The organism is Nocardiopsis kunsanensis DSM 44524 (assembly GCF_000340965.1).
Lineage (GTDB): Bacteria > Actinomycetota > Actinomycetes > Streptosporangiales > Streptosporangiaceae > Nocardiopsis > Nocardiopsis kunsanensis.
Map to the genome: position 1 here is coordinate 1 of NZ_ANAY01000002.1, position 57,671 is coordinate 57,671.

Annotated in this window: 38 protein-coding genes (1 of these 38 running past the window's edge); 10 read left to right on the plus strand and 28 right to left on the minus strand. The window is 70.3% G+C overall.

The window, feature by feature from the left end; genetic code table 11:
- Positions 1-10 precede the first annotated feature (10 nt).
- The 9 genes from D456_RS23470 to eccD form a co-directional block, all read right to left on the minus strand.
- Entirely contained in the window at positions 11-10,453 is a 10,443-nt protein-coding gene (locus tag D456_RS23470; protein ID WP_017574382.1) for a WXG100-like domain-containing protein, read from the minus strand.
- An 11-nt stretch (positions 10,454-10,464) separates the two neighbouring features.
- Positions 10,465-10,818, minus strand: a complete 354-nt coding sequence (locus D456_RS0101530; RefSeq protein WP_017574383.1) for a hypothetical protein — start codon at positions 10,816-10,818, stop codon at positions 10,465-10,467.
- An 85-nt stretch (positions 10,819-10,903) separates the two neighbouring features.
- On the minus strand, positions 10,904-11,230 hold the full coding sequence (locus tag D456_RS0101535; RefSeq protein ID WP_239643754.1) for a YbaB/EbfC family nucleoid-associated protein: 327 nt from the start codon (positions 11,228-11,230) through the stop codon (positions 10,904-10,906).
- Positions 11,130-13,889 (minus strand): hypothetical protein, encoded by a 2,760-nt coding sequence (locus tag D456_RS27360; protein ID WP_026115479.1) that lies wholly within the window; start codon positions 13,887-13,889, stop codon positions 11,130-11,132. Before D456_RS27360 ends, D456_RS0101535 begins: the two co-directional genes overlap by 101 nt.
- A 72-nt stretch (positions 13,890-13,961) precedes the next feature.
- Positions 13,962-14,387, minus strand: coding sequence for a hypothetical protein (locus D456_RS0101545; RefSeq protein ID WP_017574385.1), 426 nt, complete (start codon positions 14,385-14,387; stop codon positions 13,962-13,964).
- Positions 14,388-14,485: 98 nt separating this feature from the next.
- Positions 14,486-14,788, minus strand: a complete 303-nt coding sequence (locus D456_RS0101550) for a WXG100 family type VII secretion target (RefSeq protein ID WP_017574386.1) — start codon at positions 14,786-14,788, stop codon at positions 14,486-14,488.
- 53 nt (positions 14,789-14,841) lie between these two features.
- Positions 14,842-15,174, minus strand: coding sequence for a WXG100 family type VII secretion target (locus tag D456_RS0101555; RefSeq protein ID WP_017574387.1), 333 nt, complete (start codon positions 15,172-15,174; stop codon positions 14,842-14,844).
- A 27-nt stretch (positions 15,175-15,201) separates the two neighbouring features.
- Positions 15,202-16,650 (minus strand): type VII secretion protein EccB, encoded by a 1,449-nt coding sequence (gene eccB, locus D456_RS0101560; RefSeq protein ID WP_017574388.1) that lies wholly within the window; start codon positions 16,648-16,650, stop codon positions 15,202-15,204.
- Between the two features lie 25 nt (positions 16,651-16,675).
- A complete protein-coding gene (gene eccD, locus D456_RS0101565) occupies positions 16,676-18,073 on the minus strand; it encodes a type VII secretion integral membrane protein EccD (protein ID WP_017574389.1) in 1,398 nt (465 codons plus the stop codon).
- A gap of 358 nt (positions 18,074-18,431) precedes the next feature.
- Between eccD and D456_RS0101570 the strand changes: the two genes are divergently transcribed.
- Both D456_RS0101570 and D456_RS0101575 read left to right on the plus strand, forming a co-directional pair.
- Positions 18,432-22,379 (plus strand): type VII secretion protein EccC, encoded by a 3,948-nt coding sequence (locus D456_RS0101570; protein ID WP_017574390.1) that lies wholly within the window; start codon positions 18,432-18,434, stop codon positions 22,377-22,379.
- Between the two features lie 139 nt (positions 22,380-22,518).
- Complete coding sequence (locus D456_RS0101575; protein ID WP_017574391.1) at positions 22,519-23,691, plus strand: S8 family serine peptidase; 1,173 nt, start codon at positions 22,519-22,521, stop codon at positions 23,689-23,691.
- 130 nt (positions 23,692-23,821) lie between these two features.
- On the opposite strand, the gene D456_RS0101580 is transcribed toward D456_RS0101575, so the two are convergent.
- From D456_RS0101580 to D456_RS0101645, 14 genes are all read right to left on the minus strand, one after another.
- Positions 23,822-24,946 carry an enolase C-terminal domain-like protein gene (locus D456_RS0101580; RefSeq protein ID WP_017574392.1) on the minus strand — a complete coding sequence of 375 codons (1,125 nt, stop codon included), beginning with the start codon at positions 24,944-24,946 and terminating at the stop codon, positions 23,822-23,824.
- 28 nt (positions 24,947-24,974) lie between these two features.
- On the minus strand, positions 24,975-26,774 hold the full coding sequence (locus D456_RS0101585) for a thiamine pyrophosphate-requiring protein (RefSeq protein WP_017574393.1): 1,800 nt from the start codon (positions 26,772-26,774) through the stop codon (positions 24,975-24,977).
- Positions 26,775-26,869: 95 nt separating this feature from the next.
- A complete protein-coding gene (locus tag D456_RS0101590; protein ID WP_017574394.1) occupies positions 26,870-29,908 on the minus strand; it encodes an FAD-binding and (Fe-S)-binding domain-containing protein in 3,039 nt (1,012 codons plus the stop codon).
- Between the two features lie 94 nt (positions 29,909-30,002).
- Positions 30,003-30,896: a glycosyltransferase family 2 protein gene (locus tag D456_RS0101595; RefSeq protein ID WP_040698495.1), complete on the minus strand. Its 894-nt coding sequence runs from the start codon at positions 30,894-30,896 to the stop codon at positions 30,003-30,005.
- Positions 30,893-31,768 carry a glycosyltransferase family 2 protein gene (locus D456_RS0101600; RefSeq protein WP_017574396.1) on the minus strand — a complete coding sequence of 292 codons (876 nt, stop codon included), beginning with the start codon at positions 31,766-31,768 and terminating at the stop codon, positions 30,893-30,895. Before D456_RS0101600 ends, D456_RS0101595 begins: the two co-directional genes overlap by 4 nt.
- Positions 31,719-32,768 carry an NAD-dependent epimerase/dehydratase family protein gene (locus D456_RS0101605; protein WP_017574397.1) on the minus strand — a complete coding sequence of 350 codons (1,050 nt, stop codon included), beginning with the start codon at positions 32,766-32,768 and terminating at the stop codon, positions 31,719-31,721. The genes D456_RS0101600 and D456_RS0101605 overlap by 50 nt, the downstream gene beginning before the upstream one ends.
- Positions 32,769-32,889: 121 nt before the next feature.
- Positions 32,890-33,576: an SDR family oxidoreductase gene (locus D456_RS0101610; RefSeq protein WP_017574398.1), complete on the minus strand. Its 687-nt coding sequence runs from the start codon at positions 33,574-33,576 to the stop codon at positions 32,890-32,892.
- A 24-nt stretch (positions 33,577-33,600) separates the two neighbouring features.
- On the minus strand, positions 33,601-34,986 hold the full coding sequence (locus tag D456_RS0101615; protein WP_017574399.1) for a PfkB family carbohydrate kinase: 1,386 nt from the start codon (positions 34,984-34,986) through the stop codon (positions 33,601-33,603).
- The gene (locus tag D456_RS0101620; protein WP_017574400.1) at positions 34,983-35,573 is read right to left on the minus strand and encodes a D-sedoheptulose-7-phosphate isomerase; all 591 of its coding nucleotides are present in this window, start codon (positions 35,571-35,573) and stop codon (positions 34,983-34,985) included. The genes D456_RS0101615 and D456_RS0101620 overlap by 4 nt, the downstream gene beginning before the upstream one ends.
- A complete protein-coding gene (locus D456_RS0101625) occupies positions 35,573-36,835 on the minus strand; it encodes a glycosyltransferase (RefSeq protein WP_017574401.1) in 1,263 nt (420 codons plus the stop codon). The genes D456_RS0101620 and D456_RS0101625 overlap by 1 nt, the downstream gene beginning before the upstream one ends.
- Entirely contained in the window at positions 36,832-37,872 is a 1,041-nt protein-coding gene (locus D456_RS0101630) for a glycosyltransferase (RefSeq protein WP_017574402.1), read from the minus strand. The genes D456_RS0101625 and D456_RS0101630 overlap by 4 nt, the downstream gene beginning before the upstream one ends.
- Positions 37,869-38,879, minus strand: a complete 1,011-nt coding sequence (locus tag D456_RS0101635; RefSeq protein ID WP_017574403.1) for a glycosyltransferase family 9 protein — start codon at positions 38,877-38,879, stop codon at positions 37,869-37,871. Before D456_RS0101635 ends, D456_RS0101630 begins: the two co-directional genes overlap by 4 nt.
- Positions 38,876-40,378, minus strand: a complete 1,503-nt coding sequence (locus tag D456_RS0101640) for an HAD-IIIA family hydrolase (RefSeq protein ID WP_017574404.1) — start codon at positions 40,376-40,378, stop codon at positions 38,876-38,878. Before D456_RS0101640 ends, D456_RS0101635 begins: the two co-directional genes overlap by 4 nt.
- Complete coding sequence (locus D456_RS0101645; protein ID WP_026115480.1) at positions 40,375-42,024, minus strand: carbamoyltransferase family protein; 1,650 nt, start codon at positions 42,022-42,024, stop codon at positions 40,375-40,377. Before D456_RS0101645 ends, D456_RS0101640 begins: the two co-directional genes overlap by 4 nt.
- Positions 42,025-42,231: 207 nt before the next feature.
- Between D456_RS0101645 and D456_RS0101650 the strand changes: the two genes are divergently transcribed.
- Positions 42,232-43,197, plus strand: coding sequence for a glycosyltransferase family 9 protein (locus tag D456_RS0101650; RefSeq protein WP_017574406.1), 966 nt, complete (start codon positions 42,232-42,234; stop codon positions 43,195-43,197).
- A 165-nt stretch (positions 43,198-43,362) separates the two neighbouring features.
- Positions 43,363-44,259, plus strand: a complete 897-nt coding sequence (locus D456_RS0101655) for a SigB/SigF/SigG family RNA polymerase sigma factor (RefSeq protein WP_017574407.1) — start codon at positions 43,363-43,365, stop codon at positions 44,257-44,259.
- A 52-nt stretch (positions 44,260-44,311) separates the two neighbouring features.
- Here D456_RS0101655 and D456_RS0101660 read toward each other — a convergent pair whose 3' ends face one another.
- The 4 genes from D456_RS0101660 to D456_RS0101675 all read right to left on the minus strand — a co-directional run bounded on the left by D456_RS0101660 (position 44,312) and on the right by D456_RS0101675 (position 50,639).
- Entirely contained in the window at positions 44,312-46,576 is a 2,265-nt protein-coding gene (locus tag D456_RS0101660; RefSeq protein ID WP_017574408.1) for a terpene synthase family protein, read from the minus strand.
- Positions 46,577-46,620: 44 nt separating this feature from the next.
- Complete coding sequence (locus D456_RS0101665) at positions 46,621-47,658, minus strand: family 2 encapsulin nanocompartment cargo protein polyprenyl transferase (RefSeq protein ID WP_017574409.1); 1,038 nt, start codon at positions 47,656-47,658, stop codon at positions 46,621-46,623.
- A gap of 10 nt (positions 47,659-47,668) precedes the next feature.
- Positions 47,669-49,084 (minus strand): family 2B encapsulin nanocompartment shell protein, encoded by a 1,416-nt coding sequence (locus D456_RS0101670; protein WP_017574410.1) that lies wholly within the window; start codon positions 49,082-49,084, stop codon positions 47,669-47,671.
- Between the two features lie 124 nt (positions 49,085-49,208).
- The gene (locus D456_RS0101675; RefSeq protein WP_394297256.1) at positions 49,209-50,639 is read right to left on the minus strand and encodes a family 2B encapsulin nanocompartment shell protein; all 1,431 of its coding nucleotides are present in this window, start codon (positions 50,637-50,639) and stop codon (positions 49,209-49,211) included.
- 493 nt (positions 50,640-51,132) lie between these two features.
- Here D456_RS0101675 and D456_RS0101680 point away from each other — a divergent pair, with 493 nt between their 5' ends.
- Together D456_RS0101680 and D456_RS23475 are read left to right on the plus strand one after the other, a co-directional pair.
- Positions 51,133-51,366 (plus strand): hypothetical protein, encoded by a 234-nt coding sequence (locus D456_RS0101680; RefSeq protein ID WP_017574412.1) that lies wholly within the window; start codon positions 51,133-51,135, stop codon positions 51,364-51,366.
- Between the two features lie 116 nt (positions 51,367-51,482).
- The gene (locus D456_RS23475; RefSeq protein WP_040698497.1) at positions 51,483-51,722 is read left to right on the plus strand and encodes a hypothetical protein; all 240 of its coding nucleotides are present in this window, start codon (positions 51,483-51,485) and stop codon (positions 51,720-51,722) included.
- A 66-nt stretch (positions 51,723-51,788) separates the two neighbouring features.
- Here the strand turns inward: D456_RS23475 and D456_RS0101690 are convergent, their stop codons facing one another.
- Positions 51,789-53,024: a phospholipase D-like domain-containing protein gene (locus tag D456_RS0101690; protein ID WP_017574413.1), complete on the minus strand. Its 1,236-nt coding sequence runs from the start codon at positions 53,022-53,024 to the stop codon at positions 51,789-51,791.
- Between the two features lie 397 nt (positions 53,025-53,421).
- Here D456_RS0101690 and D456_RS0101700 point away from each other — a divergent pair, with 397 nt between their 5' ends.
- The 4 genes from D456_RS0101700 to D456_RS0101715 all read left to right on the plus strand — a co-directional run.
- Positions 53,422-54,234 (plus strand): HAD family hydrolase, encoded by an 813-nt coding sequence (locus D456_RS0101700; RefSeq protein ID WP_017574414.1) that lies wholly within the window; start codon positions 53,422-53,424, stop codon positions 54,232-54,234.
- 111 nt (positions 54,235-54,345) lie between these two features.
- A complete protein-coding gene (fdhD, locus tag D456_RS0101705; RefSeq protein WP_026115482.1) occupies positions 54,346-55,197 on the plus strand; it encodes a formate dehydrogenase accessory sulfurtransferase FdhD in 852 nt (283 codons plus the stop codon).
- Between the two features lie 534 nt (positions 55,198-55,731).
- Complete coding sequence (locus D456_RS0101710) at positions 55,732-56,127, plus strand: DUF485 domain-containing protein (protein ID WP_017574416.1); 396 nt, start codon at positions 55,732-55,734, stop codon at positions 56,125-56,127.
- A protein-coding gene (locus tag D456_RS0101715) for a solute symporter family protein (RefSeq protein ID WP_017574417.1) crosses the window boundary here: on the plus strand, positions 56,124-57,671 show its 5' portion. Its footprint extends 132 nt past the window's final position; only the first 1,548 of its 1,680 coding nucleotides appear in the window; it begins with the start codon at positions 56,124-56,126; its stop codon lies beyond the right edge, outside the window. Before D456_RS0101710 ends, D456_RS0101715 begins: the two co-directional genes overlap by 4 nt.

Consider the following 57,671-nt stretch of genomic DNA (forward strand, 5'->3'; position numbering starts at 1 on the left):
GGGGTCTGGTTCAGGCGGTCCCGAGTGCCTTGGAATAGATCTCGTCCATCTGTTCCTGCCTGTTTGCGCTGGAGCCCGCTCGTGCGGGGGTTCCTGACCGATCGGCCGCATGCGCCCGATCGGTCGTTCCGGTGGTGGTCCGGACGGCGGGGGCGGACGCGTTCTTCAAGGCGTCGAAGTAACGGTCCAGGGCCTGCCTGTGCTCGCTCAGCGCGCCGTGCAGCGCATCACGTCGCCGGTACAGCCTTTCCAAGGCATCGATCCTGTCCTCGGTGAGCCCTCCCCGGGTGCCCTGGCCGCGCCGCAGGGCCTCCAACGCCCTTCCGGCTGCTTCGGCCCGGTTCCTGTGCTCATGGGCCGCTCGGTCCCCGGCCGCCCGGTCGTCACCCCACCCGGCGGTCTGACGGCCCATGCCGTCTCTGGGGCCGGGACCGAAGTAGTCGCGCAGCGCCCCGACGGCGTCCGAGGTCTCAGGCGACCACACGTCGGGGTCTCTTCCCGGGAAGGTGAGAAGGTCCAGGGCAGCGCGGGTGTTGATCCGGGAGTTCTCGTCCCGGTTCAGGCCGAGCTCCCCGTCCAGGGCCGAACCGAGCTTCTTCTCGGTGTCGGCGGCGGCGGTCTGGGAGTCGGCCACGGTGTCCCACAGTTCGAACGTGCGGTCGCTGACCCGAGCGCCGAGTCCCGTGATCTGCTCGCGGCTGAGCCACAGATCGACGGTGGACCCGACCTCCTCGGCCGCGGCCGTTCTCTTCCCGGAGCCGGCCCGCGCGACGAGCAGGGCCCGGACAGGCACTCGGACCAGGTACCCCCGTCCCTTCTCGGGCATGGGTCCCGCCTCGGTGCGCATGCTCGATGAGGACTGCTTGCCCCCGCCGGCCGCGGTGCTGTTGGCGCCGGCGGTGCTCGGGCCGCCCCCGACGATCACCGAGTCCTCCTGGAAATCGGAAGCAGGAGGGGTGTCGACGCCCTTCATCCCGGACACGTCCGTGCCCGTGTTGAGCGCGGTCGATCCTGCCTGCGCGTCGGAACGTTCCTCGCGGTGCAGGTGTTGGTGGTCGCGTTCGGTCTCCATCTCCCCGGCCCCGATGATGGTGGCCCTCGACGGGACGGGACGGGTGTACATCCGGGTCTCGAGGCCGGGAACGGCGAAGGGGCCCTGGCCGTCCTCGCCGATCAGGACCGCACCGGACTCGCCCCTGGACGCCTTGCCGAACTGCTCGCGCAGGACCTGCCCGTCGGCGGCCGCGCCGAGCACGGGGGCCCGAGCACCGGGTTTCTTCTTCCGGAGGTGGTCGACGGCCGCCTCGGCGTCGGACCGGTCCGCAGGGCTGGGCTCCCAGCCGAGGGCCCGTGCCTGCGCCGTGAGCATCGCGTGCGAGATCGGGCCGTGCCCCACGTCCTCGACCATCGCCTCGGGCAGCGCCGACCGCTCGCCCCGTCCACGCCAAGCGCGGGCGAAGGCGTCGGGATCGGCGGCGAGGTCCCCTCGGCGCTCCCCTGCCGGGACCGGAGTGCTCGGGGGTTCCGGGGTGCCGCCCTGCTCGGGGCGGAAACGGAACGATCCCGTCTGGGCGATCTCCTGGCGGGTGCCCGCGTGGACGTCACCGGTCAACACCGTCTTGTCCCTGTTGTCCAGCGACAGGGTGAAGCGGACCTTCATCGGCCGGGTGACGTTGATCCCCGGAGCAGTGATGGTGCGTGTGGTGTTCTCGGTAGCGGTGTCCGAGGTCGTCTCGGTCTTGGTGGTCGCGCTCTCCCACCCGGTACCGGCCGAGAGGGGGACGGCCCAGTAGCGGTCGGACGGGAACACGGGGGCCCCGTCGGAATCGGTTCCGGTGGCCTCCACGGGGTTGAAACCACCTCCGACCCCGGCGGTCAATCCGTGCTTTCTCTCCTTGCCCTCGGAGCTGTTCTGCTCCGGGGACTCGGAGTCGGTACGTGCCGAGGAGAACCCCGACTCGACCGACCCGAAGCCGGGTGTGCCGTCACTGTCGCCGGACAGTTGCAGGCGCATCCAACCGGCGGTGCTGAATCCGCGCTCGCTCCCGCTCGCGAGCGTGTTGACGGACAGCACCAGGCCGCCGTTCTGCAGGCGCCTGTTCGTTCCGCGGGTGTTGGTCGGTGAGAGGGCCACCCGGACGTCGTGCTTGCTCTGCTCGGTGAGTTCGAACCCTTCGCGGCGTACGGCGGACACGACGTCCTGGACGGTCTTCTTCGTGTCGATACCGTCCAGCGCGTATCCGGTTCCCTCGTTGCCGGGCACGAACTCGATCCTCGGGGGCGACGAGCGCGCGTCCGTCAATGCGGTGTCGAGGCCGTGCGGGCCCGCCAGGGAACCGTTCTGCGCGAGATCGAGCGCCCGGTAGCGCGTCTCGGAGGTGACCTGTTCGCTGTAGCCTCCGGTCGGTGAGCCGAGAACCCTGCGGGCGGAATCGGTGGATCCGTAGGGGAGAGAGGCCCCGAGGTTGAAACGGTTGCGGATCGAGGACTCGAGTGTCAGTTTCTCGGTGGCGGTCACCTTCACGGTCGTTCCGGGCAGAGTGACCGCGTCCTCCTCGGTGAAGGTCAGGGAGCCGCCCGCGCTCCGGGCCCCCTTGGTCGCGTAAGGCACCACGCCGATCTGGCCTCCCAGACGGTTGTGCCGGGAGTCGGACGGGTTCGGCGTGCCCTCACCCTTGAAACCGATGTTGGTGTTGACGGCGGATCCGCCACCGGCCCCGGAGGCCCGGGTGGACTCCGTCTTGTACGTGAGCTGGATTCCGCTGTCGGGCAGCGCGTCGGAGACGTGCATCGACGTGCGATCCGCTCTGAGATCGAGCGAGATGTTGGCGCGTTGGAAGGTGCCGTCCTCGAACTGGGACTGGAGCGGAAGGCCCCCGTTGTGCAGGTCCGACGAATGTGCCGCCAGGGCCTTGGGCGAGCCGAAGTGGCGCCGGTACTGGGCGACGGCCTCTCCCGAACGCGAGGAAGACTCGTATCCGGGGGCTTCGCGGACGGCGTCCTCGATGGCTTCCCCGAGCCGGCGGGCGTCGGTGTTCCCGGGGGCGTGGGGCAGGGCGTCGAGGTCCAGGTCGGTACGCCCCCGCATGCGCGCGTCGCGCTGTTCGGCGAACTCCCAGGCCCGCAGGCGTCCGTTGTCCTCCGCGGCACGGGGGTGCGCCGCCAGTTCCTCCTGTTGTCTGGCGCGGAACTCTCGCCGGACGGTATCGAGCCGGTCGCGAGCGCTTCCGGAGGCGCGGTGGTCCCTTTGTGCCCGCCGAAGCTGTACAACGGCCACCACAGCAACGGTTCGGGCCCCGGCCAGTTCGTCGCTCGCCTCCCTGGACCGTTCGGCCGATGCGACGGCCTCCTTCCTGGCCTTTCCAGCCCGCTCCGCGGCTTCTTCCCTGCTCCGGTTCGCCGCCTTCTCCTGTGCGTCCGCTTCCTCGGCGCGGGCACGGGTCTCCTTCACTGCCTCGTCGGCCCTTGCCCACGCCTGCTCTGTCGCGGTGGTGTCCGGTGGGGTGTCCCTCGGCGTCTGCGCCACCATCGCGGAGATCCGGTCTGCGTAGTTCGAGGCCGATCGCATCGCCGCGTCGGCCACTTCCCAGTTGCGCTCGGCTGCCGTCCGGGCCGAGTCCACCGCCTCTCGGCCGGGGTCCTGACCGAGGCCTTCCGTGCCTGCCTCGACGAACTCCGGCGGAGCGGGACGGGTCGGCTGCTGGGGCCGACCGTCGCCGCCGTCCTGTCCCTGGGGCGGGCCGCTCGCTCCACGTAGCGCGTCGGCGTGGTTCAGTTTCGCCTCGGCCGCTTGCCCGAGACGGATCGCGGCCTCCTGCCGTGCGAGGGCCGCGTCCGCCCGGGCCCGGGTCTCCACACGCACTTCCTCCCGGTGTCTCGTGTCTGCCGCGCTGGCAGCCCTCTCGGCCTCTTCGGCTCCCCTGGCCGCCTCGGTGGATGCCTGCTCGGCCTTCCGGGCCGTTTCGAGCGTGGTGGTCGCTTCCTCCTCGGCGGCCCGAAGTTTCTTCACCCGATCGGGGAGTTCCCCGACGAGCCACTCGTCGTTCACGAGCTGTGTGCGGGCCTCCTCAACGTAGCGCCGTACCTGTTCCAGTGTTTTGACGGCGTTCCCGAGGGGCGTCCCGGCCGTGCGGTCGGGCCCGGGTTCGCCGGGGAGCGGGCTCGTCCTCGGCCCCTCCACCCTCAACCGGATGCGGCTCTGGTTCCCCTCCGCGCTGGTCGGGGTGATGTCGACGGGAGCGCCGGTCCCGATCGAGGCCTGCAGCCGCAAGCCGTAGATCCAGGAGTCCACGTCCCCCTTCGCGGTGGAAGCTGCTTGGACACCGGACTTTCGGGTGTAGGAGGCGGGCCTGACCGACTCCCTCTCGTAGGTGCCGCTGATCCCGGCCTCGAAGATGCCCGCGGGCAGACCACTGTCGGTCTCCCCGAAACGGAGCTGGGGCCCGCCCGAGAAGTCGGCACCGCCGGATCTGGTGACCTGTTTCCCCGACCCCTGCGACGTCCACGCGTTGAGGCCGGAGCTGAGGGACCCGTCGCTGCGGGAACCGTCCGGACGTCCCCCTTCCAGCGATCCGGTCACACGGACGGTGAGGAAGCCGGCACCGTCACGGTCGTCCCTGCCCGCGGGGGTCAGGGCGTTGCCCATGCCCCCGGTGCGCAGGACGACGGGCAGACCGTCGGACAGCAGAGTGTCCGATTCGGCGACCGCCCGCTCGACCTGTTCGTAGATCGCCATCGTGTTGGCCGCCCGCAGGTCCGGGCCGCGCCACACCTGCCCGAAGAACCCGCGGTGGGGGTCGCTCGCGGAGCCGGGGTCGTTGACGAGTTCGGGGTGGGCGGCGAAGACCTCGCGGTGGATCCGGTCCGCCACGGCGGTGAACGGGGCCCGGTGCTGGGCATCCCGGAGTCGCCCGTCGCTCCATTCGGCCTGGACCGGAACGGAATCACCCAGGTGCCGGCGACCGGTACTGGGCCCCTGCTGGGTAAGGGCGTCCTGGTCCCCGCGAGTACCGCTGCGGGCCTCGCCTGCTCCGGCCCTCCCGCCACGATCGCCGTCCCCGCCGTTGTCCTCCCCCGTCCCGGTCTCGGCCCGGGCCAACTGCGAGGCCTCGGAGGTCAGCACCTGGTCGAGGGTGGTCAGCGACAACGTGTACGGCCCGGTCCGGCCCCCGTTCCCCTGGTTCCCCTGCGCGCCGTCCCTCGGCCGTTCCGGGACCGGCCGGTCCTCGGTGGTCGTGACCCGGTAACTGCGCTCCACCGTGTAATAGGCGGAGTCGCCCTTGGCGCCGGGGCCGCGCACACGTTCGCTCCCGTGCTCGGTGCTGCGCGTGGACTTGCCCGCGTACTTGCCGCCGCCGCCGAAGTTCGGGCCGGCCCTGACCACCATCAGGCCCTCTGATCCGATGCGGGCGCCCAGGCCGATCCGGCCGTCCAGCTTGTTGGACCTGCTCGCGCTGGTCTGAGCAGTGGAAGAGGTCTTGTCCGTGTCGGAGAACGACGAGCCGGACATCTCCGGACCGATCCGGTTATAGGAGACGGGACCACCGCTGATCTCGGCGTACTGCCAACGGCCCTTGGCGTCCTTGTACGGCAAGCGCAGCACCTCGCCGAGGTCCATCCGGCCCAGATTCTCGTGCAGTTTCGACATATCGAGTGGAACATTCGGCAACCGCTTCCGGAACCGGTCCGGTCCGGGGCCCGGGAGGACTTTCAACGCACGTGAGAAGCGCGCGGCACGTACCGGGACGCCGTCGTGGTCGGTGCGGAAGCTGCCGGGGGCGCTTGCCTGGTCGGACGTGCGCAACCTGCCGGGCAGGACCACATCGAACACACCGTTCAGTGCATCGCTGTGCTCCACGGTCCGGCGGCCCTCGGCCCCCTCCCCCTGAGCCGGCCGGTCCGCCCGGTCGCCCGCCTCCCGGGGTTGCTGCGAACGCGGTCCGTTCCCGGCGGGGCCCGCGGTCCGGGGCGGGTCCAGGTCGAGGGTGGCCCTGATCCCCAGGTGCCCGGTGAAGCGTGCGGGGCTGTCTCCGTCGACGTCGATCGTACGTTTGTGGCGGCGTTCCCTGCTCGTCTGGTAGTCGGTGCCCCGCTGCCGGTAGGAGTACATGAACTTGCCCCGGGGGGACAACAGCGAGACGTGCCCGCCGATCTCCCCGATGACGGTCAGTGGTGCCGCGATGTTGACCGCTTTGCGGGACTGTTGGGAACCGGATCCCACGGCCTTGGCACGCGACTCGGCCGCGTGGGCCGGGCGGCTCCGCGCACCGGGGCTGCCGGTGGTGTCGTACCAGACCTGTTCGGCGCTCACTCGGAGACGGCCGCGCTCGGGCCGGGTGGTCGCCCCCTGTTCCGCTCCAGTGCTGTCGGAACGATCGCGGACGGGGATCTCGAGCTGCGAATCCGTGGACCTGTCGACAAGGCGGGCCACCTGTTCTCCGAATCCGTCGCCCACCGGTTCCACACCCTCGCGGTGCATGAGGTCGATCAACCGCTGACGCAGCCCGTCGACGTCGGCACCGTTCCGGCGCACTCCGGGGTATCCGCCCTCTTCGGGGGTGAAACCGGGGCGGGAGAACTCCGTCAGCAGGCGTTCCGTCTCGTCGTCGACCCTGTTTCCGTCCGGCAACCGGCCCGGCCTCGTCGTGCCGTCCTCAGCACCCACGGGGTTCCTCGCCGTGCCGCCCTCCTCGGTGCCCACGGGGTTCGACGCGTCCCGGTCCGGCCGGACCCGGCTGCGGGGGCGGTTCGAGGGCCCTTCCCCCGTTCCGGAGCGTTCACCGCGGTTCCGGCCGTGTCGCGGCCGCTCCTGCAGTTGATGGCTCTCCTCGCCCCGCCCCTTGTTCCCGCCGGACTCGAAGAACCGGGAGAAGGGCGCGGCGGCCCGGTGGTCGCCGTACCCCTGGGTGGTCACGGGTACGGCCGGCGCCGGCATCTGCGACAGCGGCCCCTCCATCCCGGCCCCACGGGCCGCGTCGAGTGCGCGCTCCCAGCGGCCGTCGCCGGTCCAGTCGGTGACCGTGCGATCGAACTCGTCCCTCAGGCGGGCCGGGAGGTCGGCGCGGACACGGTCGTCGTCCCTGCCGCGCACGTGCCTGTCGTAGACGGCTCCGAAGAGGGCCATCGTATCGGCGCCGTCCCGTGTCCCCTCGGGGTCCAGCAGAGACGCCAGGTGGCGGCGGGAGCTTTCGGGCAGGTCGGCCGACCGGGCCGGCGGATCGTAACGGGATGCCCCCCGCACCTGGGCCTCGATCTGTTCCAGGTAGTGGTTGAGGACCTGGGGCGGGCGTCCCCCGCGCCCGCCCGGCGCGTCCATGTAACCGCCGACCTCGTGCACGGCGGTGGAGTCCGGTGACATCCGCAGGACGGCGGGGGGACGACCGCCCTCCTCCCGGGGCGGGTCGCGGTACTCGTCGTCGAGTCCGATGCGGTGCAGGAACTCGTGCAACCAGACGTCGGCGCCGTCGTCGAGGCGCCAATGAGCGGTGTCACTGCGTCCGGGCAGGTCGGGGTTGTCGCGTGACCAGGTGGCAGCGGAGTGCGGACGACCGTCGGGGCCGACCGGTTCCACTCGGACGTGGAACTGGTCCCCGCTGCCGGGGAGCCGGTACCGCTGGTTGAGGACCTCCTCGGCCCGGTCCAGGAAGGTACGGCGCGCCGCTTCGGCTTCCTCCGGGCGGACCCCTTCCCCGGCGTCGAAACGGATCCGGACCGTCAGTTCGGTGACGTGGTCGGGGCCGCCGGGTTCGGGGTCGGACAAGGGGACACGGCGTACGTCGAAGCCTCGTTCGGCGACCGAGGTGATCGGGCGCTCCCTGGTGGAACCGTCCAGGATCTCGACCCCGTCGGTGTCGACACCCGACCTGTCGGGGTGTGTGCCCACACGCGCGGTCTCGGCGCCGTCACGGGTGTCCTGCCAGTTCTCCGGCGGACGGAGCCCCGGGGAAACGGGGGCAGGCGCATCGGGGTCGGGCCGGGGCCGGTGGACGGCTGGGCGACGACCGTCCCCGGCGGACTCCTGCCCCTGTGTGGCTGATGGGTGAGGGGTGGTGCCCGGAACGGGGGCGGCCCCACCCATCGGGTTCGGCACCGTGCCGTCGGTCTCGTCCCCGCTCCGGTCGGGCATGCCGGGACGGCCGCCACCGCTGCCGCCGAGGGTGTCCTCTCCCTGGGGGGATCGGGTGGTCGAGGAATCCGCTCCTCCGGGACGGTCCGGGCCGCCCCCGGCGTCACCGGGCACCGGCGGAGGGGGCCCGGCCGGCTCAGAGGACCGGCCCGCAGGCGTTTCGGGTCCGGTGTCCCGGGCTGCCCCTCCGGTGCTCGACGCAGGGACCGCGCCCTCGTCCGTGCCCTCCGCACCGCCGTCGGGTCCGGGGGACGGTACGGACGGCCGAGCGCCGTCGACGTCCGCGTGGCCGTCGCCTCCCGCGGCAGTGGGACCGTCCTCGCCCGCCGCATGTACCTCGCCCTGCACGGGGTGGGAGGGACCGTCCTCGTGTTTCTGGTCCGCGGCCGGGGAGGAGGGGCGGTCCTCCGGGGATCGGACGCCGGTGTCCTCCGGCTCGGCCTCGTTCGGCTCGGCCTCGTTCCCCGGGGCCGGCACCGGGGCCTCGTGTACCTGTTCCTCCTGCTCCGATTCTTCCTGCCCCGGGTCCGCGGGGAGATGGACGCCGTCGGCCGGCGCTCCGCTGCCCGGGTTGCGGTCACCGTCCTCGACGGGGTCCGGCCCTGTCGCAGCGTCCTCATCGGAGGCGCTGTCCTGCGCCGGTGGGGCCGCGGGCCGGTAGGGGCCGTGGTCGTTCGGGGCCGGTGCTGTGTCCGAGTCCGGGTCACCGCCGCGGCCGGCTCCGGTGGACGAGCCGGTCGGCGCGGTGTTCGGTCCCTCCGTCCCGGAGGACTCGGTGGTAACGCGTTCGGGTGAGGCGGGCGACGGGTCCGGGGTCGCCCCGTCCTCGTCCTCTCCCCTGCCCGAGGGGGAACGGTCGGCGGCCGACACCTCCCCCTGCGGTCCACCGGAGGCCTCGGGAGAACCCCCGCCGCCCCCGGGTGTCGTCCCCCCGTCCGAGGCCGAGCCCATCGGGGGTTCGGGCGACTGGGGGACCCCGTCGGGAAGACCAGCCCGTTCGAGGTGTTCCACGAGCAGCAGCCCACCCTGGGTCAGGGACTGTTGCAGAGCGCCCGAGACCAGGCCGGACACCCCTGAGAGCCAGGTGATCGAGAAGGATTTCTCATCGCTGAAGAGCAGGTTGTAGAAACCCTCGCTGAGCATCCCCTGGCCGGCGTTGGCGATGCCTTGCCCGCCGAGCTGGGCCAGGAAGTTCTTCCAGTGCGTGCCGACATCGGAGAGTCCGTCGCGCACCCCGTTGGGAACGCCGGTGGTGAGGAAGTCGCGCATCCGCGGGTCGAGGTCACGGCCGTGTGTCGCCACCACGTTGTCCAGAGCGTCGTCGAGACCACTGCGGCCCCAGTTGCGGGCGAACGCGTCGGCGTAGCGCTCCCCGAACTCCCGTGCCTGGTCGCGGCCCATCGTCGCCCCGAAGGAGTCGGCGAACCCCTCCCCCATGTCGGTACGGAAACGCTCGCCGTCGACCGGACGCGACCACCCCGGGGTGTTGTCCATACCGTACGGACGCAACAGCTCGTCGTTGTTGCGGCCCATCACCGAACCGATCTTCTCCGGCAGACCGTCGCCCGCCCCCGGACCGTGTCCTGGCGGGAACTCGCCGTCGAGCCGGTGGGCGATGGCCGGTCCGGTGTTGTTGCCCAGGAGCGAATTGAACCGGTCCGACAGCGCCTTGCCGCCGAACGCGGCGGCGGTCCCGAACAGGGCGTCGAGTGTTGCTCCCTGCGCCGCTTGCTCGGTGAGGTCCTGGTCCCACTCGTCGCGGACCCCGTTGTCGATCTGGATCCGCTGGATCAGCGCGTCCATCGTGAGCGCGAAGAACTGGCTGATCATCATCTGCTGGAGCAGCTGCGAGAGCAGCCGGAACATGACCCGGCCGATGACCGTCCGCGCGATCGCCTGGAAGATCGGGATCTGGGACATCGAGGCCCCGAACGTGTACGGAGCCATGGCGATCGCCCACGCGATCTCTGCGGCCAGTTGCACGAGCTGGCCGATGATCGTCCACTTGGCGTACTGCACCTGAGTGCCCGCGTTGTGGACGTACTCCTGGAGCTCCCGGGCCACCGCCGTGCCCTCGCCGAGGTAGTTGCGTTCCCCGGCCGTGAACTGGTCCACCGACTCGTCGAAGAAGTCCGCCGCCGTGGCGTCGAAGTTCTCCCGGACCCTGTTCTTGATCCGGATGACCATCTGGGGCAGATCGACCTCCAGACGGTCCGCCGTGGTGCCGTAGACCTGGGCAAGCTCCCACAGCCGCGTCTCGTCGGCCGTGGGCCACTCGGACCCGGTCAGGACCATGAACAGGTTCCGCAGCTCGGAGGGCAGCTCCATTCCCATCGGTGTCAGTGCCTCCCGCCGACGTCTCCGCTGTCCTGGACACCGGTGAGCCGCAGGGCGTTGTCGAGGCCGTACTGCTCGTCGAGCGCGTACTGCTGGGCGGTGTCCAGGAGGCCTTCCTCGGTCTTCTCCAGCGCGGTGGTCATTGCCGTGAGGAAGTCGCTGAACTGGTCACGGGCCGGAACGTAGTTCTCCTCGAACGACTTGGCCACGGCGTCACCCTCGCCCCAGCACCGGCCCAGTGCCTCCGTGGAGTCCTCGTGCCACCGCTGGATGGCACGCATCTCTTCGGCGAGTTCTCCGATGCCGGCGCTGTCCTTGGCCACCGCGTCCGGATCGACCGAGAGGCGGTCGGTCATGGCATGCTCCTCCGTGTCCTGTGTCGTCACGTCGTCCGCAGGGACTCGGGGACGGGCGATCGGTGCCCGTCCCGTGAGCGGACCGTCACCGCGGCGGTCCCATCGGCCCCAGACCCAGCTCCTGCAACAGGGCCGAGGGGTCACCGGCGACCGCCTGCGCGCGGGCCGCGGAGTCACCTGGTGCCAGGTCCCCCAGGGCGTCGGAGACCTGCCGGGCCACGTCGCGCCGGGCCCGTTCCACCACGTCCTTGACGGCCGCGGCGAGTTCGGCCGGGGCCATCGACCGGTACTTGTCGGTGTGGAACTTCAGGTCAGCGATCTCCCCTCTCGCGTTCACCGTCGCGCTGACCATCCGATCCTTGGACAAGGCTTCGGCGGTAGCCGACTCCAGGTTTGCGCTTGCCTCCGCCAGGCGCTGTTGTGTCGAACGGAGCTCTCGGAGAGACTCCTCCATCTGGGCTTGCAGAGACATGTCCAACGCCACTCACTCCCTTGTCGCGTCCCGGGACCGGTCGTCCCAACGAGGAGGGGCCGCCCCGAGCTGCGGTGCCCCAGACCTTTTGGTCCTCGGCGAGCCACGTGGTGCGGCTGCGCTCCTGCGCACCCCCGCCTCCGCCTCCACCGGCACCGGCGCCGGCGCCGGGCGGCATCATGGGGGGCATCATGGGTGTGCCGGCCCCGCCCCCCGCCTGTGCCGGGTCCGCCTGCTGTCCTGTCGGGGCTCCCCCAGGACCGTCCGGCGCCGTTCCCCCGCCGAAGCCGGCCGACGGGACCGTGCCGTTCGGCCCCGGTGCCCTACTTCCGTCGGCCCCTCCGGTCCCACCGGCCGAGCCGGAATCGGGCCGGGCCGTGAGCTCACCGGTGCCGGAAGCACCTGTTCCGTCACCTGCGGACGGGGCCGGCGGCGGTGTGAGAACCGAACCGCCACCTCCGATCGAGGGCCGCTCCCCACCGGTCCCGAGTCCGCTCACACCTTCGGTCCCGTCGGGGCCCGGTGTACCTGTTCCCGCAGATGACGACAGGTCCAACCCACCCTGACCACCGAGGTCACCGGACCCGGGAACCGGCAGCTCCGACCCCTCCCGACCCGGATCCCCCGTGAACCCGTCACCAGCAGAGGACGACAAGTCCAACCCACCCTGACCACCGAGGTCACCGGACCCGGGAACCGGCAGCTCCGACCCCTCCCGACCCGGATCCCCCGTGAACCCGTCACCAGCAGAGGACGACAAGTCCAACCCACCCTGACCACCGAGGTCACCGGACCCGGGAACCGGCAGCTCCGACCCCTCCCGACCCGGATCCCCCGTGAACCCGTCACCAGCAGAGGACGACAAGTCCAACCCACCCTGACCACCGAGGTCACCGGACCCGGTCGCGACGGGGCTGGGCGGCGGAGGGATCGAGCCGTCCCGCCCACTCGTGTTGTCCGAAGGCGTCTCGATGCCGCCCGGTACTTCTCCCGGGGAGGAACGGTCTGCGTCCTCGCCTCGAGGGCCCATGAGGGGGGCACCGTTCTGGTCCCTGCGTCCGGAGTGCACGGAACCGCTTCCGCTCGCTCCCGGGCCGCCCATCCCCGGAACCATCGGAGGCGGTACGGGACCGCCCGTTCCACCGTCCGGCGATCCTCCGCCCGAGGAGGAGGATCCGTCCGACGAGGAGGAGAGGTCACCGCCGCCAGGACCGCCGAGGCTCCCGCCGCCAGGGGGAGGAGGCACCTCTCCACCGGCCGCTCCCCCTCCTTCGGAGGAGGACAGGTCACCTCCGGAACCGGAGGGGTCCGGGAGAGCATTGGAGTACTGCTCTCCCGAGGAGCTGGGAGGACCGTCCGGGCCGCCCGCCCCCGGATCCCCGCCCGAGCTGCCGGACAGATCGCCACCGCCGCTCTCGGCGCCCAGGCCGTTCAGGTAGTCGTCGACGATGTCCTCGACGCTCCGGCCACCGGAATCGTCGCCGCCATCCGGACCGCCGCCACCAGAACCGTCGTCGTCGCCACCGTTCAGATAGTCGTCGAAGATGTCCTCCATGCTCCGGTCACCGCCGCCGTCACCGCTGCCGTCACCGCCGCCGCCGGGAGGTGGCTCGCTGGAGGTGGGGACCGGTCTGAACGGCAGGATGTCGGAGGATGAACTGGTGTACGTGGTGTGGACGTCGGAGATCCCGTCGGATGCGGCCGTGCGTACGTCCGCCAGGCCCTCCCACCAACGGTCCTTGATCTCCTGTTCGAAGGTCAGCCAGGTGTCCTTCTCGTCGGTCCGCATGCCGCGGATCTTGATCACGCCGTCCTCACGGGTGACGTGCTCCCGTTGTTCCTCCCACCAGGTCCGGATCAGGCGCCGCGGGGCGTGATCGGGGTCCTTGGTCCATGTGTCGACGGCTGTGGAAGCCGGTTCGATGAAGTTGTTGGAGATAGCGTTCCGCGCTTTTTCGACGGCGAGCTCGGCGGGTTCGATGTAGTCGGCCAGGTTCTTGAACTCGAGGGAGACCGTGTGCACGTACCGGGCGAGAGCCTCGGCCCCCGCGCCCTCGAACTGCTCGTTTCCCGGTTTGAGTGTCTCGAAGAGCTCCGAGAGCTCCTGGTATCTGGCTTCGGCGAACGCGCGGAAGTCCTCCAGGTCGGCCACGATGCGGGCGAGGACGCTCCCGTTGTAGTTCTCGCTGCCCTTGGAGGGGTCGGAGGCGGCCTCCAGAACGGTTTCCATCCGTTCCTTGAAGCGGCCCCAGACCGTGTCGCCGGTGTCCTCGATCGCCTCGTTGATGTGGACACCCGAGAAGACCGAGAAACCCCCCTCGTACGAACCGAGCATGTCCGCGTCGGAGGCCCGGCTCTCGAACCCGAACCACTCGTCGGCGTCATGGGGGTTGCCGGCGTTGTAGAAGTAGTTGGTGAACCAGTTCGTCTCCCGCACCGCTTCGGCCGTACCCATCGGCGGAACCGAGCCGCCGTCACTGTCCTGAGCGTCGGCGAGGACGTTGACGGCGTGCGCGATCTCCTCGCTCTCGGCCGCCCCACCGGCAGCAGGCACGTCGGGATCGGAACCTTCTTTCTGCGGAAGGTCCTCATCGGACATGGAAACTCCTCAGAGCGGACGTCGGGGGACGGAAGGCTGTTCAGCCGGGTCGGGCACGTACGGGAAGGCCGGTCAGGAACCTCCGGTCTCCTCCGGGTCGGTGCTCGAGGAGGATCCCCCGGAGTCGGAAGGGGCGTTTCCGGAGATGATCCGGTTGACCTGGGCGGCGTCCAGTTCCGCGTCCGATTCCAGCTCCTCGAAGAGCAGCTCGCTGTAACGGATGCCGTGGGACATGTCCAGCAGGCGCGTCTCGAGTTCGGTGATGGAGGTGGTGACCTGGGAGAGCACTCCCCTGATCTCTGCGGAGAGATCACGTGCGGCAGGCAGGAGCTCCCCGTTCCCGAAGGGCACGTTGATCCCCGAGTCCCCACCGTCCTCCGGATAGTTCTGGGCGGCTCGGGTCTTCATCTCCGACACCTTCTCGCGCAAGGGCTCCACCTTGGTGTCGCGGAGCTCCCGCAAGTACTCCAAGGTGACCTTGGTCTTGTCCTCCGACACGACCCGCTCCTCTCATGTCCTTCGGCCTCTGCGGTCCGTACAGGGCCCGGTGCCGCGGCACGGGGCCGGCCCCGTGCCGCAGCTGATGTGGGGTCCGGTCAGCGGCGGGCTTCCCAGTTGCCGGCTTCCTGGAGATCGCCTCGGCGATAACGGTCGGTGATGTCGCCCAGGGAGAGCTGGGCGTTGCCCAACAGCGCACGCATGTCCGCCACGTTGCGCCGCCAGGCCGCCACACGTTCGTCGTACTGGTCCGCAGCCTCACCGACCCACTCGGACTTGACGGAGCGGACCTTGGCGTCGAGCTCCTCGATCGCCTCGGCGATCACCTCCGTCTGCCTGCGCAGGTCCAGCCCCGCGTCGTCGGCTCCGCTGTAGGTGATCTCGAATCCGTCGAAACTCATGGCACGGTTCCTCTCTTCGGCCCCCGTGTCTGTGGGGGCGGTCATGGCCGGGGTCAGCGGGCGGCGACGTCGCCCTGGTTCGGGTTGAGATCCTTGATCCAGTCCGCCATGACCAGGTTCTCGTCCTCCATGTCGTGGAAGTTGCGCTCGGTGCCACCGAGGATCCCGATCATGTCGTTCATGTCATTGGTGATCAGGCGCAGCTCTTCGAGCCACTTGACCAACGCCGTGTCGTACTGGGTGGCGGCACCGCCCCGCCAGCTGCCGCCGAGCTGGTCACGCACGGCGTCGACCGTGGTGTAGACGCCGTTGCACGTGCCGTGCGCGGTCTCCATGGCGTCGCGGCCGGTGCGCATGGCCTGGTCGGTACTGCGCATCATCGACATGGGGATCTCTCCTGTTTCTGTTGCGTGTCAGTCCTGGGGGCAACTGGGTTCCTCCGGCTCCGGAGTGGCGCCGACGGGTTCGGCGGCGGCCTCCGGGCTCAGGTCCGGTCCTGTGGGCAGCATGTCCAGCAGGGCGGTGGAAGCGGTGGACGCCTGTCCGGGTGCGTAGCCCAGCAGGTCGGCCGCCTCCGAGTCGGGGACCGGGTACTTGGCCCCGGTGTCGGTGACCAGGAAGTAGGAACCGCTCAACGGTGAGCCTCCTGCGGGGGATGCCCGGACCAGGCCGCCTTCCCCGGACGGGATGTCGATCATGTCGGGGGCGGTACAGGCGTCCGTGCTGCCGTTCGGGGGGCGTGCGGCCCGTCCGGTGATGTCGGCGGGAGGCGCCAACAGCAGAGCGGGGGGTTCCCCTCCCCGGTCGACCGTGCACAGCGCGGCCCCCTGCGGGTCGCTCAGGGGCGGCGGGGTCGCGGGCAGCCCACCCGTCATCGGGTCTTCGTCCACCAGGTGCTCACGCAGCTCGGAGACGGTGATCCGGACCGGTTCGACATCCTCTCCCCCGTAGGCCTGCTCCGCTGTACGCGGATCGCCCAGTAGCAGGTGGGCACGGGTCGCGTCCACGGGGGCGAGACCGTCCCGGGTGAGCACGTAGTGCTGGTCGGTACCGTCCTGGGCACTCGGGACGAGGAAGATCTGGCCCACTCCGGTCCTCGCACCGTCGATCTCCGGACCGGGCTCACCACGGCCGTCGATGTCGGGTGAGGCGAGTGCGGGCCCTGCGGGCAAGCTGTCCAGGAACGCCCCCGAGACGGGGTGGGGCGCGGCCGTCCCGTACCCCAAGGACTCGAGGGCACCGTGCTCCTCGTCCAGAACCAGTCGGCGACCGTCCCAGAGCAGGTGGTGTCCTCCGCCGGGCCCTCGGACCAGGACGGCGTTCCCGTCCTCGACCGGACTGCCTTCGGGGGAACGTCCGAGGGTCAGCGAGGTCAGGGGTTCGTCGCCCCGCCCGGCGTCCACGGTGGTGGCGCACACCTGCCAGTTGAGCGTTCCCTCCGCCTCGGCGGAGGGAAGCGCGTCGGGGGCCCCGGCGATGCCCACCGGACTTCCCACCCTGGTGCCCTCCAGAGAGTCGGCGGACACGTCCACCGGTTCGGAGGAGTCGGCCAACAGCAAGGCAGAGGCGTGGTTGTCGACCGGCCACAAGGCACCGTCGGAGAAGACGTACTGCCCGGCGCCGCCCTTCACCGAGACGATGGTGCCCTCCGTACGCCAATTGGTGGCGCCCCCGGGGAAGATGAGACCGAAGACCAGGAAACCGGCACAGAGCAGCGCCCCCAGAACCAGACCGATGAAGGCCCCGTTGCGTGTGCGCCGTAGCGGCGCCTCGGCCGCGTCGGGGTCTGCGGCGGCCATGGCCGTGGAGAGCCGGCGCACCATGAACGAGTGCGCTTGAACCTGGTCGCGACGGGTCTGCATCAGTGCCTCCCCCTTCCGTGCCGCCTCATCCGCCGATCCCCCGGAGCAACGTCAGCAGCCCCAGGTTGGCGGGGACCAGGCACACCAGGACGATCGCGGCAAGGCTCTGGATCAGTTCCCCCGCGCGCCCCCAGTGCGGGATCGGTCGGTGACCGGGCACCGACCACGCGACCATGAGCAACAAGAGCGCGGTGACCAGGAGCAGGCCGAAGAGGACCATCGCGGCCGTCTCGCCGCCCAGGGTCCCGCCGCCCACCGCGAGGGCCACGGGACCGTAGACCCCGGGCACCAAGAAGCTCATCCTGTGCCAGGAGCTGGTGAGCCCGCGGGACTGCAGCAGCAGGATCACCGACACGCACACCCCGGCCGAGGAGGCCAACCAACCGGGATGCACGGCCAGGACGGTGAGGGCGGCCGTACACACGGTCCCGACCACGGCCAGACAGGACCCGAGGAACTGGTGGGCGCGCTCGCTGCGCGTGCGTACGTCGCGTGCGGGATGAGGGGCGATGTACTCACCCAACTGGGCCACACCGCCGGGAAGGGGTGGCAACCGCATTCCGGACAGTCGAAAGCCCAAGGCCGGAGCGTAGGAAGCGAGCAACAGCACCAGAGCGGCGGCCAGGACGGCCACTCCCTGAGGTGGAGCCGCGTCCCAGAACATGAGGAGGGCGCCGGCCGCGGCGGTGAACAGGGCGGTTCCGACGACGGCGACGAAGAAGGGCAGGAACGCCGCCACGGCGGCGGTCGCCAACACCGCCGCCCCGGTGCCCGTCGACGCCGCCGAGAGCATCCTCGCTCCGACCAGTGCGGTACCGGGATCGCCGCTCGGCAGGGACGCACCGGCCAGTGCCATGAACAGGACAGCCGCCCCACCGGTGACGGCACCCACCGAGGGAGCGTCGAACGCACGGGACGCCGCGCCGGCGGTGAGTAGCAAGAGCACCCCGGTAGCTGCCGCGATGGTCCCTGGCAGCCAGGTGAAGCCGAGCGTGGCAGCAAGAACGAGAGCGCCGGCCAGTCCTCCGGCGGCGGTGAGGGTGAGCGCGCGGCGGGAGAGGTCCGGGTTCCAGAGGCCCGGGCGGTCGCCCATCGAGTCGGCCACCCCGTCGATGATGTCGTCGAAGTGGATCTCCGGCATCTGACCGGCGCGCTCGCGCAGGTAGAGCGTCTCGCCGTCGGTCAGGCCGAGGGTCTCGACCGTCTCGGCCTCGTCCAGCGCTGATGATCCCAACCGTTGGAGCACCCATCCGCCGTGTTCCAGGCCGACTTCGTCCAGGTCCTCGTCCTCCTGCTCCGCGTAGAGGAGGAAGGTGGGCAGGAGCTCGGACAACGGCAGGTCACGCGGTACCGCGATCTCGAACGCTGTGCTGGGAGCTCGGACGACCAGACGGCACAAGTCCGCCTCGACGGCGTCCGACATCGGCACTCCTCGCTGAACAGAAAGCTGAACGAATGACGGCGCATGACGAACAGCCTCGACGAGGGGGAGTGCCATGACGTGCTATTCCGCGAGGGCTCACGTAGCGCAGGAACGGCACACTGGGCGTTCGAAATGCTGGGATAGAATAACATCACTCCGGAAATTTCACCCATGGAGGTAGTGAACTCTACCCTCGGACCGCCCGCGCTCACATGAGGGCCCCCATCGACCCCCGAGAACCGAATCCTGTTCTGGAGAGCTGCTCGACCGAACGGACCCGAATTGCGCAGGGGAATCCAGTCGGCACCTTGCCGGACTCCCGAGCGGACCGGAGTGAATTGGAAGGAAACATTCGCTGATGAGCACGATCCTCATCCGCAGGCCGGCCCGTCGCCCCGGCCCGGAGCCGCCCGAGGGCGAGCTCGCCCTTCAGGAACCGCCGACGCTGCCCGAACACGAGACCAACATCTCCAGCGTGTTCATGTACCTGCCGATGGCGTTGAGCTCCCTGGCGATGGTGATGATGGTGCTCCGGCCGGGCTCGGGCACGTTGGGGACGGCCATGCCCTTCATCGCCGGCGGCATGATGCTCGTCGGGGCGGTGGCGATGATCGGGGGCCAGCTCTTGCGCACACGGCTCGAGCGCAGCCGCCGCCTCACCGGGGACCGCCGGGACTACCTGCGCTACCTCGGCCAAGTACGCACCCAGGTCCGCGAAGTCGTCACCGCCCAGCGCAGCGCCCAAGCCTGGAACGGACCCGACCCTGGCTCGCTGTGGTCGCTGGTGCGCACGAGCCGGCTCTGGGAGCGCCGCGGAGGGCACGACGACTTCGCCGAAGTACGCATCGCCCTGGGCGAGCAACCGCTCGGGACCCGCATGGCCCCTCTGTCGACCCAGCCCGTGGAGGACCTCGAACCGCTGTCCGCACACGCACTCCGCCGGTTCATCAATGCCTACGCGACCGTCGACGACCTTCCGGTGTCCCTCTATCTGCGTGGATTCGCCCATGTAGGACTACACGGAAACGCAGAATCCTCTCGCGGCATGGCACGCGCACTCGTGTCCCAGGCAGCGGTTTTCCACGCCCCGGACGAATTGCGGATCGCCGCATGTGTCGATGACTCGCTTATGGCCGAATGGGAATGGCTCAAATGGCTTCCGCATTGCATGCACCCGACCGAGCGTGACGGCGCCGGACCATTGCGCCTCATTGCTTCCGACGCCGTGGAACTGGAACGCCTCGTCGGCCCGGAACTGTCCGATCGGCCACCGTTCGACCCACAGGAGACACCGGGCCGGGACGAACCTTTCACGATCATCGTCGTCGACGGCGGAACCGTGCCACAAGGATCGAGAATGCTCAGTGGTGGATTCCGCAACGCCGTCGTGATCGACGTGTCCCCCGAACGCCCTTGGGACGGCGCCCCCCACAGCCTCGCCCTGCGTGTGTCTGCGGACTCGGTGGAGATGACCGAACTCGACCGGTCCGGCCGCGAGGTCCATTCCTCCCTGGGCCGCCCGGACACGCTCGACCCCGTCCGTGCCCGCTCCCTCGCACGCATGCTGGCCCCCTACCGCGTCAGTATCGCCACCGACGTGGTGGAGCCGCTGACCACCGACTTCGATCTCACCACGCTGCTCGGGATCCAGAACCTGCGCACCTGGGACCCCGTCCGCGAGTGGGAGCGCGAGCGACCCGAGAGCCGCCTGCGGGTGCCCATCGGGATCTCGGCTTCGGGAACGCCCTTGGAACTGGACCTGAAGGAGTCCGCACTGGGCGGGATGGGCCCGCACGGGATGCTCATCGGCGCCACCGGTTCGGGCAAGAGCGAGCTGCTGCGAACACTCGTGCTGTCCCTCGCGCTCACCCACTCCTCGGAGACACTCAACTTCGTACTGGTGGACTTCAAGGGCGGAGCCACGTTCATCGGCCTGGAAGGTTTGAACCACACCTCGGCTCTGATCACGAATCTCGCCGACGAAACGATTCTGGTGGAGCGCATGCAGGACGCGCTGCACGGCGAACTGGTGCGCAGACAGGAATTGCTGCGTGCCGCGGGCAACTTCAGTTCCATCCACGAATACGAGAAGGCTCGCAAGAACAATCCGGACATGGAGCCACTCCCCACCCTGTTGGTGGTCGTGGACGAGTTCAGTGAGCTCCTCGCTACACATCGCGACTTCATGACGTTGTTCGTGATGATCGGACGCCTGGGACGCAGTCTGGGGGTGCATCTGCTCCTCGCCTCACAACGCCTGGACGAGGGCCGTATGCACCAATTGGAGAGCCACTTGTCCTACCGGATCGCGCTGCGTACTTTCTCGGCCATGGAGAGCCGCGGCGTGCTCGGGGTGGCCGACGCCCATCAGCTCCCGCCCGCCCCCGGCTCGGGTTACCTCAAGTCCGACACCGAGGAACTGGTGCGGTTCAAGGCCGCCTACGTCTCGGGCCCCTACCGGGCCAAGCGCCGCACCGCGCACGCTTCGACCGCCGCGCGCGAGATCGCCCCCTTCCTGGCCGGACACGTGGCCGGACCGGCCACCGCCTCCCCCGAACCCGAACCGGAACCGGAGGAGGAACCCACCGAGACCTTGTTGGAGGCGGCGCTGGAGGCGATGCGTGCCTCCGGTCCCCCTGCCCGGCAGGTGTGGTTGCCTCCCCTGGGCGAGGCCCCCACCGTCGCCGAGTTGCTGCGGGAGACCGGCACTCAGACCCTGCCCGCTTGGGGCAGCGATCCGGTGCTGTCCGTTCCGGTCGGGTTGGTGGACCGTCCGTTCGAGCAGCTGCGCACACCTCTGACGGCCGACCTGCGCGGTGCCGGCGGGCACACGGCGGTCATCGGAGGCCCCCAGAGCGGCAAGAGCACCCTCCTGGTCTCGCTGATCACGGCGCTCGCGCTCACCAACACCCCCGAGCAGGTGCAGTTCTACCTCCTGGACTTCGGAGGCGGCACGCTGCGCGGTGTGTCGGACCTGCCGCACGTCGGTGGCATCTGCGGACGTGTCGACACCGAACGCATCACCCGGACCGTGGCTGAGATCACCGCGCTTCTCGACCGGCGAGAGCGGTTCTTCGCGGACCACGGCATCGACTCGATCGGCGCCTACCGGCGTCGGCGAGCCGCCGGCGAGTTCCCCGACGAACGCTACGGAGACGTGTTCCTGGTCGTCGACGGCTGGGCCACCGTGCGCTCGGACATGCTCGATCTCGTCAACGACATCGTGCAGATCGCCCAGCGCGGCCTCAACTACGGCATCCACCTGATGGTGGCCTCTCCGCGCTGGGCGGACGTGCAATCGAGCCTTCGCGACCTTCTGGTCACCCGGTTCGAACTACGCCTGGGAGACGCCGTGGACTCGACGATCAACATGCGTCAGGCCGAGAAGGTCCCGAGGGTCCCGGGACGCGGTCTGACCTCCGAGTACAAACACTTCCTTTCCGCCCTGCCACACGTCGAGGAGGGCCCCGGCGCTTCGGTGGCCGGGGCCGTCGAGGCCGTCGAACAGACGTGGGACGGCCCCCCGGCCCCACCGGTACGGTTGCTCCCGCTCTCACTGCCGGCCTCGGACCTCCCGCCCGCGGAGGACGGACCCAAGATCGCCCTGGGTCTGGAGGAGCGGCGGCTGGAACCGTTCTGGCACGACTTCTCGGTCCTGCCCCACCTGCTCGTGGTGGGCGACACCGAGAGCGGAAAGACCAACCTGCTGCGGCTGGTCACCCGCACCATCCGGGATCGCTACAGCGCCTCGGAGGCGCGTGTGGTCGTGGTGGACCCTCGGCGCGGACTGTTCGACGCGATCCCCGAGGAGCAACGCCTCGGATACGCGGTGACCGGGGAGAGCGCCCGCGAGATGATGCAGGCGGCGGCCCAGGCCCTCAAACCCCGGCTCCCGGGACCAGAGGTCACCCCGGAGGAGTTGCGTGACCGCTCGTGGTGGAGCGGTCCCGAACTGTTCGTGATCATCGACGACTACGACCTGTTGAGCACCGGGAACAGCGGCGGACCCCTGGCACCGTTGGCGGAGATGCTCACCCAGGGCACCGACATCGGGTTCCACCTCGTGCTCGCGCGGGGGGCCGGTGGCTTCAGCCGAGCCATGGGCGAACCGGTCCTGCGCAAACTCATCGATGCCAACACCCCGAGCATGGTGCTGTCCTGCCCGCCATCGGAAGGTGTGCTGTTCGGCTCCCTGCGTCCGCAACGGCTACCTCCGGGCCGAGCCCTGCGCTTCGACCGTCGCGATCCGGTGAAGGTGCAGTTGGCCCTCGATCCGGAGACCGAGGAAGCCGAAGACCGTACGTGACCGCAGCGCCCGGGTGCGGCCCCGGGCGCCGGTCGCGACCAGCGAATTCGATACGAACAGAACGCCCGTCCACGATCCGGCCGCAGCGGTGGCGAGCCGAGTGGTCCGGGGGACGGGCGGTCCGGAGACAGGAGTCGTGGTGTCCTTCGACACGAAACGGGGTCGGTTGCGGGCCGGGGCGTCGGTGTGTGCCCTCACCCTGTTCCTGGTCCAGGGGGTTCCCGCATCGGCGGACGAAGGCGTGCCCCCGGCGCTCGCCCAGATCGTGCCCGAGCTCTCCTCCGACACGTGCGTGTCCGCCTCGGAGGAGGTGATCGACCAGGAGGTCTGGACCGAGAACGCCCTCGGCCTCCCGGATGCGCGCACCATCTCCTCGGGGGAGGCAACGAACGTCGCCGTTCTCGGCAGCGGCGTCGACGACACTCCTGCCGCCCTGGCGGGCGCGGTGGTCGGAGGCGGTGAGGACTGTACCGGTTTCGGTACCTTCCTGGCCGGGGTCGTCGCCGCACGCCCGCAGTCGGACAGCGGCCTGGTCGGGGTGGCTCCCGAGTCACGGGTGACAGCGGTCCCGGTGACGGACGATCGTGGCCGGAGCGACGCGGACACCTTGGCCGAAGGCATGACCGAGGCCGTCTCTGAGGGCGCCGACGTCATTCTGGTGGGTGTCGCGCTCCCGACCGGCAGTCCCGGTCTCGACGCGGCCGTCGACGCCGCCGTGGCCGAGAACGTGCTGGTCGTCGCCCCCTCGACGGTCCGTGTCCAGAGCGATGTGCACGCCGCCGTTCCCGCCACCCGCTCCGAGGTTCTGGGGGTGGTGGCCAACGGCACCGACGGTTCGGTGCACGGTGAGGCGCCCGCGGAGGGCGGGGAGAACCCCGCTGCACCCGATCTCGCGGCCCCGGGGGAAGCCGTGCTGAGTGTGGCCCCCGGAGGGGACGGACACGCCGTCGCCGAGGGAGACCCGGTCGCCGCCGCGTTCGTGGCCGGTACCGCGGCCTTGGTCCGTTCCGAGTACCCCGATCTCAGCGCGGCACAGACGGCGATGCGCCTCACGTCCTCGGCCTATCCGCACACCGGTGAGGGGTTCGGCGCCGCCTCCGTCGACCCGGTGGGTGCGCTGTCCCGCACTTCGGGACCTCGCTCCGGAGAAGGGGCTCCGGAGGAGAGCTTGGCACTGGACCGGCCGGTGGAGCCGACGAAGGGCCGTGTACTCGCTCTGGTCGGAGGTATGGCCCTGCTCGTGACGATGGTCGGGGTGGCAGCCGCCGCGGCCCGCCGCCGCAGGTCCCGTACCGGCACCGGACAGGTCTGAGGGAGCTCACTCCCGGACCGGGACCGGGGTCGCCCGCTTGTTCCTCGGGCGGACAGATCGTATCCCGATTGAATACAACCACCAGAGGTGCGGGCTCCCGGCAGGCCCCGGCAGAGCGGTGCGCGCCCCGTCACCGCACGCGGAAGGGTTCGGCCTCCTCACGCAGGCTCAGGCCGTGCCCAGTGCGACCGGGCACACACGGCCGCAGAACACCCCCCGACGGCTGCAGTCCTCCGTCGAACAGCGAGGTCTCGATCCGGACGTGGTCGTGGAACCACTCCACGTGCCGCAGGTTGGGTACCGCAGCCCCGGTGTGCGCGTGCAGGTGCGGGGCACAGTGGCCCGAGAGCTGCAGCCCCGAGGCCTCCGCGAGAGCGGCGGCCCGCATCCACACGGTGACACCGCCGCACCGGGTCACGTCGGCCTGAAGGCAGTCGACCGAGGCGGCGGCGAGCATGTGCCGGAAGTAGGTCAGGTCGTAGCCGTACTCCCCGGCGGCCACGTCGGGCATGCCGGCGGCCCGCACCTGGGCCAGCCCCTCCAGGTCGTCGGAGGTGACCGGTTCCTCGAACCAGGTCACACCCTCGCCGTCGAGGCCACGCGCCACTCGGATCGCGTGCTTCCGGGAGTAGGCGCCATTGGCATCGGTGTAGAGCTCGGTGTCCGCGCCCACACTCCTCCTGGCCTCGGCCACCCGCTCCAGGTCCCGGGCCTGCCGGTTCCCCCACGCCTCACCGATCTTGATCTTGACCCGGGGGATCCCCTGTTCCTCGACCCAGGAGCGCAACTGCGCGTCCTGCCGGGCCGCGCCGTAGGTGGTGAAACCGCCGCTGCCGTAGACGGGAACCTCGGCCCTGGCTGCTCCGAGCAGCCGCGCCAGCGGCAGGTCGAGCAGTCGTGCTTTGAGGTCCCACAGGGCGATGTCCACGGCTGAGACCGCGCCGGCGGCCAACCCCGGGCGGCCGACGTTGCGCACGGACTCGTTCATCGCCTCGTTCGCAGCGGCCGTGTCCCAGGCGCACCGGCCGACCACGGCACCGGCCAGGTGGTCCTCGACGACCTGAGCGGTGGCCGGAGCCCCATAGGTGTAGCCGAGTCCGAGCACGTCACCGCAGCGAACGCGGGCCAGGACCAGGGTCGTGGAGGACCAGGCCAGGGTCGCGTCCGCCTCGATCTGATCGGCCGGAACGGTGTAGACGGCCGTGGTGACCCCGTCCACGACCGGCTCCGTCCCCTTGTGTGCCGTCCTGTTCATCGAACCCCCGAACCAGGGTTGCGGTGTGTCATCGGTCCTTGTTGTGCCCGGGCAGGAAGTCCTGCACCTTGGCCTTGACCCCTTGCCGGACCAGACCGGCGCTCTCCGTGTCGCCATGGAGGATCGCCGAGGCCGCGGACTCGATCTGGTCGAGGCTCGCGTGCGGCGGGATGGGCGGGACGTCGGGGTCGGTACGGAAGTCGATCACGAAGGGCCGATCGGCGCCCAGTGCCCGGTGCCAGGAGCTCTCGACGTCCTCGGGGCGTTCCACCCGTACCCCGTCGAGCCCCACCAGGTGCGCGAAGTCGGCGTAGGGAACGTCCGGCAACGACTGCGAAGGCAGGAACTGTGGCGCCCCGTTCATGGCGCGCATCTCCCACGTGACCTGATTGAGGTCGTGGTTGTTGAGGACGGCCACCACCATCCTCGGATCCTGCCACTCCTGCCAGTACTTGGCCGCGGTCACGAGTTCGCCCATGCCGTTCATCTGCATGGCGCCATCACCAACGAGTGCGATGACCGGCCGGTCCGGATGAGCGAATTTGGCACCGATGGCGTAGGGCACGCCCGGACCCATCGTGGCGAGAGTGCCCGAGAGCGAACAGCGCATGTTCCCGCGCATGCGCAGATGCCGCGCATACCAGTTCGCGGCCGAACCCGAGTCCGAGGTCACGATCACATCGTCGGGCAGGAGCGGGTCCAGGGCGTGTACAACGTACTCGGGGTTGATCGGCTCGGCCGAGACGTCGGCCCGGCGCCGCATGACCTCCCACCACTGCGTGACGTCCCTCTCGACCTTCTCGCGCCAGGACCTGCGCTTCTTGTCGCGATCGAGCTGCGGGAGCAGGGTGGTGAGGGTCTCCTTGGCGTCCCCGACGAGGTTGACTTCGAAGGGGTAGCGCATACCGATCATATTCGGGTCGATGTCGATCTGCACGGCCCGTGCCTGGTCCAGCTCGGGCATGAACTGGGTGTAGGGGAAGCTGGAGCCCACCACCAGGAGGGTGTCGCAGTCCCGCATGAGTTCGTAGGAGGCGCGTGTGCCCAGCAGGCCGATCGAGCCGGTCACGTACGGCAGGTCGTCGGGCAGCGTGTCCTTGCCCAGCAGCGCCTTGGCCACCCCGGCGTCCATCAGCTCCGCGACCTGCTTGACCTCGTCCTTGGCCCCGGCCGCTCCCTGGCCGACCAGGACCGCGATCCTCTCCCCGTCGTTGAGCACCTGCGCGGCCTGGGCCATGTCCGACGACCGCGGCACTGGTGTGGGCGAGGACACCCCGAGGCTGGAAGGAACCATCTTGAAGTCGTGGGTCGGCGGAGAGTACTCCAGTTCCTGCACGTCGGCGGGGATGATCACGGCGGTCACCGTCCGCCTGGTCCAAGAAATACGCATCGCTCTGTCGAGGACGTTGGGCAGCTGCTCGGGTACGGTCACCATCTCGCAGAACTCGGAGGCCACATCCTTGTACAGGTTCACCAGGTCGATCTCCTGCTGGTAGGAGCCGCCCATGGCGCTCCGGTTGGTCTGCCCCACGATCGCTACCACCGGGACGTGGTCGAGTTTGGCGTCGTAGAGGCCGTTGAGCAGGTGGACCGCGCCGGGGCCGGAAGTGGCGGCGCACACCCCGACCTTCCCGGAGAACTTGGCGTAGCCGACCGCCTCGAATGCCGCCATCTCCTCGTGCCGGGCCTGGGTGAACGTCGGCTCGTTGTCGGCCCGCCCCCAGGCGGCGAGCAGCTCGTTGATGCCGTCTCCGGCGTAGGAGAAGACACGTTCGACGTCCCACTCGCGCAACCGCTGCAGCACGTAGTCCGAAACCTTGTCCGTCATGGGTCTGCCTCGTTTCCTCCGTGGTGGACCGATCCCGTGTGGCGGGTCGGCCGGGTCACTTGAGAGGGGCGGCGTCCGCGGTCTCCGACCGCGGTTCAGGCGTTCTTGCGCGAGCTGGCCCAGACCCCGACCGCGGTCGCCGCGGCCGCTGTGAGCGCGAGGATCCCGACCAGGAGTGTGCCGTCGGCCGAGGGGCCCGACCCTCGACCGCTCCGCGCGGTGGGCTCCACGGGTTCTGGCAGACCGTCCGCCAGGGCTTCGGCCAGATGGAGGGCGCGGCGCCCGGTTCCCGCTTGTTCGATCTGGGTGCGGCAGCTGAAACCGTCGGCGAGGACGAGGGCTTCGGGGGCGGTGTCCCGGACTGCGGGGAGGAACCCCTGTTCGGCGATGGCCATGGACAGGTCGTGGTGACCGCGTTCGAAACCGAAGTTTCCCGCGAGCCCGCAACAGCCCTCGTCGAGGACCTGCGCGTCGATCCCCGCTCGGCGCATCAGCTCACGGTCGGCGTCGTACTTGGTGACGGCGTGCTGGTGGCAATGGGTCTGGACCGTGGCCGAGCGGCCCAGCTCGGGAGGACGCCATTCCCCGGGCGCTTCCAGCAACAGTTCGGAGAAGGTACGGAACCGTTCGGCCAAGCGTGCGGCGTCCTGATCGCCCGGGAGCAGTTCGGTGAGATCGGAACGGAACACGGCGGTGCACGAGGGTTCGAGCCCCACGATCGGGGTGTCGGCCCCGAGCCACGGACGCAGTACGTCGACGGTGCGTTTCAGGACGTGCGCGGCAATCCGCAGCTGCCCGGTCGAGATCCAGGTCAGCCCGCAGCACACGCTCTCGGTCGGTACCGCGACCCGGAACCCCGCGTCTTCCAGTACACCGACCGCGGCCTCGGCGACGTGCGGGTGGAAGTGGTTGCTGAAGGTGTCGGGCCACAGAACGACCGCCTGCGGATCCCCCGGCTCGGGTTCCGGGCTGCCCCGGGAACGCCACCATTCGACGAAGGACTCGGTCGCGAACTCCGGTGTCTCCCGTTCGGGAGCGATCCCTGCCATCCGCTTGCCCAGGCGGGAGAGCCCGGGGGCTTGCAGCCCCGCGTTGGCCAGGCGGGGGGCCAGGCGCGCCATCCGGGCCCAGACCGGCAGCCATCCCATGGAGTAGTGGGCGGCGGGACGCAGCCGCCCCCGGTAGTGGTGCGAGAGGAATTCGGCCTTGTAGGTGGCCATGTCGACGCCGACCGGACAGTCGGACTTACAGCCCTTGCACGCCAGGCACAGGTCGAGGGCGTCGTGTACTTCGGTGGAGCGCCACCCGTCGTCGATGACCGAGTCCTCGTGCCCGTTCAGCATCTCGAAGAGGAGCCGGGCCCGACCTCGGGTGGAGTGTTCCTCCTCCCCGGTGGCCCGGTAGGAAGGGCACATGACACCCCCCGTCTGGGCGCGGCAGTTCCCGACCCCGACGCAGCGCATGACCGCCCGCCGGAAGGAATGGTCGTCCTGACCGAAGGCGAAGTGGGTGCTGGGCCTCCAGGGACGCCACTGCGAGCCGAGACGGAGGTCGCCGTCGACCGGATCGGCCAGGACGACCTTGCCCGGGTTCATCCTGTTCCGCGGGTCGAAGAGCTCCTTGACCTCGGTGAATGCGTCGACCACCCGGTCGCCGAACATCAGGGGCAGCAGTTCCCCCCTGGCCCGGCCGTCCCCGTGTTCACCGGAGAGGGATCCCCCGTAGGAGACGACCAGTTCCGCTGCCCGGAAGAGGAACCTGCGGAACTCGGCGACGCCTTCTGCGTTCTTGAGCTGGAAGGGGATCCGGGTGTGCACACACCCGTGGCCGAAGTGGCCGTAGAGCGATGGGTGATCGTAACCGAACTCGGTGAAGAGTTCCTTCAGGTCGCGCAAGTAGTCGCCGAGCTTTTCCGGGGACACCGCGGAGTCCTCCCATCCCTCCCAGGTCTCGCGCGCGTCGGGGGGACGGGCAGTCACACCGAGGCCGACTTCCCGCGCCTTGAGCATCTCCCTCTCTTGGGAGGGGGAGTCGGGGAAGGAGACCGTGCTGTCCCCTTCGCCCCGGCTCAGCGCACGCAACAGGCCGCGGGACTGTTCGTCGACCCCCTCCTGACTGTCTGCGCTGAACTGCACCAGCAGCCAGCTCTCCCCGTGCGGGAGCCGGTCGAGGGGTTCGAGGTAGGCATGCTCTTCCCTCATCAACTGGGCCATCCGGCTGTCGAGCGCCTCGAGCAGTACCGGATCGCAGTGTTCCAGGATACGGGGGACGTCGTCCGCGGCGGCGCAGATGTCGTCGTACCCGAGCGCCACCATCGCGTCGTGGCGGGGGATCGGGACCAGGTCGAGTTCGGCGTGCAGCACGGTGACGAGGGTCCCCTCGCTACCGACGAGCGCCTTGGCGAGGTCGAACCCGTTCTCCGGCAGGAGGGAGTCCAGGTTGTAGCCGGAGACCCGCCGGGGAATGTCCGGGAAATGGTCGCGCACGTCCTGTTCGTGGTGCCCGATGATCTCGCGCAGGCCTCGATGGATCTCCGCCCTGCGCCCGCCGACGCGGAGGATCCCGTCGAGTTCCTCGTCCGAGGTGGGCCCGACCCAGAAACGGGACCCGTCGTAGACCAGGACCTCCAGGCGGCGCACGTTGTCCACGGTCTTGCCGTAGGCCTGGGCCGAGGCGCCGCAGGCGTTGTTGCCGATCATGCCACCCAGGGAGCAGTGGCTGTGGGTGGAGGGTTTGGGGCCGAACTTGAGCCCCTGCGGGGCGAGCAGCCGGTTGAGTTCGTCGAGCACGATGCCGGGTTCGACCACACAGGTCCGGCGCTCGGCGTCGACCGAGACCAGGCGGTCGCAGTACTTCGTCCAGTCGATGACGACGGCGGCGTTGGTGGCCTGGCCTCCCAGGCTGGTGCCGCCGCCGCGGGAGAGGACCGGTACCCCGGCCCGCGCACACACTCCGACGGCCGTCGCCCCGGCGTCGACACTGCGGGGAACGATCACCCCGAGGGGGACCTGGCGGTAGTTGGAGCCGTCGGTGGAGTAGGCGCCGACACTCCCCCGGTCGAAACGCACCTCTGCGTCCACGTGCTCGCGGAGTTCTCGTTGGAGGGCCGTGAGATTCACCGATGTGTCGTCCACCACGGGTTCCTAACCTTGTGACCTCGACAAAAACGATACCCACGTCAAATTCTCGTCCAATATGGTTACTCTCCGTGTCGATGAGGCCGTGCGCTCAACCGACGTAACGACGGGCGCGTGACCTCCTCCGCGGCCCGGCGAGCAGCTGGAGGCCCTCCTCCACGTGCGGCGGGACGGTCCTGCGTTCCCTGAGCACCCACGGCAGTCCGCCCAGTGCCTCCGCCACGGCCGCGGCGCTCGTGCGGTCCTTGGGCGCCGACCCCAGTACTTGCCGGGTGTGGTCGAGCGCGCCCCGCCACGGGCGACGCAGCCAGGCGGTCCACAGGGTGTTTCGGATCCCCTGCCGCCGGCGCCTGCGCGGATCCCGCACCTCCGAGGCGTGGTGGTGGGCCACGGTCCACTCGTCCCAGCACAGCCACCACCCCGCCGAGGCCAGGTCGAGCGCGAGGAGTTCTTCCTCTCCGCCCAGCCACAGGCGCTCCGAGAAACCCCCCACCCCGCGGAAGGCCTCGGTCCTCAGGACACTCACCCCCGCGAGGATGCCCAGAACAGCAGGGCCCGGGAGCCACTCGGGTCCCGGGACGGGCGAGTACCGCAGTTCCGGGGTGAGCGGGTCCTCCTCCCCGGAGGGTTCCACGACCAGGCGCGCGGTGACCGCCCCCAGGTGCGGGTGGGCGTCCAACAGGTCCGCCGCACGTCCCAGCGCGCCGGGCTCCCACCACGTGTCGTCGTCGCAGAAGGCGACGTAGGGCGTGGACAGCGCGTCGGTGCCGACGTTGCGGCCCACCGCGCCCAGGTTCGCGCCCGCCCGGACGAGCCCCACGTCCGGGTGGCGGTGGGCGACCATGTCGGCCGTACCGTCCTCCGAAGCATTGTCGACCACCACGACGGGAGGGCGTTCGGGAAGCTCCGCCAGCCGCGAGAGTGTGCGTGTCAGTTCCCGGCGCCGGTCCTTGGTGATGACCACGACACCCACGCGCGCCCTCACGTCCGCTCCAGGAGTTCGAGGTCGTGTTCGACCGAGGCCGGGACCCTGCGGCGCGCCGTCCACGCCTCGGGCGTCAACACGACCGCACCCCACAGGGCCCTGCGTGAGCACGGGTCGCGTAGCGCCCGCCCGAGCGTGCGTGCCGTGTGTGCGACCACGGTCTTCGGTCCCCGACGCAGCCAGGAGGTGAGCAGAGCGTTGCGTTCCTCCAGGGTGCGACGCCATGCGGAGGGCGGTCGGGCCTCCGACGGGTGGTGGTGGACACGGAGCCGGGGCAGGTGGCACAGGCCCCAGCCCCGCGCCGCCAGGTCCTGTGCCAGGAGCGCCTCCTCGCCGCCGAAGAACAGCAGCGGTTCGAAACCTCCCGCCTCGTCGAAGGCGGTGCGCCGGACGACACAGGCGCAGGCCAGGAACCCCAGCACCCTGGGCCCCGGAAGGTCCCCCTCCGGTTCCAGCGGGCTGTCGAGCAGCTTGTCGTTGACCGGGTCCGCGCGTTCCCCGCCCCCGACGAGGACGGCTGCGGCGACCAGCCCCAGGCGCGGATGCGTGTCGAAGGCGTCGGCGGCCGCCTCCAGCGAGTCCCCGGCCCACCACGAGTCGTCGTCGCAGAAAGCGACGTAGGGCGTGGAGGTGTGTTCGACGCCGAGGTTGCGTGCCGCGCATCCGGTGTTGCGTTCGTTGCGGACCAGAGTCACTTCGGGAAAGCTCGCACGGACCACTTCCGCGGTCCCGTCCCCCGAGTCGTTGTCGACCACCACGACCGGGGGCCTGGGCTCCAACAACCGCAGGTTCGCCAACGTGCGGCAGAGTTCGGTGACCCGGTCACGCGTGATCACCACGACCGAGACCCGGGACGGCTCCGTGCTCGGCATGGTCGATCCTCCCGTTCCGCCCCTGAAGGCGTCTCATCTCCGGGACCGGGAACACCTCGCCCTCCAACACGTGCGCGAGGGTGCGCCGCAGCCCTTCGTCCAGGTGGACGGCCGGTTTCCACCCGAGGATCCTCATGGCCTTGCTGATGTCCGGCCTCCGGTAGTGCGGGTCGTCCTCGGGCCGGTCGATGAAGGTGAGCTCGGACCGGGACCCCGAGAGCACACGGATGTGGTCGGCCAGGTTCAGTACGCTCACCTCCTCCTCGCTCCCGATGTTGACCGGGTCCGCCGTGCCGCTGTCGGCCAGGGCCAGCAGCCCCTCGACGGTGTCGTCCACGTAGCAGATCGACCGTGTCTGTTGGCCGCTGCCGGTGACGGTGATCGGTTCTCCCGCCAGCGCCTGCCGCAGGAAGGTGGGGATCATACGGCCGTCGTCCAGACGCATCCTGGGCCCGTAGGTGTTGAAGACCCGGGCGATCCCCACGTCCGTGTCCCGGGTCCGGTGATGGGCCATGGTGAGCGACTCGGCGTACCGTTTGGCCTCGTCGTACACGCTCCGGGGGCCGATCGGGTTGACGTGGCCCCAGTAGGTCTCCCGTTGCGGGTGTTCCTTCGGGTCCCCGTACACCTCGCTCGTCGAGGCGAGCACGAACCTGGCCCGGTGGGCCTCGGCACAGGCCAGAGCGTTGCGTGTCCCGGCGCTCCCGGCTTCCAGGGTCTCCAGAGGCATACGGAGGTAGTCCCGGGGCGAAGCGGCCGATGCGAGGTGGAAGACGGTTTCCAGCGGTTCGTCGATCTCCCACTGCTCCGTCACGTCGGCCAGGAGCATGGCGAACCTCGGATGGTCCAACAGGTGCCGCACGTTCTCGGTGCGTCCAGTGACGAGGTTGTCCAGACAGATCACTCTCTGTCCCCGCTCGATCAGCCGTCGGCACAGGTGCGAGCCCACGAAGCCCGTTCCACCGGTGACCAGTACGGCACCCCTTCTCGGATGGTGCATCGTTCGGTCCTTTCTTCCGCGACGTCGTCGCTCGTGCCACGGGACCGCCGTGAGGGCCCGGAGCCTGTTCGGTGGATGCCCGCCGTCGTGCAACAGGCCATCGGTCTCCACCGGACAGGGCCTACGGCCAGGACGTCTCGCCCGAGTGGCACACGACCATCTCCCGTACCTCGCATCCCCGCGGCTGGCGCAGAGCGAAGAGCACGGACGAGGCCACGTCGTCCGGGTCGTTGAGCTGTGCGTCGGGGCCGGGGCGGTACTGCTCCGGCCGGTCGTCGAAGAAGGCGGTGCGCATCCCTCCCGGGACGAGGAGCGTGACCCCCACGGAACCGGCGAGTTCGGCGGCCAGGGACCGGGTGAACCCGACGACCCCGAACTTGGAGGCGCAGTAGGCACTGGCGTCGCTCAGCGCGCGCAGGCCGAGCGTGGACGCGCAGTTGACCACGCTCCCCCGGGTCGCTTTCAGGTGGGGCAGGGCCGCCCTGGTCACGGCCACGGTGCCCAGCAGGTTCACGGCGACCACGTGTTCCCAGTCCTCGGCGGCGACGTCGGACAGCTGGCCGCACACGTCGATACCGGCGGCGTTGACGAGCGCTGAGGGCGGACCGTGCTCCGTCACGACCTGGGAGACCGCCTGTTCGATCGCGTGCCGGTCGGCGAGGTCGACCTCCACGAAGGGCAGATCCGTCTCGGGGTGCTTGCGGTCCAGAACCACGGGGGTCCCTCCCTCGTCCGCGACGGCACGAGCCGTGGCGGCGCCGAGACCGGACGCACCTCCGGTGACGATGGTCAGTCCGAGTTCACGCATCTTCTCTCCTCTGCAGACGGGGTCTCACGTCGCGGGGAGGCCGTCCTGGCCCCGCAGATGGTCGATGAGGCCGGTCGTGGACCGGCCCGGCAACAGCGGCAGTGTGACGACCTCGCCGCCGACGGCCCGCACGACCGGCGCCTCGGGGAGATCGTCCACGTCGTGATCGCCGCCCTTGATCCACACGTCCGGTCTGATCCTCCGGAGCATGCTCATCGGGGTGCTCTCACCGAAGAGGACGACGGTGTCCACGCAGGAGAGCGCGCCCACCAGGCGTGCCCGGTCGTGTTCGGGCACCACCGGGCGCTCGGCACCCTTGAGTCCGCGCACCGACGAGTCGTCGTTGACCAGGACGACGAGGTGGTCGCCGAGGGCACGGGCCCGCCGCAGCAGGTCGACGTGGCCGGCGTGCAGCAGATCGAAACACCCCCCGGTGGCCACGATGCGTTTGCCCTCGCGTCGGGCCCCCTCCACCTCGGGTGGTGGATTGAGCATGCTCACGGCCGCACCCCGCTCGCGTCGTGGTTCCGCGTACGCGGTGGCGGCTCCGGAGGCGACGAAACGTCCGGCGGCACAAGTACCGGCCTCGACGGCGCTCCCGACACCGAACCCCCGTTCCAGGAGCACGGTGCACGCGGCCGCGAAAGCGTCCCCGGCGCCGCAGGTGTCCTCCGGTTCCGGGACCCGTTCGGCACGGACCTCGCCGCCGTTGCCCGACCGGTCGGCCCAGACACCGCCCCCGTCGCCCAAGGTGACGGTGACCGCCTCGGCCTGCCACTGGGCCGCCAGGCGGCGTGCCCTGCGCAGGGTGTGCGCTGTGTCCGCTCCCGCGGGGACCAGGCTCTCGGCCGCGTTGGGCGTGACCAGCAGGGCTTCAGGGACCGGGGGCGCCCCACGCGGGTGCGGGTCCCACACGATCGGTGTGTGCGTGGCGAGGTCGGTCAACACCTCGCGCACGGCCCTGCTGTGGGTCAGGCCGAGCCCGTAGTCGGAGACCAGGACGGCGTCGGCCCCGTGCAGGGCACGGCGTACCTCCTCGGCAGAGACCTCCGGTACGACCTGCTCACAGCCCTCGTCGAGCCGTGCGAGGGTGGCCCCGCCGTCCTGCACACGGACCTTGGTGGGGGTACGCCTCCGCAACGGGAGTCCGTCGAGCACCACGCCCGTACCGAGGCTGCGGGCGAGTTCGACCGCGCCTTCGTCCCGGCCGACGGCCGTCACCAGGACCACGTCCCCGCCGCTGTACTCGTGGATGAGTCCCGCCGCCAGGCCGGCCCCGCCGGGACGGTGCCATCGGCCCGGTTCGTCCAGGACGGGTGCCGGGGCGTCGGGGCACCGCCGACGGGACCGTCCTCTCAGGTCGACGTCCAGAATGCTGTCGCCGAGTACGGCCAGGCGCCCGCCACTCATGTGTTCCCCCTCTGTCCGGGAACGGTCCGGGCCGCGCCGGACCGCTCCGACCAGCGGTCCACCCCCGCGCAGAAGATGTGGACCAGCGCCAGGTGGACCTCCTGGACGGTCGAGGTGGTTCTGGCCGGCACGGCGACCGTGTCGTCGCTCAGCGATTCCAGGGAGCAGGGCCCGGGTCCGGTCAGGGACCAGGACACGACCCCCAGTTCGCGGGCGGTCTTGACGGCCTCCACGACGTTCTCGCTGTTGCCGCTGGTGGACATGCACACCAGGAGGTCGCCGTGGGAAGCGTGTGCCCGGAGCTGCCGGGCGTAGACCTGTTGGTATCCGTAGTCGTTGGCGATGGCGGTCACGCTCGAACTGTCGGCGTGCAGTGCCAACGCCGACATCGGTGGCCGTTCGGTCTCGAACCGCCCCGTCAGCTCGGCGGTCAGGTGTTGTGCCTCGGCGGCGCTGCCCCCGTTGCCGCACGCGAAGAGCCGGTGACCGGCCGCCAGGGCCGGTCCGGCGACCCGGGACCAGCCTTCGACCCGGTCGGCGTCGGTCCCGTGCAACGCCTCGTCCAGTTCGCGTAGATGGGTGTGCATCAGCTCTCTTCCCCTCCGACCGTGGTCGCAGCCGTTCGTCCCGAGAGGCGCTCGTGCTCCGGGTCGCGGGGAAGTACGGCCCTCGGGACCTGCGACCGGTAACACTGCTCGGTGGCCCGGGCCACCTCCGACCACGAGTACCGCCTCCGGGCCCGCCTCTCGGAGGCCTCGGAGTAGAACCTGCGTGTGTCGGGTTCGGCCAGCAGCATGCGGATCTTCTCGGCGAGCCGTCCGGGGCTGCGCGCGGGGACGAGCAACCCCGTCTCCCCGTGCACCACGGTGTCGCAGTGGCCGCCCACCCGGGAGGCGATCACGGGTACACCGCAGGCCATCGACTCGACCGTCGAGATGCCGAACGGCTCGTACCAGGGCACGTTGACCGACAGGTCCGCGGAGCGGACGAGCGCGGGAACCTCATCACGATCCACACACCCGAGGAACCGCACCCGGTCGGCCACGCCCAGGTGCCGGGCGATCGTGCGCAGCCGTACGACCTCGGGGTCGTCCCTCATCTCGTCGGTGCGCGGTCCGCCGACCACGAGCAGCTCAGCATCGGTCACCGCGGCCAGGGCCCGGATCACCGTGTCGACCCCCTTGCGGGGGACGAGCCGTCCCAGGCTGAGCAAGCGCGGCCGCCCGTTCCTGGGCGCACCGGGGCCCGAGCGGGTGAAGCGCTCGGTGTCCACACCGCAGGGCACCACGGCGATCCGTTCCGGTGCCACGCCCCAGGTGAGGAGTTCGCTCCTCTCCTCCTCGGAGGTCGCCACGACCGTGTCACAGGTCCGTGCCACGGCCGGTTCGATCCGGTCCCTCTCCGGAGGGCTCGTGTCGGCGAGGCCCTGGAAACGCTGCTTGACCGCACCCAGCGCGTGGAAGGTCTGGAACACGGGGATCCCGAGCGCGGCTCCGGCACCGGTCGCGGCCATCCCGCTCATCCAGAAGTGGGCGTGCACGGCGTCGGGCCTCTCGTGTGCGAGCGCCTCGGTGAGCGCGCGCTCGAACTCGCCCATGTGGGGCAGCAGCAGGTCCTTGGCGAGCGGTGCCGCCGGCCCGGCTGTCAGGTGCCGGACCCGGACACCGTCCCGGAAGAGCACGGTGTCGGGTGCGGTCGGATCGGTGCGCCGTGTGTGGACGACGACGTCGTGTCCCCGCCGGGCCAGTGCGGTGGCCAACTCCGCCACGTGGACGTTCTGACCGCCGGCGTCCTCGCCCGTGATGAGCGCCAGCGGGCTGGCATGCTCCGACACCATCGCGATCCTCATCGCGCCACCTCCTCCAACACTCGCTCCCAGTCGTCGAGGAACCTCGGGAGCCCGTACCGGGCCAGCGCGGCCTCGCGCGCGTAGGCGCCGGTCCGGGCCGCGTGGTCGGGGTCGTTCAGGAAGGCGCGTAGCTCCGCCGCGAGCACGCCGGGGTCCGTGGAGACGACACCGGCGCCCGGCGGGACGGCCTCGTAGGCCTCGGTCGCTCCGACGGCGGCCACGGGAAGGCCCATCATCATCGCCTCGATGAGGGAGAGTCCCAGGGAGGTCCAGCGCAGCGGGTGGACGTAGGCCCTCCTGCGTGCCAGCTCGGTGTGCATGGCGTGTTGGGGCAGGTCCTCGTGGGCGCGCAACCGTGTCCCGGAGAGCCCCAACTGTCGCGGGACCGCTTCGACACCCATACCGAACAGGTCCAGGGGGACCTCGCCGGCCAGCCCCGTGAGCAGGTCCGTTCCGGTGAAACGCCAGCGGCGCAGGGGTTCGTTCAGCACCGCCCCGGCCCGTGCCACCTCCCCGGTGTACAGCGGGCCCGGGTCCGGGATCCCGTGTTCGACGACGTGTACGGGGGCCCGGCCGCTGTCCCAGAAGAGGGCGTTGAAATGGGTCACGTGCACGATGGGCACGTCCGAACGTTCGGCGAGCGGGTGCAGGGTCTCGGGCACGCCGCCGCGCGGGGTGTTGTGCTCGACGTAGACCGCGGGCACGTCCCGGCCGGGGACCGCTCCGAGGAGGTGTTCGGCGAGTTCGATCTCGTGGGGCCGCTGCAGCAGCACCAGGTCGATCCCGGCCCCGCGCACCTGCTCCCAGGGGAGTTCCACGGCGTTGGGCGGCCAGTTCCAGGTGTCGGCCCGCCCGCGTCCGTCGGGTCCCCGGTCGGGTGTCACCGGGAGCACGCAGGTGTGCCCCGAGTGCAGGAACGAGGTCGTCCACGACCCGTGGACGTGCCACATGAGCACACGGCGTGGCCGGACGGGCTCCCTCGTGTGCGTTTCGACCCGCGCGGACGCAGCGGTGGTCCGGCCCGTGTCCACGGTCATGGCGCCTCCCCGAGCTCGTCGATGGCGGCCAGGACCTGCCCGGCGGTCACGCCGTTGAGGCAGGGATGGCCCGGAACCGGGCACCGGCGCGCCCGCGTGCCGGCGCACGGGGCGTCCTGGTGGCCCAACAGGCGGTGGTCGACCCCGTACGGGGCCCAGGCCGAGGCGGGCACGACGGGAGCGAAGAGCGATACGACCGGGGTACCCACGGCTGCGGCCAGGTGTGCCGGCCCGGTGTTGCCGACGGTGACCACACGGGCCCTGCGGAGCACGTCGGCGAGTTCGGCCGTGGTGGTGCGGCCGGCCAGGTTGAGGCCGTGTTCGCCCCCGACCCCGCCCGCCCTGGCTCGGTCGGTACCGGTGACGACGACGCGGTGCCCGCGGGCACCGAGCTCGGCGACCACGTCGGCTCCCAGGGTGTCGGGCAGTTCACGGGCGGGTGCATCGGCACCGACGTGGACGACGGTGAAGGCTTCGCTGCCCACCAGGTCCCGTGTGTCGGGCAGGGGCCGCCGCAGGTCCAGGCGTCCGGTGTCCTCGGGCCCGGGCGGGAACCCGGCGGCCTCGGCGAGTGAGAGGGCGCGCTCGGCCTCGGGCATCCCCTGGGGAACACGGTGGCGCACGTCCAGCAGGCTTCCCGGGTAGTCGTCGCTGATCGCCGAGATCCGGCCCACCCCCGCCATCCTGAGCAGCAGGGCCAGCGGGAGCGGAGACTGGTGGAAGGAGGTGAGGACGACGGCCTCGTCGGCGCCCGTAGCGGTGATCGCCGCCATCAGTTCCTCGACGTCCTGGCGCTCGACCCGGGGCGGTTGCGGGGAGATCCACGGCGCACACCAGGTGATGACCTCGTCCACCCCGGGGAGCAGGCGTGCCGCCGCCTCGCCCTGGGGTCCGGCCAGCACCACCACCCGGTCGGCCCTTCGGGCGATCGCGCGCACGGCGGGACCGGACAGCAGGACGTCGCCCATGCTGTCCATGCGGGCCACCAGGACCGTGCGTGTGCTCATGTCCTCTCACCCCCCACGAGTCTGCGCACCGCGGAGAGCAGGTCGTGCTCGACCTCCGGGGCCCGGCGCAGTTCCTCGTCGAGGGTCACCGGAGTGGGCACGAGGATCCCCCGTGCTCCTGCGGCGGCCGCGGACTCCGTGTCGGAGCCTATGTCGCCGATCACCGCGCACTCGGCGGGATGCACACCGAGCCCGGCGGCGGCGCTGAGCACCAGGCCCGGCAGTGGTTTGCGGCAGGTGCAGCCCTCCTCCGGGGTGTGCGCACAGATCCGCCACAGGTCGAAGGGGCCGAGCAGCTCCTCGACCCGCCGGTTGACCCCGGTCACCTCCCGTTCGGTGAGGGTGCCGCGGCCGATCCCGGACTGGTTGGTCACCATCCCGACCCGGAGCCCGTGTTCGCGGGCGAGTGCGACGGCTTCGGCCGCACCGGGACGTGCGACGACCTTGTCGGGGTCGCCGTTGTAGGGCACGTCCTCCACGAGCGTGCCGTCGCGGTCGAAGAGCACCGCGCGCACGGCCGGCGCGGGCCGGGCGCCGACGTGCCGCAGCTCGCCGCGCAACCGGTGCAGGCACGCCAGGGGCGGGACGAGCACGCTCGTGAGCGCCATGTCGGCCCATTCGGCGGGGAGGGACGGCCCGGGGCGTATCCGGGACAGCGCGAACCGGGCGGTCGACAGTGCCCACACGGCGGTCGACACGGCGGCCGTCCCCCGACGGCCGGTGGCCGCCGTGAGCACGGCGGTCGCGGCCACTGCGGTCGTGAACAGGTGTGAGCGCAGACCGCCAGGCGGCTCGGCGACCCGTTCGCGCCAGGAAGGCCCGTGCAGTCGCCACATGAGGGCATTGTCCGCGTTGCCGCGCTGGGCCCGCAGACTCACGCGGCGCTCCCCGTCCCTCAGGGGGTGGACGCACACCCGGTCCCCCCTGTGCAGTGTGAGGCCGGCGTCCTGTGTCCGCAGGGCCAGGTCGGTGTCCTCCCGGTAGGCACGGGGGAAGCGGGTGTCGAATCCGCCGACCCGTTCCAGGGCCCGTCTGCGCACCGCCAGGTCGGCGGTGATCCACAGAGCATCCTCCAGGGCGATCGTGGCCCGTTCGGCGTCCGTGGGGCGGCGTCCGTGCGGGCGCGGTACGACGATGCGGCCCTGGCTGCCCGCTGCTTCCCCGGGGAGGGAGGCCAGGTCCGCGCACAGCCGCTCGGGCCAGTCCGCGGGCGGTCGCACGTCGTCGTCCAGGAAGACGATCCACGGCGCGGTGCAGGAGTGCCATCCGGCCTGCCGTGCGGTGGCGGGCCCCTTGCCGCCCGTACGCAGGATCCGCACGCCGATCCGGTCCCCGATCCCGGGCAGCGGGGTGTCCCGCTCACCGAGGGGCCGGTCGTCGACCACGACGATCTCGGCGGGTGCGGCGTCGGGCGGGGCGTCCAGGACCGCCTCGAGCGCGCCCGCCAGAGCCGGGCGTCCCGTCGTGGGGACGACGACCGCGTACTCGGGCGCGCTCATGTCCGCCCCTTCTCGGAACGGCGTACGAGGTAGGGGCCCAGGGCCAGGATGTCCACCGGGGCGGAGCCGAAGCACTCCAACGCGTCCCTCGGTGAGTCCACCATGGGTCGGCCGGCCGTGTTGAGGCTGGTGTTGACCAGGACGGGCACTCCGGTCAGCGCCTCGAACTCCGACAGCAGGCGGGCGGTGAGCGGGTCGTCCCCGGGATCGACGGTCTGTACTCGCGCGGTACCGTCCACGTGGACCACGGCGGGGATCCGGTCCCGCCACTGCGGTGCGACGTCGTGGACGAACAGCATGTGGGGGCTGGGCAGGGGCCCGCCCGAGAAAATGTCCGCGGCCCGTGCGGCCGGCACCATCGGGGCCACGGGACGGAACTGTTCACGGCCCTTGACCCGGTTGAGGCGTTCGAGGTTGTCGGCGTCGGACGGGTCGGCGAGCAGGGAACGGTGGCCCAGTGCGCGGGGGCCGAACTCGGAGCGTCCCTGGAACCACGCCACGAGTGCGTTCTCCTGGAGGGCACGGGCGATCTCCGCGGCGAGGTCGACGGGGCGTTCGTACTCGACCTCCGCCTCGGAGAGGATCTCGGCCAGTTCCTCGTCCGACCAACCGCGCCCCAGGTCGGCGCCTGGCATGGGCTCGACCTTCTCACCGAGGTCGGCCGCCGTTTGCAACGCTCCCCCCAGGGCCGTGCCCGCGTCGCCGGCGGCGGGCTGGACCCATACGTCGTCGAACGGGCTCTCCCGGACGATCCGGCTGTTGGCGACGCAGTTCAGGGCGATCCCTCCCGCCATCGCCAGGCTGTGTTGTCCGGTGCGTTCGTGGAGCCAACCCAGCAGGTCGAGGAGGACCTCCTCCAGCCGCTGTTGCACGCTCGCCGCGAGGTCGGCGTGCAGGCGCGTGGGTTCGGTTCCGGGTTCCCGGGCCGGCGCGAGGGCCTCCCAGTCGACCTGCGAGGCCACGATCAGCCCGTCGCCCAGATGGGCGATCCTGTCGCTGAGCCGGTCGGCCATCGTCGGTTCCCCGTAGGAGGCCAGTGCCATGACCTTGTACTCGTCGCTCGAGCGCCGGAAGCCGAGGTGTTCGGTGAGTTCTTCGTAGACCAGGCCCAGCGACTCGGGGAGCCCTTGGCGCGCGAGGACCTCCAGCTTCCCGTCCTCCGAGTAGGAGCCCGCCAGGTGCGAGGTGTTCTCGCCGCGGCCGTCGGCGGCGAGGACGGCGCGTCCGCCCGCGGCCCTCGGCGCCGCCAACGCCGCGGAGGCGGCGTGTGCGACGTGGTGCGGCATGTGCAGGACCCGTTCCGGGTCCAGTCCGGGAAGAGCGGTGGCGAGGAAGAACGGGGCCCGCTCGACGTAGGTCTTGCGCAACCATTCCCAGGCCGGGTCGAGTCCGGGGCCGCGTTCCACGGCCAGTGCGGGATCGTATGAGTAGGTGACCGCGTCGAGGTCGGAGGGGCTCACCCCTGCTTCGCTCAGGCACCAGCGCATCGACTCGACCGGCAGCTCCCACGCGGAGAAGGGAACTGCTTCCTTGCCGTGCTTGCGCCGGGAGAAGCGTTCCTCCTCCGCGGCTGCCACGGTCCGGCCGTCGACCACCAGAGCGGCGGCAGGGTCGTGGAAGACGGCGTTGACACCGAGCACTCTCATGGAACCCCCTCCGGGCGAACCGGCGTCGATTCGGAGCACACCCAGTCGACTACCATGCGTCAGGACGGACAAACTTCGCCCTGACCTCCCTGTTCGCACCTGCGGCCCCGGACGGCTCCCGCGCCCGGTCCCATGTTTGACTCGGGAGGCCGACGGTCAGGGCCTTCCAGGAGCGACCGCTGCGGCCGAGGAGGGACCATGTCTCCGGTGACCCGCTCCCCCCGTCTCCTGGCGGTACGCGCGCTGGGTCTGGGGGACTTCGTGACCGCGGTCCCCGCCCTGCGTGCCTTGGAGCGTGCCCGTCCCGATCACGTGCGCGTGTTGGCCGGGCCGGGCTGGTACCGGGACCTGGTGCGGTCGGCCGGGTTGGGGTGGCGTGTCCTGCCCGCCGACGCACTGCGTACACCGGAGTGGGAGGGCCCCGCCCCGGATCTCGCGGTGAATCTGCACGGCCGGGGGCCGCAGAGCACGGTCGCGGTGGAGGCGCTCGGCCCCGGGGAGCTGTGGGGTTACGCGCACCCGGACGTCCCCTGGGTCCAGGGGCCGCCGTGGCCCGGCGCGATCCACGATTCCCGGGTCTGGTGCGGGCTGTTGGAGTACCACGGGGTTCCCGCCGACCCCGAGGACGTGCGTTGGACCCAGCCGGTCGGCACCAGCGACCGGGACGACACGGTCGTCGTGCACCCCGGCGCGGCCTCGGCGTCGCGGCGGTGGCCGCCCGAACGGTTCGCCCAGGTGGCCCGCCGCCTCCAGAACCGGGGGTTCAGGGTCCTGGTGACCGGTTCTTCCGGGGAGCGTGCTCTGGCCGAGCGGGTCGCCGCGGAGGCCGGGTTGCGGTCCGGGTCGGTCGTGGCGGGCCGGACCGGTCTGCGCCTGTTGCTCCATCTGGTCGCCCGTGCCCGTCTCCTCGTATGCGGGGATACGGGTGTGGCGCATGTGGCGACCGCCTGTGTCACCCCGTCGGTCCGTCTCCACGGGCCGGTCTCCCCGGCCCTGTGGGGGCCGCTCGTGGACACCGACGTCCACTCCTGTCTGTGGTCGGGGCGCCGGGGCGACCCGCATGCGGACCGTTTGGACCCGGGGCTGGCCGAGCTGACGGTGGATGCGGTGTGGCAGGAGTGCGAGCGCCTACTGGGAAGACGGCAATTCCCGACAAAAGCCCATCAAGTCTGAATCACTGGACTTTTCGCCACCACAGTCGTGGGCAACCCCCTGCACAGGCACGTCTTCGTGGAGAACACTTCCCCCACACGGAACCCGGACCGCAGAACACCGACCACAACCCCGGGGCCCGTGTGCAAGGACGCTCTCCCGTGCCCGACGGTGAGGAGGATCCTCTTGACTGTGCACACCACATCCGACGTCCGGGGCACGACCACAGAGCCCCGGCCCTCGGAACCTTCGCGGGAGAGCGCACTCGTCCCCCGCCAGGCCCGCGAACCCGCGGCGGAGGTCCTCGACGACCCGCCCTCCGTGCAGGAACCCTCGGCGGAGGCATCCGCCGAGGAACTGCTGAGAACACTGAAGGCGTTGGAGCCGCACGACCCCCTGGAGGAACGGCTCCGCGAACGGATCGTGCAGCGCTACAGGCCGGTCCTGCACCGGATCGCCCGCCACTACAGCGGCCGGGGAGAACCCGAGGAGGACCTGCGGCAGACGGCACACGTGGGGCTGGCCAAGGCGATCCGCGGTTACGCCCCCGAGAGGGGCAAGGCCTTCATCAGTTACCTGCTGCCCACCGTCACGGGCGAGATCAAACGGCACTTCCGCGACCACACGTGGGCGGTGCACATCCCCCGGGAGATCCAGTCGCGCCGTCCCAGGATGAACCGGATCCGGCAGGAGCTCGAGCAACAACTCTCACGCGCCCCGAGCATCCACGAGATCGCACAGGCCATGGAGCTCTCGGACAAGGAGGTGGAGAGGATCCTGCTGGCCTCGGAGGCCTACAACACCTTCTCCTTCGGGTCCTACGACGAGGACTCGCCCTCCCCGATGGAGGAACGCATCGGCAGCGAGGACCACGACCTGAACATGGTCGTCGAGCGGGAGTCGCTGCGTACCGCGTGCGCGTTGCTCTCGCCCCGGGAGCAGCTGATCCTCAAACTCCGGTTCTTCGACGAATGGACCCAGGGGCAGATCGCCGAGGAGGTGGGCTGCTCTCAGATGCACGTCTCCCGCCTGCTCGCATCCACCCTGCGCACCCTCCGAGCGGAGATGGTCGCGCTCTCCTGAACGGGTGTCGTGCGCAGGCCCGGCGGACACGGGACCACCGGGCCTGCGCCGGTCAGTGGGGCACGCGCTCGCGCAGCACGGACGCCAGCCGGGCGGCGGAGGTACCGAGCCCGGACGGGCGCCAGGCGTGGTCGGCCGGCACGCCTTCACCCAGAGGTTCGGGGGTGCGCAGGCGGCGCTGTTCCGCGTCGGTGTAGCGCACACACTTGCGGTGCCACTCGAGGATCCCCGCCATCCACTCCTTCATGCCTTCGGCATCGCGGACCAGCGCGCCGCGGGCCTCGTCGTCGAGCGCGAAGTCCTCGAAGAGCCTCGGCAGGTCCTGGGCGAGGATGTGCTCGAACTGCTCCATGCGGGCGTGCATGAGGTCGACGACGACGTCGCGGGCGGCGAAGCGGTCGAGGCCGAGGAAGTTCTCCGTGACCAGGACGAGGTTGTGCACCTCCCCCTCGAACTCGATCTCCTTCTGGTAGGAGAACAGGTCGTTGAGGAAACACGCGTAGTCCTGCGCGGAGGTCTCCAGCTCGCGCATGGTCCGGGTCCGGAAGATCTCCCGGGGCACGGCGGCCGAGCGGGTGAGTTTGGCCAGGCTACGGGTCATGTCGGAGCCGAAGGTCTGCCGGCGCATCTCCAGGTAGTCCACCGGGTCGGGCACCCGGTGGTGAGCCTGGTTGTCGAGCTCCCACAGCCAGCTCGTGGTCATGTCCTCGACCGCCGTGCGGAACTCGGCCCGGGCCGCAGGTGCCATGGGCGCGGCGGTACGGCGCCACAGGTCGTCGAGGCTGCGCTCGAGCGGGTTGGCCGGTTCCGGGGTCGCACCGAGGTCCAGCGGCATGAACGCCGGGAGCCGCTCGTTGCAGAGTTTGGCCGCGGCGGCGTTGCGGGTGGTCCCGAAGACGGCGGGGAAGAAGTCGTCGCCGTAGGTTCCCCAGGCCAGCCAGTCGGAGGAGATGCACAGCTCGTCGAAACCGGCGTCGGCGTGGATCATGGCGGCGCAGTGGGGTAGGTCGAGGCCGATGAACTGCTGTTCGTTCCACACCCCGCCGGCCTCCACGCCGGGCAGCGAGTCGAAGAAACCCATCCGCCGGGCCCAGTCCACGGCGTAGCGGCGGGCCGCGTCGATCTGCGGGTTGGTGCGGAACGTGAACGGCATGTGGAGGTCGGGCAGCTCCAGCTGTCCGACGGGCCGCAGGGTCGGTTGGGTGTGTTGGCGGGCTCGCCGCCGAACCCCGGGTGCGAGCGAGGAGAAGGCCGGACGCGCGGACGCGGTACCCAGGCCGGTGGGCCCGGCCAGTTCCCCGGCCGGCCGGGTGGCCGCACCCTGGTTCATGTACCGGTCGGAACGTGCGTGCCATTCGTGCCCGCCTGCCTGCCAGTCCTGGAGGCCTTTGACGTAGGCGGCCACCCCGGTCTGTTCGCCGGGGGCCACGGCACGTTCGGCCAGCAGCTCGGGTACTTCGCCCAGCGCCGTGTCCTCGAACTGCACGAGCCGGGAGGTCAGCAGGTCGTTGACGAGTTCGGCCGCCTCCTGGGTGGATCGGCCGAAGAAGCGCTCGAAGACCAGGACCGCGTTGGAGTTCTCTCCCTCCTCCTGGACCTCGCGCTGGTAGGAGAACAGGTCGTTGCGCAGGTGGACGGCGTCGGAGAAGGTGTCGGCCAGGACCCGCAAGGGCCGTTCCTCCGCCACCCCGTCGGGCAGTTCGGCACCGACCGCGACCTCGACGAGGTTGGCCGACCAGGGCGCTCCCCCGACCCGTCGCCGCATCTGGATGTACTCGATCGGGTTGGCCACCCGCTCGCGTTCGATGTTGTCCAGCTCCCACATCGACTCGACCATGAGGTTGTGGGTGCTGGTGGTGAAGCGCCGCCGCCAGCCGGCCGACATGGACGGGACGGTGCGCTGCCACAGGTCGGCCAGGCCCGCCTCGGCCGGGTTCCCGGGTTCGCGCGGGAGACCGCCGTCCTCGGTCATGAACTCCTCGAGACGGTCGAGGAAGGTCTGTGCGCCGGTGAAGTCCCGGGAGTACTTGTACTGCTCCAGGAAGTAGTCGTCGAAGAAGAACACCCACACGTACCAGTCGGTGACGAGATCGAGTGTGGGCCCGTCGCAGTCGGGGTGGGTGTAGGCACACATGAGCGCGTAGTCCATCCCGGCCAGGGCGGCCTCGTCCCAGACGAGTCCGCCCTCGGGCGTGCGGGTGTCGAGCATGCCCATGCGGCGGGCCCAGCCGGTGCTGTGCTCGCGGGTGCGCTCCAGGTGCGGGTTGAGCCTGGCCGGATGCGGCAGGTAGAAGTCGGGCAGGGTGAACGCTTCCATGAGGGCGCCTGTTCTGGTCGGGCGGTGGTTTCGGGCCGCCTGGGTCAGTGGGTCCGGTCGACGGCGAACCGGGCCAGCCCCGCGAGTTCTCCGGCGGGACGCGGGGCCAGGTCGGCGGAGCGCAGGGCATCCAGGGCCCGGTCGAGCAGGAGGTCGGCCTGCTCCCTGCTCCACCGGCGCCCCCCGGCGCCCTCGATCAGGTCAGCGGCGCGGGCGATCTCGGCATCGGAGAGTTCCCGGTCGTCCAGATAGAAATCGGCCAGTTCCCGTCCTGCGGGGGTACCGGACCTCAGAGCGGCCACCACCGGCAAGGTCTTCTTGCGGCTGCGCAGGTCGGAGTGGACCGGTTTGCCGGTGGCCTCGGGACGTCCCCAGATCCCGAGGAGGTCGTCGGCGTGCTGGAAGGCGGTCCCGAAGGAGCTGCCGAACTCACGCAACGCCTCCACCCGTTCACCCCCGCCGCCGAACGCGGCACCGAGCGCACACGCGCTTCCGAGCAGCGCGCTGGTCTTGCCCTCGGCCATGCGCACGCACTCCTCCAGGCCGACGTCGCGGCGTTCCTCGAAGTCGAGGTCGGCGCTCTGGCCGTTGATGAGGTCGAGCACCGTGGCGCTGAGCATGCGCAGCCCCTCCTGCGCGGCGTGGGCACGGCTGGAGGCGAGCACGTCCAGGGCCAGGGTGAGCAGGGCATCGCCGGTGAGGATGGCGGTGTTGGTCCCGAACACCGTCCATGCGGTGGGGCGGTGGCGGCGTGTGGTGTCACCGTCCATGACGTCGTCGTGCAGCAGGGAGAAATTGTGCACCAGTTCGACGGCGACCGCAGCGGGCACGGCCGGGGCGGGATCGCTGCCCACCGCTTCCGCGGCCAGCAGCGCCAGCGTGGGACGGATCGCCTTGCCGGAGCCGGCCCGGGCGGGGTTGCCGTGCTCGTCGCACCAGCCGAAGTGGTAGGCGGCGACCGGGCGCACGGCGGGCGACAGGCTGTCGACCGCGGCGCGCACGGCGGGTTCGAAGAGCCTGCGGCCCCGGTCCAGGACCTCGTCGGTCCGGTGGTCGTGTTCGGTGTCCTCGGTGACGGACATGGGTCCTCCCTCAGCGTGTGATGTCGACGTTCTCGAGGACCCCCAGCGCGTCGGGTACGAGGACGGCGGCGGAGTAGTAGGCGCTGACCAGGTAGGAGGCGACGGCCCGGGCGCTGGTGCCCATGAAGCGGACGTTGAGGCCGGGCTCGTACTCGTCGGGGATCCCGGTCTGGTGCAGGCCGACCACACCGTGGGCCTCCTCGCCGGTACGCAGGGCGAGGACGGACGAGGTGCGGTCCGGGTTGATCGGGAGCTTGTCGCAGGGCAGGAGGGGCACCCCCCGCCACGCCGTGACCTGGCGGCCTTCGACCTCGACGGGGTCGGGGTACAGGCCGCGCCGGTTGCACTCGCGTCCGAAGGCGGCGATGGTCTGCGGGTGTGCGAGGAGGAGCTGGGTCCTGCGGCGGCGTGCGAGGAGTTCGTCGAAGTCGTCGGGGGCGGGGGGCCCGGCACGGCCCTGGATGCGTTGTCGTAGGTCGGCATTGTGGAGGAGCCCGAACTCGCGGTTGTTGACCATCTCGTGCTCCTGGCGCTCACGCAGGGCCTCGACAGTGAGCCGGAGCTGCTGCTCGAGCTGGTCCATGGGGTCGTTGTAGAGGTCTGCCACCCGCGTGTGTACCCGCAGCACGGTCTGGGCCACACTCAGTTCGTAGTGGCGGGGTGAGCGCTCGTAGTCGACGAACGTGCCCTGGAGCGCCGGTTCACCTGTGTGTCCCGAGGTCAGGCCGATGTCGGCCTCGCCGTGTCTGTTGTGGGGTCCGGGGTCGGCGAGCCGGTCCCGGACGTGGGTGCGCAGCGCGGGCGAGTCGCGCACGGCGCGTTCGACCGCTTCCCGGGGCAGGGTCATGACGATGCACGGGGTGCGGGCCCTGAGTCCGGCCTGCCAGGTTCCGGGTTCCTCCGCGAAGGTCTCCGCGCCGACGAACTTGCCGTCGGCCAGGACGTCGAGGACGACGGGGTCGCCGTACTTGCCCTGCCCGACCCGGTCGGCCTTGCCGTGTGCGATGACGTGCACACCGTCCTGGGCGCGTCCGGCCTCCACGATGGTCTCGCCGGGCTCGAAGCCGCGCTGCTCGAACCGGGAAGCCAACGCCTCCAGCACGGAGTCGTCCCCGAAGCCCCGGAGAGCGGGGAGTTCGTGCAGTTCGGCCGGCACCACACTCACATCAGCACCGGTGTTCACACACGTCACACGACCATCGCCGATCGTGCAGACCATGCGGCGGTTCACCCGGTAGGTGCCACCGCGTGTCTCGGCCCACGGCAGCATCCGCAACAGCCATCGCGGCGTGATCCCCTGCATCTGCGGGGCGGACTTGGTCGTCGTGGCCAGGTTCCGGGCCGCCGGTGCCCCCAGGCTGAGCGGGGCGGGCGGGTCTTCGAGGATTTCCGGGACCTCGGGGGTCCCGGTGTCGGTCACTGTCATGGCAAAGCCACCAATCCTGCTGGGTGCTCGGGGGGCCGAGAGTCCGTCCCGGCCCGCCCGGCCCCGGTGTCGGGGCGGGGCCGCCGTGGCGTCCCCGGCCCCATCGGTCCTCCGACGGTCCTACTCAGTCCTCTCGGCCGAGCTCGACGTCCTCCAGGACCCCGAGTGCGTCGGGGACGAGGACGGCGGCGGAGTAGTAGGTGCTGACCAGGTAGGAGATGATCGCCTGCTCGTTGATCCCCATGAACCTCACGGACAGGCCCGGCTGGTACTCGTCGGGGATCCCGGTCTGGTGCAGGCCGATCACACCGCGGTTCTGCTCGCCGGTGCGCATGAGCAGGATCGAGCTGGTACGGGCCTTGGTGACGGGGATCTTGTTGCAGGGCAGCATCGGCACACCGCGCCAGGAGGGGACCTGGTGCCCGGACATGTCGACGCTCTGCGGGTAGATGCCGCGGCGGCTGCACTCGCGTCCGAAAGCGGCGATGGTACGCGGGTGGGCCAGCATGAACCCGGGCTCCTTCCACACCGTGGCCAGGAGCTGGTCGAGGTCGTCCGGGCCGGGGGGACCGCTGCGGGGCTGGATGCGCTGGCTCAGGTCGGCGTTGTGGAGGAGACCGAACTCGCGGTTGTTGACCATCTCGTGCTCCTGGCGCTCACGCAGGGCCTCGATGGTCAGCCGGAGCTGCTGCTCGACCTGGTTCATGGGCTCGTTGTAGAGGTCGGCCACCCGCGTGTGCACCCGCAGGACGGTCTGGGCCACACTCAGCTCGTACTCGCGGGGCGAGCGCTCGTAGTCGACGAACGTGCCGGGGAGGACGGGTTCGCCCGCGTGGCCCGAGGAGAGGTCGATGGCGGACTCGCCGTGCCCGACGTCCGGGTCGCGGAGCCGGCTGCGGACGTTCCGGGCGTGCTCGCGCAGGGCCTCGGCCTGCCCGTTGAGTTCGCCCAGCACCCGGTTCGGGAGGGTGAGCACCGTGCAGCGGGTGACCGCCTTGGCCGTGAAGTCCCAGGGCTCTTCCGAGCCCGCCAGGACCTCTTCGCCGAAGTGGGCACCGCCGGCCAGGACGTCGAGCACGACGGGGTCGCCGTACTTGCCCTGCCCGATCCGGTTGACCTTGCCGTGCGCGATGACGTGCACCCCGTCGCGGGCACGCCCGGCCTCCACGATGGTCTCGCCGGGCTCGAACTCGCGCTGCTCGAACCGGGAAGCCAACGCCTCCAGCACGGAGTCGTCCCCGAAGTCGCGCAGAGTGGGGAGTTCACGCAGTTCGGCCGGCACCACACTCATGTCAGCACCGGTGTTCACACAGGTCACGCGACCGTCGCCGACCGTGTACACCAGGCGGCGGTTCACCCGGTAGGCCCCGCCCCGCGCCTGGACCCACGGCAGCATCCGCAACAGCCACCGCGACGTGATCCCCTGCATCTGCGGGGACGACTTCGTCGTCGTCGCCAGATTCCGGGCCGCCGACGTCCCCAGGCTCATCGGCTGTTGTCCGTCCTGCTGAGCAGGGGTCGATTCGACCGTTTCCGTCACCGAGAACACCACCATTTCCGAACGCAGTCAATGCATGTGTGCAGCAGAACCGGGAGGAAGAAAGTCCACGTAAGAGCCCCCGACCTCCGGCCCCGAACCAAAGAGACCACACGGGCCGAGCGCCCGCAACGGGAATGGACTTTCTCTATGAAGGGGGCTGATCAGGAGATTCGCGCAGTCCTACCCAACGCACCACACTTACACACTGTCAGGAGAATCGAGACGGACACGCTCGACAGAACAGGAAATTCCACCGAAACATGACGTACAACTAGGAGCGACAAAAATACGTTCCGAGTCGAGCCATAAAATGAGAGAGAATGACCGTTTCGAGAGTTTCCGCGTCGGCCCCTACCGGAACTCGGTCCCAGGCTTGCGGGCCCACCGGAAGGACCGTGGCGTCCGGCCTGCAAACCCGACCCCGTGCCGGCCCGACCGGATCGGGCCGACGTCGGCCCGATCCGGGGTTCGACTGTCGAACCCTCCGAAGGCGGGCTACTGTGCCCCCATGGTCATGTGGGCATCGGATTCCAGGGGCGCGCGGGTGCGTGAAGGCCTGACCCTGCTCCTGAGCCAGGGGGTCATCGACGACTTCGAGATCGGCTACGAGGACGAACTCCCCTACCGGGTGACCCTCCCCGTCGGTGTGCTCTCCCTGGACGAACACCAGGCCGCACACTTCGTCCTGGGCGCGGTCGTGGCCCGCTTCGGCCCCCTGAGCCGTGACGGACGCGAGATCTGACCCCCTCCTCCGGAGCGCGGTGTTCCACTCCCCGATCGGCGCCGTGTCGTGCTGACAACGCCCCCGACCGCGCAGGATCATGGGAAAGCGCAGGTCAAGAGCGACGGGGGAGAACCATGACGGAACAGGACCGATCCGGGGAGCACACGGACACCGGCAGTCGCGGACGTCCGAAGGGCGGTGCTTCGCCGTCGGCCATCGCCGGGGCCCTGCACCGCACCCCCCACCCCGGGCCGCAGCACTGGGGCGGGCCCAGGCCCCGCAAGACGGACCCCGACCCGTTCTTCTCCAGTTTCACCAGCAAACTGACGCCGCCTCCGGGCGCCCGCAGGCCCAGGCTCGACCCGGACCGTTGAGGGACCTCCCACGGAGAAGGGCCCGCCCCGGCGGCCGTACTCACGGGACGGGAGGGCCGGGCCTCCTCAGAGGATCCCCCGCCACGGGGCCAGGACGATCTCACTGAACTTGGCCGCGACCGGCCGTCCCTGCCATTCGTCCTCGGTGAGCTCGCGCGCGTTGGACAGGTCGTTGTCGAAGACCTTCTCCAGGTGCTCGGCCACACCCTCGTCGAAGATCTCGACGTTGATCTCGTAGTTGCCGGTCAGGCTGAGCCGGTCCATGTTCGCGGTCCCGATGGTGCTCCAGTGCCCGTCCACGGTCGCGGTCTTGGCGTGCACCATGGCGTCCTGGTACAGCCACAGGCGCACGCCGCCCTGCAGCAGATGCGAGAACTGGCCGCGGGCCAGCCAGTCGATGATGATGTGGTTGGAACGTTCGGGCACCAGCACGTTCACGTCCACGCCCTGCTGGGCAGCGGTGACGAGCGCGTTGACGAGCTCCCGGTCGGGGATGAAGTAGGCCTGCGTGATGCAGATGCTCTCCTTGGCGCGGTCGATCGCCTCCAGGAACATCGCCCGGATCGGGTAGATGATGAGCTCGGGCACGTTGCGGTGCACCCGGAACCGGGCGTCCCACTCCGCGTTGCCGATGTTGTCGATCTCGGGCTGCTCGCTCGCGCGGTTCATGTTCCAGAAGTCGACGAAGGCGTTCTCCAGCTCCCACACGGCGGGCCCGGAGACCTTGAGGTGGGTGTCGCGCCACTCGTTCGCGTACATGAGGCCGATGTTGTACCCACCGACGAAGCCGACCTCTCCGTCGACGGTGAGGATCTTGCGGTGGTCGCGCCCGGACTTGCGGATGTTGAACAGCAGCACCCCGGGCCGGAACGCGGGATAGCGCAGCACGTGCACGGTGTCGGGGAAGTCGAAGAAGGAGCGGGGCACGACCAGGTTCGCGAACCCGTCGTAGACGAGGTAGACCTCGACCCCGCGTTCGGCGGCGTCGATGAGGGCGCGTTTGAACTGGTGGCCGACCCGGTCGTCCTTGACGATGTAGGACTCGAGGAGCACCCGTTTCCTTGCGCCCCGGATCGCCGTGAGCATGTCGTCGTAGAGGTCGACGCCGTAGGTGTAGATCATGGCGTCGTTGTCGCCGATCATCAGCCTCTCGGGGGGTGTGCGCGGGAAGACGCTCCGGCGCGGGCGTACGCGTCGGCGCCAGCGGTTGATGCCGGTGAGCGTGGCGGCCACTGCCACTTGGGTGGCCAGCACACCGAACAGCCCCCACTTGGTGGCCCTGACGATGGTGGAGCGTCGCAAAGTCCCTCCCAGACGTGCGCTCTGCCGGAAGGGACAGGAGCCCACGACCCTGGCTTCCGGGGCAACCCGAACGACAACCGTACCGTGACGCGGGCCGTCGCCCTGTGTATTTCCCTCCCGTTGCCCGAGTGAGGATACGGGTGTGGCGGGCGTCTCAGGCAGGCAGCCTGCGCATGGGGAGTTCCGCGGCGGCGCTCTCACGCCGGCCCCGGTTCACCTGCGGGCCACCACGTGCTCGATCAGACCGAACCCGGTCCGCCCGTGCTCCACAACCGTGAAGCCGACCTCCTGGGCCACGGCCCGCGGCAATCGGCGGGGGCCGGGGTCCCCTCGACCGCTCGCGAGCCGTGTGGTCCCTCCCTTCCCCCGGGATACTTACGAGGACATAATCCGACACATGCCTCTTCCCCGTGTCATCGCCACAGACCTGGACGGGACCCTCCTCGACACGGAGGGCCGCATCAGCCCCCGCAACCGCCAGGCCCTGAACTCCGCCGCTCGCGCGGGTGTGCGTGTGGTCGTGGTGACCGCACGCCCGCTGCGTACGGCGGCCGCCTACGCCGGACAGTTCCCCTGCTCGGCCGTGGTGTGCGGCAACGGCGCCGTCGCCCACGTCGACGGCCGCCCCGACCCTCTGGTACGCGCCATGGACCACGCAACCGGGACCGAGGTCGTGGAGCGGCTCCGGGCCTCGATCCCCGGGGTCGGGTTCGCCGTGGAGACCGGCACCCACTTCTTCCACGAGCGTTCCTACGAGCTGGAGCCCTGGCTGAGCCCCTCGTACGTACAGGAGATCCTGGACACCCCCGATGCCCTGCTCACCCACGCCGCGCCCGTGACTCAGCTGGTGGCACGCTCGACGGCGGTACCGGTGGACGAGATGCACCGCGCGGCCTTGGATGCGGCCGCCTCCCTCGCCGAGATCACCTTCGCGGGCAGGGCCGGACTGCTGGACATGAGCGCCTCGGGGGTGAACAAGGGCAGCACGCTGGCGCTGCTGTGCGGGCAATGGGACGTGGCCGCCGAGGACGTGGTCGCCTTCGGGGACATGCCCAACGACCTGTCGTCACTGACCTGGGCGGGAGCGGGGTATGCGATGGCCAACGCCCATCCGGCCCTGACCGCCCCGTCCGCGGGGCTGTTGAGTGCCCCGTCGCATGCCGAGGACGGTGTGGCCCGGGTGGTCGAGGAGATCCTCGACCACGCCTGACCAGCACGTCCACCACACCGATCGGAAGGGGCGCGCGAGGTGGGACGGTCCCTGGCGGGATAGCGTTGGTCCTCAGGAACAGAGCACTCTGGACACGGGACGGTGGTGTCGGTGGGACGGGTCACGGCGCGGCAGAAGGTCCTGCGGATCAGGGACGGAGCGGTCGACGAGCGCCCCGACACCCTCGCGGTGGAGGAACCGTTGGAGATCCGGCTGGACGGTTCTCCCCTGACGGTCACCATGCGCACCCCGGGCCACGACTTCGACATGGCCGCCGGTTTCCTGGTGAGCGAGGGCGTGATCACCGGGACCGGGGACGTGCTGGCCACACGGTACTGCGCCGGCACCGACGAGGACGGCCGCAACACCTTCAACGTCGTGGACGTGTCCCTGGCCGCGCACGTGCCGCCCCCGGACACCTCCCTGGAGCGCAACTTCTACACCACGTCCTCGTGCGGCCTGTGCGGAAAGGCGAGCCTGGACGCGGTGCGTACCCGTACCCGGTGGGCGGTGGCCGACGACCCGCTGCGTGTGGACACGCCGTTGTTGTCCTCCCTGCCGGACCGGCTGCGCGAGGCCCAACGGGTCTTCGACCGCACCGGCGGGTTGCACGCGGCCGGACTCTTCGACCCCTCGGGCCGGGCGCTGGTGGTTCGCGAGGACGTCGGCCGGCACAACGCCGTCGACAAGGTGCTGGGATGGGCCCAGCGCACGGGTGCTCTGCCGTTGCGCGGCACCGTGCTGGCGCTGTCGGGGCGGGCCTCCTTCGAGCTGGTGCAGAAGGCGTGGATGGCGGGGATCCCGGTGGTGACCGCGGTCTCGGCGCCCTCGTCCCTCGCGGCCGAGCTGGCGCAGGAGGCCGGCATCACGCTCGTGGGTTTCCTGCGCGGGGCGTCGATGAACGTCTACTCGGCCACCGAACGGGTGGAACTCCCCGCGGGCAACCACGACCCCAGGCCTTGAGGCGACCGCGCCCGAATCGACTTCCTCCCCTCCCCGGAGGGGGCTCTTCCTCCCGGTCCTGAGATCGGGGGGTTCCACGCCCGAACAGCCGACAGCGTCGGCGGGCACACGGCCCCGGTCACGCCGGTCTCCTCGCCGGGGAAGAACGCGCCCGCGAGGGGCGGCGTCGACGGCGCCGGCAGGGCCCCGGACGGCGTGAGCTCCACCGAACGGGGCGGTGCATCCCCTACGAACGGGGCAGCGGCACCTGCCGAACGGAACAGCACCACCCAGGCCGCACAGGCCATTGCGTCCTCGACCATCGAGCGTCCGCTCATCGCGCGAGAGGACCGTTCGTCGCACGGCGGGCGTCCGTTCGCCGCTTCCCTCCAGCGTTCGGCGCGTGTGGACGCCGCACCCCCTGCCCGTGGGGAGTGTCGCTCCTTACAGTTCCGAGTAACGCAGATCACATGACGGGTCCGCGTCCTGCCCGGCCCCCGTAGGGCGTGCCCCAGCGGCCATGTCCCGTCCCGTCCATCCCCCGGAGGAATCACCATGTCAGAGGACAGCCCCACGGGCGGGTCCGGTGCACCACCGGACCACACGAACGAGGGAGACCGGCCGATCCCGGACTCGGCCTACATCGCCATGCACAGCGACCCTCGGTTCGTCGAACTGAAGAGGCGGCTCTTCGCGTTCATCGTGCCCATGAGCATCGCCTTCATGGCCTGGTACGTGCTGTACGTCCTCATGTCCGCCTTCGGCCGCGACATCATGGGCACGGTGCTGTTCGGCAACATCAACGTCGCCCTGGTGTTCGGCCTCCTCCAGTTCGTCTCCACGTTCGGGATCGCGATCCTCTACACGCGCTACGCCCGCAAGAAGCTCGACGGGAACGCCGTCGAACTGCGTGACGAACTGCAGAACGGCAACGGCGGAGGTGACCGATGATCCTCGCACAGGAAGCTGTCAGCGAGAGCAGCCGCCTCGTCACCATCGTGCTGTTCGTCCTCATGGTCGCCGCGACTCTGGGCATCACCGTCTGGGCGAGCCGCAACACCCACTCCGCCACCGACTTCCACTCCGGCGGGCGCGGTTTCTCCCCCCTGCAGAACGGCCTGGCGATCGGCAGTGACTACATGTCGGCCGCCTCCTTCCTCGGTATCGCCGGGACCATCGCCCTGTTCGGCTACGACGGGTTCCTCTACTCCATCGGTTTCCTCGTGGCCTGGCTGGTCGCGCTCATGCTCGTCGCCGAGCTCCTGCGCAACTCCGGCCGCTACACGATGGGCGACGTCCTCTCCTACCGGATGAACCAACGCACCGTCCGAACCGCTGCGTCGGTCTCCACCATCGTGGTCTCGATCTTCTACCTGCTGGCCCAGATGGTGGGTGCGGGAGCGCTCATCGCGCTGCTCCTGGGCATCCAACCCGGGGAGACCTTCCTGGGCATGGACGCCCCGACCGCCAAGATCGCCGGCATCATCGTCGTCGGCCTGCTCATGACGATCTACGTCGCGTTCGGCGGCATGAAGGGCACGACCTGGGTCCAGATCATCAAGGCCGGCATCCTCCTCGGCGGCGCCGCGCTGCTCACCGTTCTGACCCTGTCCCTCTACGGGTTCGATTTCGGCTCCCTCATGGAGGACGCCGCCGTGATGAGCGGGGAGGGCAGGGCCTTCCTCGAACCCGGTCTGACCTACGGCGTCGAGGTCGCCGGCGACCCCCTCCAGACGTTGTGGAACAAGCTGGACCTCATCAGTCTCGGGATGGCGCTGGTGCTGGGCACGGCCGGCCTGCCGCACATCCTCATCCGCTTCTACACGGTCCCGGACTCCCAGAGCGCGCGTAAGTCCGTCAACTGGGGCATCGGCCTGATCGGTGTCTTCTACCTGCTCACCCTGATCCTGGGCTTCGGTGCAGCCGCGCTGGTGGGCCACGAAGCGATCCGCAACCAGGACGCCGCGGGCAACACCGCGGCACCGCAACTGGCACAGACGGTGGGCGAGAACATCGGCGGAGAGATGGCGGGCGCGGTCCTGCTGGCCTTCATCGCCTCGGCCGCCTTCGCAGCGATCCTGTCCACGGTCGCGGGCCTGGTCATCGCCTCCTCCTCCTCGCTGGCACACGACTTCTACAACTCGGTCCTGCGCCGGGGGAAGGCCACCGGCGCCGAGGAGGTCCGGGTCGCCAAGTTCGCCGCTCTGGGGGTCGGCATCACCGCGATCGTGCTCGCGGTCTTCGCCCAGAACCTCAACGTGGCCTTCCTGGTCTCGCTCGCGTTCGCCATGGCAGCGTCCGCGAACCTGCCGACCCTGCTGCTCAGCCTCTTCTGGAAGAGGTTCAACACGGCCGGCGCGCTCGCGGGTATCTACGGCGGTCTGGTCAGCGCCGTGGGTCTGGTGTTCTTCTCCCCGGTGGTGTCGGGTTCGGAGACGGCCCTGTTCCCGAACGCGGACTTCTCGTGGTTCCCGCTGCCGAACCCGGCCCTGGTG

Bases quoted from the DNA above. Each gene is read 5' to 3' on its own strand.
- D456_RS23470 (WP_017574382.1), bottom strand. From the start codon at position 10,453: ATGGAGCTGCCCTCCGAGCTGCGGAACCTGTTCATGGTCCTGACCGGG.
- eccD (WP_017574389.1), bottom strand. From the start codon at position 18,073: ATGTCGGACGCCGTCGAGGCGGACTTGTGCCGTCTGGTCGTCCGAGCT.
- D456_RS0101570 (WP_017574390.1), top strand. From the start codon at position 18,432: ATGAGCACGATCCTCATCCGCAGGCCGGCCCGTCGCCCCGGCCCGGAG.
- D456_RS0101660 (WP_017574408.1), bottom strand. From the start codon at position 46,576: ATGGAAGCGTTCACCCTGCCCGACTTCTACCTGCCGCATCCGGCCAGG.
- D456_RS0101700 (WP_017574414.1), top strand. From the start codon at position 53,422: ATGCCTCTTCCCCGTGTCATCGCCACAGACCTGGACGGGACCCTCCTC.
- D456_RS0101600 (WP_017574396.1), bottom strand. From the start codon at position 31,768: ATGCCGAGCACGGAGCCGTCCCGGGTCTCGGTCGTGGTGATCACGCGT.
- D456_RS0101645 (WP_026115480.1), bottom strand. From the start codon at position 42,024: ATGAGAGTGCTCGGTGTCAACGCCGTCTTCCACGACCCTGCCGCCGCT.
- D456_RS0101625 (WP_017574401.1), bottom strand. From the start codon at position 36,835: ATGAGGATCGCGATGGTGTCGGAGCATGCCAGCCCGCTGGCGCTCATC.
- D456_RS0101710 (WP_017574416.1), top strand. From the start codon at position 55,732: ATGTCAGAGGACAGCCCCACGGGCGGGTCCGGTGCACCACCGGACCAC.
- D456_RS0101530 (WP_017574383.1), bottom strand. From the start codon at position 10,818: ATGACCGACCGCCTCTCGGTCGATCCGGACGCGGTGGCCAAGGACAGC.
- D456_RS27360 (WP_026115479.1), bottom strand. From the start codon at position 13,889: ATGTCCGATGAGGACCTTCCGCAGAAAGAAGGTTCCGATCCCGACGTG.
- D456_RS0101550 (WP_017574386.1), bottom strand. From the start codon at position 14,788: ATGAGTTTCGACGGATTCGAGATCACCTACAGCGGAGCCGACGACGCG.
- D456_RS0101640 (WP_017574404.1), bottom strand. From the start codon at position 40,378: ATGAGCGCGCCCGAGTACGCGGTCGTCGTCCCCACGACGGGACGCCCG.
- D456_RS23475 (WP_040698497.1), top strand. From the start codon at position 51,483: ATGACGGAACAGGACCGATCCGGGGAGCACACGGACACCGGCAGTCGC.
- D456_RS0101665 (WP_017574409.1), bottom strand. From the start codon at position 47,658: ATGTCCGTCACCGAGGACACCGAACACGACCACCGGACCGACGAGGTC.
- D456_RS0101585 (WP_017574393.1), bottom strand. From the start codon at position 26,774: ATGACGGACAAGGTTTCGGACTACGTGCTGCAGCGGTTGCGCGAGTGG.
- D456_RS0101670 (WP_017574410.1), bottom strand. From the start codon at position 49,084: ATGACAGTGACCGACACCGGGACCCCCGAGGTCCCGGAAATCCTCGAA.
- D456_RS0101605 (WP_017574397.1), bottom strand. From the start codon at position 32,768: ATGCACCATCCGAGAAGGGGTGCCGTACTGGTCACCGGTGGAACGGGC.
- D456_RS0101620 (WP_017574400.1), bottom strand. From the start codon at position 35,573: ATGCACACCCATCTACGCGAACTGGACGAGGCGTTGCACGGGACCGAC.
- D456_RS0101675 (WP_394297256.1), bottom strand. From the start codon at position 50,639: ATGGTGGTGTTCTCGGTGACGGAAACGGTCGAATCGACCCCTGCTCAG.
- D456_RS0101635 (WP_017574403.1), bottom strand. From the start codon at position 38,879: ATGAGCACACGCACGGTCCTGGTGGCCCGCATGGACAGCATGGGCGAC.
- D456_RS0101610 (WP_017574398.1), bottom strand. From the start codon at position 33,576: ATGCGTGAACTCGGACTGACCATCGTCACCGGAGGTGCGTCCGGTCTC.
- D456_RS0101630 (WP_017574402.1), bottom strand. From the start codon at position 37,872: ATGACCGTGGACACGGGCCGGACCACCGCTGCGTCCGCGCGGGTCGAA.
- eccB (WP_017574388.1), bottom strand. From the start codon at position 16,650: ATGCAGACCCGTCGCGACCAGGTTCAAGCGCACTCGTTCATGGTGCGC.
- D456_RS0101555 (WP_017574387.1), bottom strand. From the start codon at position 15,174: ATGTCGATGATGCGCAGTACCGACCAGGCCATGCGCACCGGCCGCGAC.
- D456_RS0101615 (WP_017574399.1), bottom strand. From the start codon at position 34,986: ATGAGTGGCGGGCGCCTGGCCGTACTCGGCGACAGCATTCTGGACGTC.
- D456_RS0101580 (WP_017574392.1), bottom strand. From the start codon at position 24,946: ATGAACAGGACGGCACACAAGGGGACGGAGCCGGTCGTGGACGGGGTC.
- D456_RS0101680 (WP_017574412.1), top strand. From the start codon at position 51,133: ATGGTCATGTGGGCATCGGATTCCAGGGGCGCGCGGGTGCGTGAAGGC.